Below are 57,671 nucleotides of genomic sequence, written 5' to 3'. Positions count from 1 at the left end.
GCGTTGCTGCGATGGCAGCGAAGGCCGCGGAGAAGGGCGCCGTCCGCACCCTCGTCAACAATGCGGGTGCCGCCCGTGCCGTCAGCCTGCACGACACGACGCCGGAGATCTGGCGCATGGACAATGCGCTGAACCTCGAGGCAGCCTTCCTCACCTTTCGCGCCGTCGAGGACATGCTGAAAGAGACCCACGGGTCGGTCGTCAACATCGCCTCGGTCAACGGCATGAACGTCTTCGGCCACCCGGCCTATAGCGCCGCCAAGGCCGGCCTCCTACACCTGACCCGACTGATCGCGGTCGAGTACGGCAAGTTCGGCATCCGCTCGAATGCGGTGGCGCCCGGTACGGTGCGCACCCAGGCCTGGGAGGCGAGGGCGGCATCGAACCCGGACGTATTCGAAGAGGCGCGCCGCTGGTATCCGCTGCAGCGCATCGTCAATCCCGATGACGTCGCCAATGCCGTGCATTTTCTCGCAGGCCCGCTGGCGGCCGCCATTTCGGGCGTCTGCCTGCCTGTCGATTGCGGCCTGACCGCAGGACAGGCGGAGCTGGCCCGCACGTTCTCGCAATCAAGCCACTACTGACATAAGCATTCTGGAGGATGAGCATGCACCCGGTTTCCTACCGTCTCGAGGCGTCCTGGCAGCCGGATGGCGGGCCGTTCGGGCGGTTTACCTTCACGCTGTTCAATTTCTCCGGAGCGCCGCTTTCCGGTTTCAGGATCGTCTATACCTCGCTCACCCGGGTGATTGATCCCAAGGCCTGCGACAATGCCGTATTCCTGCGCCGCAACGCCAACTTTCACGAATTCGCGCCGCCAACGGGGCTGACGATCGAAAACGGCGAGAGCTGGACCTTCACTGTCAGCGGCCTGCACCGCAATGCGCGCCACTGCACCGATGGTGCGAAGTCCGCCTATCTGACGCTCGCCGATGGCCGGCACGTGCCGGTTGCCGTCTCCGACCTGCTGCTTGAAAATGCTGTCAGTGAGCCGCCGCCAGTGCGGCTGCCGGAAGGCAAGCTCGATCAGCCCTATGCGTTGCAGCCCTGGCCGGCGAAGCTCGAGCTTCGTGCTGGAGACGGCTTCCCCGTCGTTCTCTATCCGGCGGTCGGCGCGTCGGGCGAGGATGTCGCAGCCATCGATACGGTTCTGGCGATGTATCATCGCCTGTTTGCTGCGGGGCACGCCCCCTTCAGCCTGGCGGCCTCGAAGCAGGGGCGGGCGATTGTCTTTGCCGCCGACGCTGGTCTTAAGGCTGAGGCCTATCGGCTCGACTTTTCCGAGACCGAAATTCGCCTCAGCTTTGGCGGCAGCGCCGGCCGGCAATATGGTTTGACCAGCCTGGTCCAGCTTCTGGATGGGGCACGCAACCATCCGCAAAAGTTCCGCTTTCCGGCGAGCGGCACAATTTCGGATGCGCCGCGTTACAGCTGGCGCGGTTGCCACCTCGACGTCTCCCGCCAGTTCTATCCGACGGCGGATGTGGCGCGGCTGATCGACATTCTCGCTTGGTTCAAGCTCAACGTTTTCCATTGGCACCTGACCGACGACGAGGCCTGGCGCCTGGAGATCAAGGCATATCCGCAACTGACCACGCTTGGCGTGTTGCGCGGGCCGGATGAGCCGCTGTTGCCGCAGCTCGGCAACGGTGCTGAGCCCGTCGGGGGCTTCTACAGCCAGGAGGACGTCAAGGCGATCGTCGCGCAGGCGACGGCGCTGCATGTCGATGTCGTGCCGGAGATCGACATCCCCGGCCACAGCACGGCGACCCTGGTGGCGCTGCCGGATCTGACCGACGGCCAGGAGGCACCGGAGAGCTACCACTCGGTTCAGGGCTATCCCAACAATGCGCTCAACCCGGCCGTTGCCTTTACCTACGTGTTTCTGGAGAAAGTCCTCGACGAAATGGTCGAGCTTTTCCCGAGCGCCTACATCCATATCGGCGGCGACGAAGTGGCGAACGGTTCTTGGCTCGCTTCGCCGCTGGCCAAGAAGCTGATGGAGCAGGAGGGCATCTCCGGCACCTTCGCGCTGCAATCCTACTTCCTGAAACGGGTCAAGCAGATGCTGACGGCGCGTGGCCGCAAGCTCGCCGGCTGGAACGAGGTGGCGCATGGCGGCGGTGTCTCGACCGAAGATACGCTGCTGATGGCCTGGGAGCGGCCGGAGGTCGGGATCGAGCTCGCGCGCGAAGGCTATGATGTGGTGATGACCCCCGGTCAGGCCTATTACCTCGACATGGCGCAGGCCGATGCCTGGCAGGAGCCGGGCGCAAGCTGGGCCGGTACGGCGACACCTGCGCACACCTATGGCTACGAGGCCGAGGGCGAGTTCCCGGACGAATTGAAGGCCCGCCTCAGAGGGGTGCAGGCCTGCATCTGGTCCGAGCATTATCTTTCGCGCGGCTACTTCAACCGTCTCGTCTTCCCGCGGCTTCCTGCTATCGCTGAAGCGGCATGGACACCGAAGTCGGCGAAGGACTGGCTTCGCTTTGCGGCCATCGCGCCGCTCAGCCCGAACCTCTGAGGGGAACGCCCATGCGCATCGCCGTTGGTGGGATCCATACCGAATGCAGCACCTATTCGCCTGTCCTGATGACGGAGGAAGATTTTCGCGTGCTGCGCGGACAGGCGCTGCTGGACGCCGAATACTTCGGGTTTATGAAGGCAGAAGGCGTCGAGCATCTGCCGCTGCTGCATGCGCGCGCCGTGCCCGGCGGTCCGGTGTCGCGTCCGACCTACGACGCCTTCAAGGCGGAGTTCCTCGACAAGCTGCGTGAAGCCCTGCCGATCGACGGCCTCTATCTCGCCATGCACGGCGCCATCAAGGTCGATGGGGTGGACGATGCTGAGGGGGGCTGGATCTCGGCCGCCCGCGCTGTCGTCGGCCCCGATTGCCCGATTGCGGCCAGCTACGACCTGCATGGCAATGTCAGCCAAGAGATCATCGACCAGCTCGACATCTTTGCCGCCTATCGAACCGCGCCGCATATCGACACGCCGGAGACCATGACCCGTGCCTGGTCGATGCTCGTCTCGGCGCTGAGAGACGGCACGCGTCCCGGCATCGCCTGGGCACCGGTTCCGGTCCTGCTTCCCGGCGAATGCACATCGACGGAGGACGAGCCGGCAAAGTCGCTTTACGCGCAACTGCCCGAAATGGATAAGCGGCCGGGCGTTCTCGATGCCAACCTGATGGTCGGTTATGTCTGGGCCGACGAGCCGCGGGCGACCGCCTGTGCGGTGGTAACTGCTACCGATAGGGCGGCGGCCAAACGGGCAGCGGAGGAGATTGCCGCCGGCTACTGGTCCGAACGTCGAAACTTCCGCTTCGGTCCTGTGACGGGGCCGCTGAACGAAATGCTCGATATCGCCGAGCGGGCAACGACGACGCCGATCATTCTTGCGGATTCCGGCGACAACCCGACCGGCGGCGGCGTCGGCGACCGCGCCGATGTGCTGAAGGCGCTGCTCGCCCGTGGCTGGCGGGGCGCCTTGATTGCCGGTATCACGGACCTGCCGGCGGTCGAAGCCTGCTTTGCCGCCGGTACCGGCGAAACGTTGATGCTCAAGATCGGCGGCAGCCTCGATCCGGCAAGCCCACGCGCAGAAATGCTGGCTGAGGTCGTCACGCTGGACGATCCCGGGCCTGCGAAAGAGCGGCAGGCGGTGGTGCGTGTCGGCGCGATCGATGTGGTCATCGCGGCACGCCGCAGGCCCTACCACAACATCGAGGATTTCCGGCGGCTGGGCCTCGACCCCAAGGCGGTGCGGTTGCTCGTCGTCAAGTCGGGCTATCTTTCGCCTGAATTGGCGCCGATCGCCAACCCCAACCTGATGGCCCTGACTGACGGGGTCGTCAATCAGGACATAGAGGGGCTCGCGAGCCTGCGCCGTCAGCGACCGGCTTATCCGTTTGACCAGGACTTTGCCTTCGAACCTGTCGCCCGCTTTTCGGCGCGTTGGTCGAGCGGCGGCTGAGACATGTTTCGCATTTTCCCTCCCCGATTTTCGGGTAGGGCTTTCCTCAAAGCGCCGCGCGTCGTTCGACGCGCAAGGAGCGCTGAAACGACTTGGCCTTCCGCATAACACTGTCCTTAAATCGATCACAATTTAAGCGATTGTGCGATATCCTCCACCCGCTTCGCGGATACATTCTAGAATGACCTCCACCATTCTCAGCGCCATGCGCAACCCGGCCATGCGGATCAGCATGCTGGCAATCTTCCTGTTCGGGTTTGCCGGTGCGGCCACCTCGCCCTATCAGTCCGTCGTCGGTATCAACGAGCTGGGGCTCAGCGACGCTGTCTATTCGCTGCTGATCCTGCTTGCCTCGACAGTGAACGTCATCGTCAGCGTTTCGATCGGCATTCTGGCCGATCGTGTCGGCAACTACCGACTGCTGATGTCGACGGCGATCTTTTTCGGTGTTGTCGGCTACGGCATCGTCTATGTGCTCCCGCACCAGATGAGCTTCGTCGTCAGCGTCCTCTTGCTGCTGCCGATCTACGGCGCGGTCTACACGCTGCTCTTTGCCAATGTGCGCAGCATCGCCCGGCGGATGAGCGGCCATGACGCTGCGTCTCTGACGACGGGCGCCCGCGCGGCCATATCCGTGTCCTGGGTTCTGGTGCCCGGACTGGTCGGCTTTGCGCTCGCCGGCGGCGACAGCATGTTGCCGGCCTATCTGCTCGCCTGTCTCGGTTGCCTCGCCAATCTGCTGATCGTCTATTTCAAACTGCCCAACGAAAGCGGGGCCGACGCATCGCTCGGCAAGCGGCTTTCGTACTGGACGTCTTTTCGGGAGATCCTGGCGCCGCGGATTTTCCTGCGCGTCATCGCGGTTGCGATCATCACCTCGTCGCTGCACGTCAATGCCGCCGTGCTGCCCCTGATCATGACCGACGAGATCGGCGGCAGCGTCACCGATATCGGCATCATCGTCGGCATCGTCGCCTTCCTCGAAGTCGTGTTCATCTTCGTCTGGGCGCGCATCCAACTGAGCCTCGTGCCATTCAAGGCGCTGGCGCTCGGGACCGCGATCTATATCGGCTACATGGTGCTGCTCGGCTTCTCGACTGCGACCTGGCAAATCTACGCGCTCACGCTGATCAGCGCCTTTGGCGCCGCCGCGTTGATCACGATCCCGATCAGCTACCTCCAGGACCTGATTGCCGACCGACCGGGATTGGGGAGCTCGCTGCTCGCCGTGAACCTTTTCCTGAGCGGCGGTCTTTGTGCTGGGCTTTTTGCACTCGGCACGCGGATCAGCGATTACTCGGGCACCGCCCTGCTTGGCGGTGCCGGGGGCCTTGCCGGGCTGGTGCTGCTGCTCGCGCTCGACGGCGACAAATCAGGGAAGAAAACAGTCCGGCGTTCGTGAGTCAGTCCCAGGGCTCGTCGACAAAAGTGCAGGTGAACTTTGTCTGGTTGTCCTGGAGACACCTCTTCTTCTGATCGGCGAGGATCATGATCCTTGCGAAGAAGCGCGAAAAGTCGGCTTTGCTGGAGGTAAAGGTGGCTATCCCCAGAGCGTGCGCCTGGGCCTGCGCCACACAGGTCGCCAATTCCTGGTCGGGGACATCGCTGTTTGCAACGATGACGGCTCGGTCAAACCGTCCTTCCGCGGAATAGTTCACGGCGGAAGCGCAGTTCGGTACGCCAGTTGCCGCAGTATCGTTCAGTAGGCGCTCGTAGTAGGCGTCGAAACCGAAGTCTTCAATCTTGCTGACGTCGACCCGCCCATTCTTGACGACGTCCTTTCTGAAGATCACGCCGATGGTGTTTCTTCCAAGGCCCGGTTGAGCCTTGGTCTCAAGTCCGGCGGCCATGGCGATCATTTGAATTGTCGAGAAGACCACGTCCCTCTTCTTGGTCTCCCCTTGGCTCATGCCGACGCCGATAAACTCCGGGAAGGCGGTAAAATGCCGTTCTCCGTTGCGAACAGGGCCGAAGAAACTCACGGTCTGGGCGAGCGCGGACGAGGCAACAAAGACGCCCGCAAGAAGCCCGGTGGCAAACATCAGATGTCTAATGGTTCTTCTCCTATTCGTGCCGTAACGCATCAAGCCTTCTCATCAAAGCCAGTGCGCACGTGAGCGAACGGAGACGTCCTGCAACGCGTCGCGGGCAATGCGATGGCATCTCGATTTTTCTAGCATTGCTATCAACGGCTGCAAGGCGCCGGAGTCAGGAAGACGCACTCCTGACGCCAGTCTCATCAAAAAGTGATAGGGGCGCCTTTCGGCGCCCCTATCTGTAGGTCCTTGAGTATGTCGGTCGGGCGCGGATCAGTTGCCGAGAATGCCCGGCAGGCGCAGGCCTTTTTCCTTGGCGCAATCGAGCGCGATGTCGTAGCCCGCGTCGGCATGGCGCATGACGCCGGTTGCCGGGTCGTTCCAGAGCACGCGCTCCAGGCGCTTGGCCGCATCATCGGTACCGTCGGCGCAGATGACGACGCCCGAATGTTGCGAGAAGCCCATGCCGACGCCGCCGCCATGATGCAGCGAGACCCAGGTGGCGCCCGATGCGGTGTTGAGCAGAGCGTTCAGAAGCGGCCAGTCGGAGACGGCGTCCGAGCCGTCCTTCATCGCTTCGGTTTCGCGGTTCGGCGAGGCGACCGAGCCGGAGTCGAGGTGGTCGCGGCCGATGACAACAGGCGCCTTCAGCTCGCCGTTCCTGACCATTTCGTTGAAGGCGAGGCCGAGGCGGTGGCGATCGCCGAGGCCGACCCAGCAGATACGCGCCGGCAGGCCCTGGAAGGAGATGCGTTCGCGCGCCATGTCCAGCCAGTTGTGCAGGTGCTTGTTGTCGGGCAGCAGTTCCTTGACCTTGGCATCAGTCTTGTAGATATCTTCCGGATCGCCGGACAGGGCCGCCCAACGGAACGGGCCGACGCCGCGGCAAAAGAGCGGACGGATATAGGCCGGAACGAAGCCCGGGAAGGCGAAAGCGTTTTCGAGACCTTCTTCCTTGGCGACCTGGCGGATGTTGTTGCCATAATCGAAGGTCGGGATGCCCATGTCCTGGAAGGCGATCATCGCTTCCACATGCTCGCGCATCGAGGCGCGGGCGGCCTTTTCGACAGCCTTCGGGTCGCTTTCGCGCTTGGCCTTCCATTCGGCCATTGTCCAGCCCTTCGGCAGGTAGCCGTTGACCGGGTCGTGCGCCGAGGTCTGGTCTGTGACCATGTCCGGGCGGATGCCGCGGCGGACCATTTCCGGCAGGATCTCGGCAGTGTTGCCGAGCAGACCGACGGATTTCGCTTCGCCGTTCTTCGTCCAGCGGGCAATGATTTCCATCGCCTCGTCCAGCGTCTCGGCTTTTTCGTCGAGGTAGCGGGTGCGCAGGCGGAAATCGATCGAGTCCGGATTGCATTCCACGGCGAGGCACGATGCGCCGGCCATGACGGCGGCGAGCGGCTGGGCGCCGCCCATGCCGCCGAGACCGCCGGTCAGCACCCACCTGCCCTTGAGATTGCCGCCGTAGTGCTGACGGCCGGCTTCCACGAAGGTTTCGTAGGTGCCCTGCACGATGCCCTGCGTGCCGATGTAGATCCACGAGCCGGCGGTCATCTGGCCGTACATGGCGAGACCCTTCTTATCCAACTCGTTGAAATGGTCCCAGTTCGCCCAGTGCGGTACGAGGTTGGAGTTGGCGATGAGAACGCGAGGCGCATCCTTGTGGGTGCGGAACACGCCGACCGGCTTGCCGGACTGGACCATCAAGGTCTCGTCGTCGTTGAGGTCCTTCAGCGTCTCGACGATCTTGTCGAAGTCGGCCCAGGTGCGCGCCGCGCGACCGATACCGCCATAGACGACCAGCTCGTGCGGGTTTTCCGCCACGTTCGGGTCCAGATTGTTCATCAGCATGCGCAGCGGCGCTTCGGTCAGCCAGCTCTTGGCATTGAGCGTGGTGCCCTGAGGGGCGCGCACGTCGCGAATGTTGTGGCGCGGATTGTTGATGGTCATGCCTCGCTCCCTGTCAGTGTCTTGAGGTCAAATGCTGTTGTTTCGATGCGGTTGAGGATCGCACCCAGCGGCTTTCGCAAAAGGGCGGATCGTGTGGCGTCGAGCGCGAAAGGCGGCTCTTCGGCGGCGAGATGGGTCGATTGCGCGAGCTCCATCTGAATGGCATGCACGCCGGTTTCCGGGCGGCCATAGTGGCGGGTGGTCCAGCCGCCCTTGAAGCGGCCGTTGAGAATGCTGCTGTAACCTTCGGCACTGGCAGTGATTTCAGCTGTCGCCTTCTCGATTTCGGGCGCGCAGGTCTTGCCCATGTCGGTGCCGATGTTGAGATCCGGCAACTTGCCTTCGAACAGGAACGGGATGTGCGAGCGGATCGAGTGGCAATCATAAAGCACGACCACACCATGGATCGCTTTCACCCGCTCGATCTCGGCGGCAAGGGCCGCGTGATAGGGCGCATGGAACGCCTGGAGACGTTCGGCGATATCGGCTTCGGTCGGCGCTTCTCCGTCCTTCCAGATCGGCTTGCCGTCGAAATCCGTTTCCGGGATCAGGCCGGTCGTGTTCTGGCCGGGGTAGAGGCTGACGCCTTCGGGATCCCGGTTGGCGTCGATCACGTAGCGGTGGAAGGTGGCGCGAACAACGGTCACTTCCGGCAGAAGACCATCATAGAGCCGGTGGATATGCCAATCGGTATCGGCGAGGATACGGCCGTTGTCGTTCAGCCGATCCCAGACCGCCGCCGGCACGTCGGTGCCGGTATGCGGAAAGCCGAGGATGACCGGCGAGTTGCCTTTTCTGACTTCGACGACAGCCATCTCAAGCCTCCAGGCTTGGCAGGATGCCGGCGGAGACGGAGGCGTTCAGACGGCCCGAGGCGATGAGGTCGCCGGCGGCCTTGAGGTCGTTGGCCATGTAGCGATCCTCTTCGATCGTCGGGGACACGGCGCGAAGGGCGGCGGCGGCCTTCTGCAATTCGGGGCTGGTGGCGAGCGGGGCGCGGAATTCGACGCCCTGGACGGCGGTTAGTGCTTCGATGCCGACGATCGAGAACAGGTTTTCGGTCATCTGCAGCAGGCGGCGCGCGCCGTGGCAGGCCATGGAAACGTGGTCTTCCTGGTTGGCCGAAGTCGGTGTCGAGTCGACCGAGGCCGGATGCGAGAGCTGCTTGTTCTCGGACATCAGGGCCGCCGAGGTGACTTCGGCGATCATCAGACCGGAGTTCAGCCCCGGCTTCTTGGCGAGGAAGGCCGGCAGACCGTAGGAAAGGGCAGGGTCAACGAGCAGCGCGATACGGCGCTGCGAGATCGCGCCGATCTCGCAGACGGCAAGGGCGATCTGGTCGGCGGCAAAGGCAACCGGCTCGGCGTGGAAGTTGCCGCCGGAGACGACGGAATTGTCCGAAAGAACCAGCGGGTTGTCGGTGACGGCGTTGGCTTCGGTCTCAAGCACGCGGGCGACCGAGCGCAGCAGATCGAGGCAGGCGCCATCGACCTGCGGCTGGCAGCGGATGCAGTAGGGATCCTGCACGCGCTCGTCGCCCTCGATGTGGCTTTCGCGGATTGCCGAACCTGCAAGCAGCGCACGGAGAGACGCGGCCGTGTCGATCTGGCCGCGATGACCGCGCAACGTATGGATATCCGGATGGAAGGGCGCGGACGAACCCATGGCCGCGTCCGTCGACATGGCGCCGGTGATGAGTGCTGCTTGCGCGGCACGGTGGGCGCGGAAGAGGCCGGCGAGCGCCAGCGCCGTCGAGGTCTGGGTGCCGTTGATCAGCGCGAGGCCTTCCTTGGCGGCAAGCACCACCGGCTTGAGGCCGGCGGCGGACAGCGCTTCGGCGCCGGACAGGCGGCGGCCCTCGAAGTAAGCTTCGCCGTGACCCATCATGACGGCGGCCATATGGGCGAGTGGCGCGAGGTCGCCGGAGGCGCCGACGGAACCCTTTTCGGGGATAACGGGGATGACGCCCTTTTCGAGCATCGCCTCGATCAGGCGCACCAGTTCGAGGCGCACACCGGAGGCGCCTCGGCCGAGCGAGACGAGCTTCAGCGACAGGATCAGGCGAACGACGTTTTCGGCCAACGGCTCGCCGACGCCGCAGCAGTGCGACAGGATCAGGTTGCGCTGCAGCGTTGCGACATCGGCGCTGTCGATCTTGATCGAGGCGAGTTTGCCGAAGCCGGTGTTGATGCCGTAGACCGGGGCGTTGCCGGCGACGATTTCGGCAATGCGACGCGCGGCCTTGTCGATGCCGGCATCAAAAGACGGATCGAGGCGTGCCGGCTCGCCGGTCCAGTAGATGGTTTCGAGGTCGCGGAGGGGCACGGAGCCCGGGTGTAGAGTGATGGTCATTGACCGGTCCTTTGCCCTCTAAAGATGCATTCATGAAGCGGATTGAAGCCGATGCGGTAGACGAGTTCGGCCGGATCCTCGATGTTCCAGATTGCCAGATCGGCGGACTTGCCGACTTCGACCGTGCCGGTTTCGGCCAGCAGGCCAAGCGCGCGGGCGGCTTCGCGCGTTGCACCGGCAAGGCATTCGGCCACCGTTAGCCGGAAGAACGTCGCCGACATGTTCATCGTGAGAAGCAGCGAGGTCAGCGGCGAGGTACCGGGATTGCAGTCGGTGGCGATCGCGATCCGCGCGCCGGCGTCACGCAAAGCCTGGACCGGCGGCAGCCGCTCTTCGCGCAGCGCATAGAAGGCGCCCGGCAAGAGCACGGCGACCGTGCCTGACTTCGCAAGAGCTGCAGCACCTTCTGCGTCGAGATATTCCAGGTGGTCGGCCGAGAGCGCGCCGTAAGAGGCCGCGAGCTTTGCGCCGCCAAGGTTGGAGAGCTGTTCTGCGTGCAGCTTGACCGGCAGGCCGAGTGCCTTGGCGCGGTCGAAGACGCGGGCGATCTCGGCGGTCGAAAAGGCAATGCCCTCGCAGAAACCGTCGACCGCATCGACCAGGCCCTCGGCGTGGGCGGCGTCGAGCCCAGGCAGCACGACCTCGGTGATGTAGTCGCCGTTGCGGCCTTTGTAGTCCGCAGGCGTTGCGTGTGCGGCGAGATAGCTCGTGACAACGCGCACCGGCCGCAGCGTTTCGAGCTTGCGGGCGGCGCGCAGCATGTTGAGCTCGGCCGTGACGTTGAGGCCGTAGCCGGATTTGATTTCGACGGTCGAGGCGCCCTCGGCAAGAAGCGTATCGAGGCGCGGCAGGGCGCTTTCGACAAGCTGATCGACGGTCAGCGCATTGGTCGCCTTGACCGAGGAAACGATGCCGCCGCCGGCGCGGGCAATTTCTTCATAGGTGGCGCCTTCGAGGCGCATCTGGAATTCGCGGGCGCGGTTGCCGCCATGAACGAGATGGGTGTGGCAGTCGATAAGGGCGGGCGTCATTACGCGGCCCTGGCAGTCCGTCGTTTCGAGGCTGCGTGCGAGTTCGGCGGGCAGCCCGTTCTCCGGCCCGGCATAGGCGATCCGCCCATCGACGACCGCCACGGCCGCATTCTCGACGAGGCCAAGACCGTCAACGGATTCGCCAAGCGTCACGAGACGCACATTGCGCCAAATGCCGGATGCTGGCTTGCGGGTCGAGAATTCGTTCATCAGGTCGCCTCCACTGGATATAATGTATATACATATTAGTTTGCTCCACAAGGGGAAATTTATGGAGCCTGCGGAAAAGGAAAGGGCGATCGGCCGAGTGAAGCGGAGCGGGAGCTTTGAGAAAATGGCCGTAGAACTCTGATTTCGCTGGAATTTCTTCTCGCGGGTTCGTCATCACGGCAGGTAAAAAGAAAAGGCTCCGAACCCTGAGGTTCGGAGCCTTCGCCTGTCCTTGGAATGGAGATCGCGATGCGTGCCCCCGACTCGCAAGCCTGCCGGGCCGCGAACGTGGGTCACGCTAAACCGCGTGATCCGCCTTTGCGCGCAGCCGTTCGACCACCTCTACGAAGCGGTTTCCGGCAATGTCGAGGCGCCCGCTGTTGTCGATGACGCTGACATCGGGGCCTGAGGTGACGTCAGGCGCCTGGCGGCTGAGGCGTCGCAAAACTTCCTCTTCACTCTCCCGACCGCGCTCGGCAAGTCGTTTTGCAAGCACTGGCGTCTCGGCTGTAACAACGACGACGGCGATCTCGCCGAAGGCTTCGCGGAACGCCGGCAGGGCACCGCGGCTGCCATTGACGATCGCCGTCATGCCGTCCCTGACATTCCTGAGCACGACGGCGGGGATGCCGTATTTCAGCCCATGCGCATCCCAGAAGACGGCGAAGGCGCCATCCTTCTGCATCTCGACGAACTCGTCTTCCGACACGCTTTCATGCACTTCACTACCGGCATCCGACGGACGGGTGATGACCCGGCGGACGAAATGCACGTCGTGACAATCGGCAAAGTGCCGGGCGGCAAAGCCCATGACGCTGTCCTTGCCGGCGCCGCTCGGCCCGACGACGACGACGAGCGCGCCGCCCTTTTCGGTCGCGCTCATGCGACACGCCGTCCTTCGCGCCAGACGGAGCGCACGACCGGGATGCCTTCCTTGCGGTGCACGCGGGCGATATCGGCGCGAAGGCCAACGGCGATGCGGCCGCGGTCATCGAGACCGACGGTGCGCGCCGGCGTCGACGTCACCATGGCGATTGCCTTTGGCAGGTCGACGGCGTCGAGTTCGTCGGAGAGCACGAAGGGGGCGTGGATCAGGCTGAATGGCACATAGTCCGACGACAGCACGTCGAGCACGCCGCGCTCGGCGAGATCGCGGGCGGCGATGTTGCCGGAGTGCGACTTGCCGCGCACGATGTTCGGCGCACCCATCAACACGCTCAGCCCCGCGCGGTGCGACGCCTCGGCGGCCTCGAAGCTCGTCGGGAACTCCGCAAGCTTGATACCGAAGCCGATCGATTCTTCGACGTGGTCGACGGTCGCGTCGTCATGGCTGGCAATGGTGATGCCGCGGGCCGCACACGCCTCGGCGAGCGCGGTGCGGTGCGGACCGGCATACTTTGCCGACAATGCCTGCTGCCGCTCGACGAAGCGCGCGAATTCCTCGTCCGAGAAGCCGCGCTTGGCTTTGTAGTAGAGCGTGTACTGGTCCATCGTCTGGAACTGCCGCTGACCCGGCGCATGGTCCATCAGCGAGACGAGCTTGACCTGCGGGTCGTTCTGGAAGTCCTCGTAGTGATCGAGCACGTCGGAGGTCGAGACCTCGCAGCGCAGGTGGATCAGGTGATCGGCGCGAAGGCGACCCTCTTCCTTGGCCTGGGCCAGCGCGTCGGCCATGCTGCGCATTTCGCCCTTCTGGAAGCCGCCGTCCTCGTCGGAGCCGAGACGCAGGCAGTCGAAGACCGTGGTGATGCCGGAGGTGACCACTTGGGCGTCATGGGCCTGGATCGCTGCGATTTTCAGCCAGCGCACGCCCGGGCGCGGCGAGTAATGGGCTTCGAGGTGGTCGGTGTGCAGCTCGATGAGGCCGGGGATCAGATAGTCGCCTTCGAAGTCCTCGCCGCTGGCAACCGTGCCCGCGGAGATATCGGCAATCTTGCCGTCGCGGATCAGCACCGAACCATCGAGGATACTATCCTCGAGGACGATGCGGGCGTTGGTCAAAACCTGTTCTTTGCTCATCTCATGCGATCTTTCGTTGGGTGTCGCTGCCGAGCGGCAGCAAGGAGCGGACAGTAAAGGGTGCGCCGCGCTCCGGTTCGACGAAGAGCGCGACTGACGTGACGTGAAGTGGTTTGCCGATATGCTCGGCAAAGGTGGTTTCGAGCGCGGTACGCATCACGCCGCCGGTTTCCGTGGGTACCGGGCCGGTCAAGGTCAGGTGGAACTGGAACTCTTCGAAAACATAGGGATAGCCCCATTCTCTGAGGTAGCGCCTCTGGCGCTCAGGCAGGCTGTTTGGCTTGCGGCGGGCAAAGTCGGCGTCCGACAGCGGCGCACGGAACGGGTCGAAGCGGTGAACGGCGTCTTCGGCCAAATCCTGCAGGTCGGCGCAAGGCGCGGACGGCACGAGAGCGAAGAACGGACCCAACTGATGCAGCACGATCTCGGGGATCTCGAACGGGTCGAGGTCGGCGGCAAAGCACTCGAAAATACTGAGAAGCTCGTCTTCGTCCCGGCCTTCGGCAAGTTCGAAAGGCGCCTTCAGTGTGCCGTGAAAACCGTAGCGCCGCGGGTCGGCCGTCAGTGCGCGTTGCGTCTCTTCGTCAATCCCGGCGATCGTCGGAAGCGTGAGGTCTTCGCCGGTAAAGGCATCGCGCCCCAGCCAACGGGACGCGACCTGCGACAGCCGGCTGTCCGCTGGCGGCGCGAAATAGATGGCATAACGCACGGTTTTCACTTTCTTGTAGCGACCGGCCCGCCAGGGCGGCGGGTCGATTGTTTGCGGGATGCGATGCGCAGCTAGCCGATTTCCATGACAACATCATGATGGCGGACACGCAAATGCTTGGCTGTCGTCAATGTGCCTTGCTGCCCATCAGGCGCGAACGGCACGCGTTCGAGATGCTGTCGAAAATAAAGACAACCAGCAAGATCAGAAGCACCATATAGGCGACATTTTCCCAATCGGAATTGGTACGCATCGCTTCCCAGAGTTTCAGGCCGATGCCGCCGGCGCCGACGGCGCCGATGATCGTTGCCGAACGGGTGTTCGATTCCCAGAAATAAAGCGCCTGGCTGGCAAAGACCGGCAACACCTGCGGAAGCACGCCGAAGCGTTGCACCGTAAGCGGCGTCGCCCCGACCGACTTCACGCCTTCGCGCTGCTTGTCGTCGATGTTTTCCAGCGCTTCGGAGTAGAGCTTTCCGAGTGTGCCGGTGTCGGTGAAGAAGATCGCCGAGATACCGGCAAGCGGTCCGGGGCCGAAGGCGCGGGTGAAAAACAGTGCCCAGATGAACATGTCCACCGACCGCAGGAAGTCGAAAAAGCGCTTGACCACCTGGTTGGTCAGGAAGCTCGGGGTGATGTTGCGGGCGGCCAGGAAGCAGAGCGGGAAGGCGATCAGCGACGCAAAGAGCGTGCCGACGAAGGCCATGACGACGGTCTGTAGCAGCTTCGTCCAGACGTCGAGATGCTGCCACTCGGCATTATAGAGGATGTTGTTCCAGGCAAGCGACAGGTTGGAACGGGCCGGATCGATGCGCTCGCCTGATGTGATGAGCGAGGCGACTTCCCCATAGCTTTTTCCGAAGAAGGGCGAGTTGGTGTCGAACAGGAAGTTCGCCCAGCCGAAGAAGCGGTTTCGGACGGAAACCTCGTCGCCTTCGACTTCCGCCCAGCCGGTGGCACCGAAGGCAAGCACGATCTTTTCGCCGGGCCGCTTCTGTGTTGCCCAGGCGGGCAATACGCCCTGCGGCCGCACCGTGTCGGCGCCGTCGACGGCCATGACAAGCGTGTCGCCGCCATGGGTCGCCTTCACCAGGCCATCGGCGATCTCGATCCTGGTCGAGCGGTTGTAGGTGACGACGACGCGCGTCAGGACTTCTTCCGTCCGTGTTTCGACACGGCTCTGCGTTTCCGTGGCGGTGGGGCCGCCGAGCGCGGAACCGGGGGCCATGAAGCTGAAGGACGAGCTAGACTTCGGCTTTGCCACCTGCGCGGTGGCGGCCGGTATTTCGACCTGGCGCGTCACCGTCTGCCTGTCGAGTTCCACCCAATCCGGATTGGGATTGGGCCCGAGCGGCGAATTGCGCTGATAGTTGAGGCGCATCGTCCGGTCGGGGGCGACGTGGATTTCCGGGCGCACCTCATAGGAAACCCAGTCGGCGAGGTAGGTGCCGGCGATGCCCCAGTTGGCATTGCCGAGCACGTGGCCGATCGAGAAGAACCACCAGCTGAAGATGAGGTAGACGACGACGCCACCGGCGGTGGCCGCGGTGCGCACACGCCTGGAGGTCGAGGATTTCAGGAGCTCGGGATGGCGGCTCGCGATCGCGTCCATTTCCATTGGGTTCAATCGTGTGGTCGTGGTCATGATGCGTACCTACTGGGCAAGCTGGAAGGCCTGCTCGCCAACAAGGCGGCGGCGAAGCCAGGCGGAAAACTGGTCGACGGCAAAAATGGTCGCAAACAGCAGGAGGACGATCGCTAGGGTCTTGGCCTGGTGTCCCTGGCCGATCGAAAGGCGGAGAAGCTCGCCAATGCCGCCGCCACCGACGGCGCCGATGATGGTCGAGGCGCGTACGTTGATCTCGAGGCGCAGCAGGAAGTAGCTGGCGAAGTTGGGCAGAACCTGCGGCACCATGCCGAACCAGACGCGCTCGATCCAGTTGCCGCCGGCAGCCCGCAGGCCCTCGTCCGGCTTCATATCGGCGTTTTCGACCACTTCATAGAAGAGCTTGCCGAGCGCGCCGATCGTGTGGATCGAGACGGCGGCAATCGCCGGAATGGGGCCGAGCGAGAGGATCGCGAGGAAAAAGCCGGCGATCACCACCTCCGGAAAGGCGCGAAGAACTTCCATGATGCGGCGAACGATGCCGCGGATCCACGGATTGGGCATCAGGTTGCGCGCGGCAAGGAAGCAGAGCACGAAGCCGAAGGCCGTGCCGATCACCGTCGAGAAGATCGCGATGTTCACGGTCTCCAGCATCTTGTGCACGTATTCGGGGATGTAGAAGCTCTCGGTCAGGTACAGCCGGCCCTCGGGGTAGTTGTACTTGAAGCTGCCGTCATCATAGGGCGAGGGCAGGTCGAACATGGCGCGGAAAATCTCCAGCCCGTCGCGCGGTGCGAGATCGCCGACGAAATCGAAGAAATGCGGCAAACGGTCGAAGAACTTGCCGGCATTGGAATCGTTGGCGAACCAGAGCGAACCCGACAGCGCCAGGAGGAGAACGCCGAAGCCGAGCCAGGAGTAGAGCCGGCGGCGGGAACTGAGTTCCTGCCAGTGACGCTCGATGACGGCGCCGTTGTCGCTCAGATGTCGCGGGAGCAGGGAAGTTGCCATGACCGTTCCGGCTTTCGCCGGCCTCTAGAGCATTTCCAGGAAATTTGCGAAGCGGCTTTCCGTCCCGGAAATGCGTGAAAACAATGCGACGGAGGATGCGAAAGCACCCCTTCAAACAGTGAAACGCTGGCCGTTTGGGCGGCCAGCGTTCCCGAGTGGTGCGGGTCTATCAGCCGCCGATCGTCGCCTTGCGGGCGTCGATGATCGGCTTGTAGAAGTCCGCGTTGACTTCGGTGAAGCCGGTGAAGTCGCCGCCCTGGATGGCCGAGAAGCAAGCGGCGTCGGTCTTCGGCAGGTCGAGCATGAACTGCTTGAACTTGGCCTTCATGTCGTCGTTCATCGTGGAGCGCACGACGATCGGGCCGTTCGGGATCAGCGGCGACTTCCAGAGCTCGACCAGGTCGTTCATGTCGAGGATGCCCTTGTCGACCATCTTCTTCAGGTTGCCCGAGGTGTAGCCGTCCTTGAATTCGCCGACGCCCGAACCGAAGGTCGTGCCGGCATCGAAGGTGCCCTTGACGACTTCGAGAACGAGGTTCTCGTGACCACCGCCGAAGCCGGTTTCACCGAAGAATTCCTTGACCGGCGCGCCGATCGATTCCGGCAGCGTGACGAGCGGGACGAGATAGCCGGAAGTCGAGTCCGGATCAGCAAAACCGAGCTTCTTGCCCTTCAGGTCTTCGAGCTTGGTGATGCCGGAATCCTTGCGGGCAACCATGATCGAGTGGTAGCCGGTCGAGCCGTCGGTCTGGACGGTCGTCAGGATCGGCTCGACGGCGTCGGCCTTGGCGAGATAGATCTTGGCAAAGCCGGAAGCGCCGAGTTCGGCGTAGTCGAGCGTGCCGCCAAGCAGGCCCTGGATGACGCCGTCATAGTCGGCGGCCGGGAACAGCGAAACCTTTTCGACGCCGATGGCAGCCGGCAGCTTGTCGACGATGCACTGGAAATTGCGCAGGCGGTCGGCTTCGTTTTCGCCGCCGATAATGCCGACGCGGAATTCCTTGAGGTCTTCAGCCTGGGCGTGGCCGACGAGGGCGAGGAGCGCGACGGCGCCCAGAAGAGCTTTCTTCAGCATAAGGTTCTCCCGTGTCCGGCTTGGCCGGATCCTATTGGGTTTCAAAGAGGTGCCCTTGACGCGGGCTTTCGATCATGGCGGGCGTCAGATGCCGGCCAATGCCAGCGGCTTGAGGCCGGCCGATGCCTTTTCTTCCTGCGGCACTGCCGCCGGAATGTTGATGCTGGTGGAGGTCATCGATTCCTCGATGCCCGTGTCGGCGCCGTAGATCTCGGCAACGGCTGCCGCCGTCAGATCCTTGGGTTGGCCGTCGAAGACGACGCGGCCATGCGCCATGCCGATGATGCGTTCGCAATAGTTGCGCGCGGTGTCGAGCGTGTGGAGGTTGGTGATGACCGTGATGCCGTCGCGCTCGTTGATGTCGCGCAGCGCATCCATGACGATCTTGGCGTTCAGCGGGTCGAGCGAGGCGATCGGCTCGTCGGCAAGCAGAACCTTCGGCTGCTGCATCAGTGCGCGGGCGATCGCGACGCGCTGCTGCTGGCCGCCGGAAAGCGTGCCGGCCGGCTGAAGGGCGGTCTGTTCGATGCCGAGGCGCTCAAGTGCGCCGATCGCCATGATGCGTTCTTCGCGGGTAAACATGTTGAGGATGCTCAAGACGGTCGAGCGGTGGTTGAGGCGCCCGAGCAGCACGTTGGTGAGCACGTCGAGGCGCGGCACCAGGTTGAACTGCTGGAAGATCATCGCGCAGTCGCGCTGCCAGGTGCGGAGGGCAGCACCCCGAAGCGACGAGACTTCGGCGCCGTCGAAGACGATCGAGCCGGACGACAGATCGACGAGGCGGTTGATCATACGCAGAAGCGTCGACTTACCGGCGCCGGAACGGCCGATCACGCCGACCATCTGCCCTTGCGGGATGTCGAAGGTAACCGAACTCACGGCTGTCTTCTTGCCGAACTGGCGGGCTACATTCTTCAACTGAAACATGTCTAGCAGGTCCTCTTTCGGGGAGACCGGTCATCGGTATGACCCTGCCATATCGCCGCTTCATGAAGCCGGAATGTCAGTTTGTTGTAAGTTCTGTTACAGTTCACAGCCCCGCATGTTTGGTTAACCAAATTTGAATGCCGGCGCGCAGGCGCCTGCACTCCCATCAACTTTCAGGGGGAGTTCGCATCAACGTCGAGCGAATACCTGCGGTCGGCGGCGCAGGACCGGTGAGGGGCGCTAGTTCTGCGGACCGGGGTCCAGCGTCGCGCCGGGAATGTAGAGTGCAATCGGCCGGATTTCGTAGATCGCGCTCGGATTGGAGCGGCGCAATTCGCGCGCGGCGTCAACGGCGGCGTCGATGGCCGGGAAGTCGACGACGTAGAGGCCGAGCAATTGCTCCTTGGTTTCGGCGAAGGGGCCATCGGTGACGATGCCTTCGCCGTTGCCCCTTAGCGTCACGGCACCTTCGGCGGGTCCGAGCCGGGCGGCCGGGCCAAAGGCCTTCTGCTGGACGAACCGGTCATGAACCTGAAGCAGGTCGGTCATCAGCGCTTCGTCCTCCTCCTCGGTCCAGGATTCGACGACGCCTGCTGTGTGGTAGGCCAAGATTGCGTAATACATGAACCGTCCTCCCGCGTGTATTCCTGTCAGGTTTTGCCGGCCGCATCAACGGCTCGTCGCGCGGACCGCATCACCGGGCGTGCCGCCGGAGAGGGGCGCCTGTTCATCCGATCAGCCCCAGGCCGTCGCCGCCCATCGACAGGCCTGCCGGGCGATCCGCGAACTGCGTGTGAGTTCGCCGCGGGTCGCCGCATCGCGGGCCCTCCAGACGAGGCCGCGCGCGAGCGAGCGGGCAACGTCGCGCCCCGACGGATATCGGCGGCTGAGTGCGCGCAGGCCCTCATCGATCGCGGCGTTGCCGAAGACCTCGTCGCAATCGTATTTCGATCCCGTTGCGCGCCGCAGGATGCGCTTCTCCTGACCAGTCAGCGCGATGGGGCTTTGCTCCATCGCGTGTCCGAAGTCGGTGATCGCCACGTCCCAGCGCTTCTTGCGGGCCATGATGGCGCCGCGCTGGAGAAGGGCTCGGCGTCGCTCTTCGGCGTTCTCGATCCGCCGCGTGGGCAAATAGTCCGCCAGCGGCAGTGTCTGGTGCAGGCGGTCGAAGATGAGGGCGTCGTTGCTGATCCAGTTTTGATTTCGGCGATGTGCCTGGAAGCGGCTTGCCGCCGGTCCTCTGTCGCCGTCGTGCAAACGCTGGTGAAAGATGATGTTGCGGGTCGACGTCGCCCTGCCGAGAAGCGACAGCCGGATCAGCATGTCATAGTCGACGGATCGGGGCAGCGCTTCGTCGAAGGGGCCCGCCGCTTCGTAAAGCCGGCGGCGCACGAGCATGCCTGGCTGATGGACGAAAAAGTCTTCCAGCGTGGCGATCAGGAATTCGGCCGGCGGGCAGTCGGTCCAGTAGCCGGTGTCGAGGAAACGGGCAGGGGTGTCCAGCTCGTGCTGAAAGCGGACGTAGCGCCCATAAGCGATGTCGGCTGACGGATCCGCCTCGAAGACCTGCAGGAGGTCGGCGAGACCGGTCGGACAGACGATGTCGTCATCGTCGACGATCCAGACATATTGGCCAGTGCTCTGTTGCAAGCCGGCATTGAGGGCGCGTGCCTTGCCGGCATTTTCCTGGTTGAGGACGCTGATGCTGTCACCGTATCGGGACAGCACATCCATGGTCTCATCGGTCGAACCGTCAACGACGACGACGATCTCGTCATCCCCCGCGATCTGCGGCAGCAGCGCGTCGATTGAAGCCGGCAGAAACTGCGCGCGATTGTAGGTCGGAACGATGATCGACACGCGGGCGCCGTTGCGAGATTCTTTCGACAATTTCATACTTTATGCTCCTCCTCGATCGCTGCCTCCCCTGCAGCGCATTCGCTCGATGAACCGGGCATCACCCGGAAAACGTGCACAACCATGACGCTTGAAACGTCCACAAAAAGGCGGCCTGCCCTCAATTTCGACAACAAGGCAAAATCTATCGTGAGATGGAAAGCAGGCTTGCTTCGGCTAGCTTGCGAGCCGAACGACGGAAGGCAGACCTATTGAGCCGTGCAGTAAAACTGACCGGGCAAGCCATCTGGGCGTCATTGGGCCAACTGGCGCAGGCGTTGCTTGCAACCATCAGCACCATCATCCTGGCACGAATTCTTGGCGCCGAGACCTATGGTGTGTTCGCGCTCGGATTGCTGATCGTCGGCTTCGCCGAGATCTTCGTTGGTGGTCATGCCGCCGACATCGTGGTGCAGAAACCGGATGTCACAGCCGGCCATCGCAATGCCGCCTTCGTCGCGCTGAGCGTGATTTCGGTTTTCTCGGCTGTCGTGATCTGGGCGGGCGGGGCCGCTGCGGCGGACTTCTTCGAGGCGCCGCAGCTGCAGGCGCCGCTTCTTGCGATGGCGGTTCTGCCCGTTCTCACCGGGCTTGCGAGCGTTCCCAACCAGATGCTCGTGCGGCGGCTGCAATTCAATGATCTCGCCCGCATCGGGGCGGTCAGCGGAACCCTGGCCGTTCTTGTTGGCGTGCTCCTGGCCTTCTCGGGCGCCGGCATCTGGAGCCTTGTTATCATGGAGATCGCGCGGCGCGCGATGAACCTCGCGATGCTCTTTCCGGCAGCGTGCTGGCGGCCCGAACTCGGCTTTCAGCGGCAGGAACTCGTCGATGTCCTGCGCTTTGCATCGCGCCGGGTCGAAAACAACGGACTGACCTACATCTCGCAGAACGCGCTGCCGCGGCTCTTCATCGGCCAATGGCTAGGCACCGAAGCGCTCGGCCTGTTTGCGGTCGCCCGTCGGCTGCTCGACCAGTTGCACAACATTCTGAGCGGTCCCGTTGCGGCAGTCGCCTTTCCCGCCGCCGCGCAGCTGCAGCACGACCGGGAGCGCCTTGCCCGGCTGATCGCGACATCCGTGCGGCTGACGACCTGGATGTTCTGGCCGGTCGTGCTCGGGGTGGCGATGGTCGCCCCGGTCCTCGTGCCGCTGGCGTTCGGCGACGGATGGGCCGGCGCGATCCCCGTGCTTCAAATCCTTGCGCTTGGAACCCTGCGCGCGCCGGTCTCGAGCTTCAACACGGCGGTGCTGGTCGCGTTCGGCCGCATGGGGTCCGTATCCTTCATTTCCGTTCTGTCGATTGTTCTGTGCGCGGCCTTCCTCGCGGTCGGCGTCCAATATGGTCTCGTTGGCGTTGCCGCCGCGCTGTCGCTCCGGCAATGGGCGCTCTGGCCGGTCGGCGCGATGCAGGTCTATCGCGTCTCCGGGCTGCATCCCCTCGGCCAGTTGCGCATGCTTTTCATTGCAGCGCTTCCGTCCTTGATCATGGCCGGCTCCGTCTGGTTTGCCAGCGAGACCATTCATGGCTTGCAGCCGGTGCCGTTGCTCTGCTCACTGGTTGCGATCGGCGTGATCGTCTACGGGCTGGCCTGGGCCGCCTTCAATCCGCGGCAGACGATCCTGTTGCTCAAGGCCATGTTCGATGTGGTTCGTGGCGACTGGGCTTCGGCGAAATCACGCATCCCGCTGATCCTCGGAACGATTGCCGACCCGCAGGCATCGCGCAACGGCTGATCCAATCGCTCGTCAGGCAGCGAAGGCGCGCAGGCGCTTTACCCGGCGCTGGCTGATCGTGCCCTTGGCAGCGAAGAAGTCCCGTGCCTCCTTGCGAAGCAGCATCGGCTCATGGAATTGGATAAGATTGGGATTGGCAAGCGCGGCATTGCCCTCGATCACGACCGGGCCGGCTTCGGTCGACACGATATCCCAGCCGACATAGCTGAGGCCGGGGATAGCGCGCGTGCATTGCAATGCCAGCGTCTTGATGTCGTTCCAACGTGGGATGACGGTTCCAACGATGGCAGTGCCCGTCTCCGGGTGACGATCGAAGATCGTCCTTTCAGGACCGCCGTCATCGGCGATCGCAGCGGTCAGCTGACCACTCTCGAGATCGACCAGCGCAACGATGCCGCCGGCCTTGAAGTTGTCCGTCGGGCGGGAGTGTTGCGTCCCGAAGCGGTGCGCGGCACCGAGCAGTACCGTCTTGCCGGTCGTCTCGTCATGGCCGACAAGGATCCGGATCGTGTTGACCGCATGCGGGTAGATGGCGGAAGCGTAGGGATGCTGCTCGACGGCGGCTTCGATCAGATAGCGGCCATGTCGGTCGACGTCATCGATCGACGCTATGCGCTTGACGCCCCGCCCGCCACTGCCGTCAACCGGCTTTGCGATTATCGCGCGGCCGTCGATTTCGGCGCGTGGCAGCGGGCTGCCGTCGGGCCGTCTCGCGACACCATCCTCGACGATTCCGATCAACTCCGGACAGGATGCGGGAAAGGCGCCCGTGCCCGCCCATTGGTGGAACCGCAGCTTGTCGCCGAGAAGCGCCATTGCCTCCGGGCTGTTCAGCCGCGGCAACCGCGCTTCGGCTTCGAGGTCGGTCAGGAACAGGTGCTGGTCGAACTGGTCGAAAGGGTAGAGCCAGGCGCGGTTGGAAAGGAACCCGCGGGTCAGGAGCCGCAACCTGGGGCGACCGGTATTTCCGCGCCGTTCCAGCGCCCAGAACTGCCGAAGCAAGGAGACGCGGTGCCGGATGGCGCCGACGATCGGGAGCCCGGCCATCAGAGCGGTTCGCCGTTGGCCCGGGGGATATAGCGGGCAAAGATGCGCCGCAGCCGGGGCTCGTCGAGCAGGCGATCATAGAGCTGGAAGAAGCGCAGGCTCGGATGCGCATTGCCCTCGATGACCGTCGGGCCATCGGGCGTCACCGCAATGTCCCAGCCGACATAATGCAGATAGGGAAAGGCGCGTCCGAGATCCTCGACGAGCCGCAGCACCGCTGGCCAATGGGCGATCTCGACATCGGGCATCGCTGCCCGCGTATCCGGATGCACGTCATGATGACGGACGTGATTGTCCTTGCCGATCGAAACGGCGCGCGAAAGCCGCCCGGTCTTCAGGTCCACCTTGGAGACGAGGCCGCCGGCGCTGAAGTTGTCGACCGGCACAGAACGCGCGCTGCCGAAGCGATGGATGGCGGCGGCCGGGAGCGGAGTGCCATCATCGTCGCGCAGCATGAGCAGGCGTATCGTGTTCAAGGCGTCCGGAAAAATAATCTGGGCATAGTCGGCCTGCTGCACGAAGCCGGTGAGAATGGCGTCTTCGCCGCGATAGCTGTCGACGGCGTCCGGGGTCGTGCCGATCTGCACCGAACGCCCCTTCGATCCGAGCGTCGGCTTGATGACAAAGCGGCCGCGTGCGGCGAGTTCGTCGTGGAAAGCGCTTCGGCTTCCATCGCGCCAATGCCACCTGTCTCCAAAGTAGCAGGCGAAGGTCTGCGGCGTCGGCAGTTGAGCCGAGACGAGAAGCTCGGTGAACACGGCCTTGTTGTCCAGCACATAGGCATAGTGGCCGTTTAGGCCATGCAGGTGCTGCTCTCTTTCGCAATTGGTGACGACGCCCCTGACATCACCACGGATCTGGCGATACCAGTCGGCCTCCTTGGGGTCGAAGCCAGCCAGAATGTCCTGGATGCGCTGCATCGGCGTCAACTGCCGCTCCTCGGTGGAAGCGCTGTCTGACCAGTAGCGCCGCGCGTGGCTTTTCAGAAAGCGAAGACGGCGTGTGTCGATCGTCTGTCGAACCAAAGCTTGCAGCATCAGGCGTGGGCCTCCTCTCCTGGTTCCGCTGTCGGCAATCGCAGCAGATCCCCGAAACGCAGTTCCCACTCATAAGGTTCGAAAACATCCATGCCGCCCTCGGGGAAGAAGGTGATTTCTCCGAACAGAACCCGACCGAAATTCTCGTAGAGATCGACGCGGCTGAACGCGAAGGGCGCGGAGAGTTCCGTCGCGACATCGAGCAGGGTGCGAAGGGACTGGGGCGCGGCGATCGCTTCCCGTTCGCACGGCGCGCCGCGCCGACGCACCGGCAACGGCTGCCAATCTGTGTCGAAAACCGTCTTGGCGCGCACGCCATCCTTCTCGCGGATGACCATGATGAAATGCGGCCGACCGTGGAAACAGAAGATCTTGAACTCGCGCAGGCCATCGGGACTATCTGCGTGGAGAAACTCTTCGGCAAGCACGCCCGGGCGGATGTCCCGATAGACCGGCTCCCGGTGCCGGTACCAATGGTTGAACGCCAGATGATCGGCGAGCTTGGCTCGGGCTGCACCCCAGTCGAAGGCGTTCCTGTCCCGGCAGATCACCACGCCGCCGAAATCGTGGTTCGTCTTGAGGACAAAGGCATCCTGCCGGATGTACCGAGGCGTTATGTCCCTCAGCCGATAGGTTGCGAGGATGGCGGGAATGAGAATATCCGTGCCGACGCGCTCGGCAACGTAATCGCGCACCTTGATCTTGTCGGCGCAGATCGTCTGCAGCTCCGTCGCAGGCAGCAGCTTCAGGGCATTGAGCTTTTCGCTCAGCCCCCGTGGCCTGTCGACTTCGAGAACCCTGCCGGTTCTGCCGCGATACTGCGCCTCAATGAAGGCGCGTGTGCTGGTCCGGCGCTCGTTACGGAAGCGACTGTAGCGGGACCAGCGGTAGAGTTGCGTCAGGAGATCGGGGGCCCGCCGCGCCAGCAACTGGCGGGAATATTCCTTCATGGTGGACATCGCTTATCCGTCACTAAGAAACCTCGGTGCCGGCGATCCGGTTGGGCGCGCGACGAGGCGGAGGTTTCCAGAACGATGTGGCGATACGGTGGCCGGGGCGCAACCCGACCTGCCGACGGGATGCCTGCTGCCAACTTTGCTCGGGCTAGCGTTCCAATCGAGCCGGGCTGAACGTCGCGGCATCGAGGCCGGCCGCTTCGAAGCCCTCGGGCGCTGGTGCACCGACGAGGAGATTTGCGGCGAATGCTCCAAGTGCGGGTGAGGTAAGGATTCCGTAGCCGCCCTGGCCGGCGAGCCAGAAGAAGTCCGGGCGCTCGCGGGCAAAGCCGATCACCGGAAGCTTGTCCGGCGAGAAGCTGCGCATGCCGGCCCAGCTTTTGAAGATGCGGCGCACCGGCACGGTTGTTGCCTCCTCGACGTAGTGCGCAGCCCAGGCGACGTCGATCTCCTCCGGCTGGACGTCGGCCGGCTCGCACGGCGTTGCGTCGGCGGGCGAGGAAAGCAGCCGCCCGCCCTCAGGCTTCATGTAAAAGTCTTCGTCGATCTCGTTGATTTCGGGCAGCGTCAGCGCGTCGATGCCTTCGGGCAGGTCGACGGTGATCGCCGTGCGGCGATGCGGCACGATGCCGACGGGGGCGACGCCGAACGATTGCGCGACGGGATCGGCCCAGCCGCCGGCGGCATTGACGATCGTCTTGGCGCCAACCTCGCCGGTACTCGTCGCCAGGACCCAGCGGTCGCCGTCCCGGCGCGGTGCCAGCACGTCTGAGCGCTCGATGATCGCGGCACCGTGGCGGCGCGCGCCGCGGACGTATCCCTGCAACAGGTTCTCGACTTCGATGTCCCAGAACTGCGGATCATAAAAGGCCGCGGCCACATAGTCACGGCGCAGGACCGGCACGCGTGCGATCGCCTCGTCGACGGTCAGCCTTTCAATGTCGGCGTTGGCACGGCTTTCTGCGGCAAATACCTCTTCGAACCGCGCAAGCTTTTCGGCATTGGCGATCATCACGCCGCCGCGCTGCTTGAGCAGCGCAATTTCGGAGAAGCCTTCGGGTGGGTTGTCGAAGAAGCTTTTGGAGATGGCCGCGAGCGCACAGACTTCCGGCGCATTGTAGCGCAGCACGAACTCCGCCGCCGAGCGACCGGTGCTGTGATAGCCGAGGCCTTCCTCCCGCTCGATCACCACGACGGAGCGATGCGGCGCCAGGAAATAGGCCAGCGACAGGCCGGCAATTCCACCGCCAATGATCGCCACATCGTAGTCCTGCATGTCCCGCCTCCGTTGGTTGTCGGCCGGACCATAGGCAAGGCGCCATCCGTGTTCAAATTTATAACTGGAAAGGCGACTATCAATTTTGATGATGCTTAGGCAGCATCGAGGCAGTGATCCAGCGGCTCCGTATCGGCCACATGGGCAAGAAATGCGGCTTCTGCCGGATTGAGGATCGCGTTCGGATTGGAGATGCGAAAGACGTCGGTGGTCGGCAGATCGCTATAGGGTGGCAGCTGCCAGAGCTGGCCCGCCGCGACGGCAGGTGACGCCAGATGGTCCGGCAGCATGCCGATGCCGACATTGGAGGCAATCAGTCGCATCACCTCTTCGACATTGCAGGAGACGGCGCGGACCTGCTGACCGAAAGACCCGACCGCGCGCACGGCGGTTACCGAGTTCATGTGTTGGCCGCCGAGAACGTCGGCGATAAAAGCGATGTAGGGATTGCCCCTGAGGTCGTTGAAGTCGACGCCTTCGACGCCGAACAGCGGATGGCTTTTGCCGCAATAAAGCGCATAGCGCTCGCGCACGTGAAAGCGCCTGTTCAGCCAGTCGGGAATGTTGCCGTCGCAAAGGCCCATGGTCGCGACGTTGCGTTCGACGGCACTCAACACATCCACGGTCGTTGCGACCGTGACCGACAGGGTCACCTTGGGGTGCAGGCGGAAGAAGCTTTCGAGCTTGCGGTCCCAGGCGGGATTGTGGGCGTGGCTGACCGAATGGATGTTGAGATGGCCGGTAATCTCATCGCCGGCGGTTTCAAGAACGTTCGGCAGACGGATGACGGCTGCGAAGATATCGCGGCACTGGGCATGCAGCCGGGCACCGGCGTCCGTCAGGTTGAAACGTCCGGGCCGACGGTCGATGAGCTTCTGGCCGACGGTCTGTTCCAGCCGCTTCAGCGCCATGCTGACGGCCGGCTGTTGCAGGAGCAACCGGTTGGCCGCGGCCGTGATGCTGCCTTCCTCGACGAGCACGACGAAGGTGCGCAGCAGGTTCCAGTCGAGATTGTGGGCGAAGCGTTCGAGGCGGTCATTGGCCATGGTCGTGGCTTGCTTCTGATCTCTGGCGTTGCACTGGCGTTCGATCTGCAAGGAGGGCAGGCAGAGCGAAAGACATCCGTTCTTGTCGTCATATTCCAGCGATTTTGCAACAAGGGCCATGCGGTGCCGGGCGAGGGGCCATTCCCTGGACGCATGAGGCGGTGCCTCAATTTCGTTTGAAACGCCATGCACCCCTTGCGATAACGTGAGCCGAATAATCCGATGGGAGAGAAACATGGCCGGCAAGACGCAATTTCAATGGGATGATCCGTTCCTCCTCGACGATCAGTTGACCGAGGACGAGCGCATGATCCGCGACACCGCGCGGGCCTATGCGCAGGACCGTCTGCAGCCGCGCGTCATCGACGCCTACCGCGAAGAATCGACCGATCCGGAAATCTTCCGCGAAATGGGCGAGCTTGGCCTGCTCGGCGTTACCGTCTCGGAAACCTATGGCGGCGTCGGCGCTTCCTACGTCGCCTACGGCCTGGTTGCCCGCGAAGTCGAGCGCGTCGATTCGGGTTACCGCTCGATGATGAGCGTGCAGTCGTCGCTGGTGATCTATCCGATCTATGCCTATGGCTCCGAGGAGCAGAAGCAGAAATACCTGCCGAAGCTGATCAGCGGCGAATGGATCGGTTGCTTCGGTCTGACCGAGCCGGACGCCGGTTCTGACCCGGCCGGCATGAAGACCCGCGCGATCAAGACCGAGAGCGGCTACCGCCTCGTCGGTTCGAAGATGTGGATCTCCAATGCACCGATCGCCGATGTCTTCGTCGTGTGGGCGAAGTCGGAAGCGCATGGCGGCGCCATCCGTGGCTTTGTGCTCGAAAAGGGCATGAAGGGCCTTTCCGCCCCCAAGATCGCTGGCAAGCTGTCGCTGCGCGCGTCGATCACCGGCGAGATCGTCATGGATAACGTCGAGGTCGGCGAGGAGGCACTGCTGCCGAATGTCGAGGGCCTCAAGGGTCCGTTCGGTTGTCTCAACCGCGCCCGCTACGGCATTTCCTGGGGTGCGCTCGGTGCGGCAGAATTCTGCTGGCATGCGGCCCGCCAGTACGGCCTCGACCGCAAGCAGTTCAACCGTCCGCTCGCCCAGACGCAGCTCTTCCAGAAGAAGCTCGCCGACATGCAGACGGAGATCACGCTCGGCCTGCAGGGGTCGTTGCGCGTCGGCCGCCTGATGGACGAAGGCCGCATGGCTCCGGAAATGATCTCGATCGTCAAGCGCAACAATTGCGGCAAGGCGCTCGACATTGCCCGCATGGCCCGCGACATGCACGGCGGCAATGGCATCTCCGAGGAATACCAGGTCATGCGCCACATGGTGAACCTCGAGACCGTCAACACCTACGAGGGCACGCATGACGTTCATGCGCTGATCCTCGGTCGCGCCCAGACCGGCCTTCAGGCCTTCTTCTGAGCGGTGCCGTCATGGAAACGCCGCTGAAGGGCATTCGTGTGCTCGAACTGGCCCGCATTCTGGCGGGCCCATGGATCGGCCAGACGCTGGCCGATCTCGGTGCCGACGTTATCAAGGTGGAAAGCCCTGATGGCGATGACACCCGCACCTGGGGCCCACCCTTTGTTGCGGGCGAGGACGGCGAGAAGCTGGACGCCGCCTATTTCCACGCCTGCAACCGCGGCAAGCGGTCCGTGGTGCTCGACTTCACGACCGAGGAAGGGCAGGAGGCCGTGCGCCGCCTTGCCGCCCAGTCGGACGTGCTGCTCGAGAACTTCAAGGTTGGCGGGCTTACGAAATATGGGCTCGACTACGAGAGCCTGAAGAAGATCAATCCGCGGCTGATCTACTGCTCGGTGACTGGCTTTGGCCAGGATGGCCCCTATGCCCATCGCGCCGGCTACGACTACATCGTCCAGGGCATGAGTGGCATCATGGACCTGACCGGCGAGCCCGACCGCGAGCCGCAGAAGATCGGCGTCGCCTTTGCCGATATCTTCACCGGTCTCTACGGCGTGATCGCCGTGCAGGCAGCCCTTGCCCAGCGCGAGCGCACCGGCGAGGGGCAGCAGATCGACATGGCTCTGCTCGACTGCATGACCGGCGTGCTCGCCAACCAGGCGCTGAACTTCCTGGTCTCCGGCAAGGCGCCGCGCCGGCTCGGCAATGCGCATCCGAACATCGCGCCCTATCAGGTCTTCCCTACTTCCGATGGTCACCTGATCGTCGCTGTTGGTAACGACCGCCAGTTCGTGAAGTTCTGCACCTTGCTCGGACGGTCGGATCTTGCGACCGACGAGCGTTTTCTGACCAATGCGCTTCGCGTGCAGAACCGCGATACGCTGACGCCGGAACTGTCAGCCGAGACGGCGAAGATCGAGCGCGACACGCTGTTGAAGCTGCTCGAAGATGCCGGTGTGCCCGGCGGGCCAATCAACACCGTCGCCGACGTCTTTGCCGATCCGCAGATCGAGCATCGGCAGATGCGGGTGGATACGCCGCACTCGGGTGCTGCTGCCGGTACCTCGCCCGGGGTTCGGACGCCGATCCGGTTTTCGGCCGCCGAGTTGGCACTCGATCGCGGCGTGCCGCGGCTTGGAGAGCATACGGCCGAAGTGTTGGCGGAAATCGGGATGGACGTGTCAAAGCGCGATTAACGCTACGTGAGACGCCGAGTGTCTCGTTAAGGCACGACCTCAAGAAAACAACGAAAAGCCCTGGAAATCGGAGAGATTTCCAGGGCTTTGTCGTTAGGCCTTGAATGCGCGATCAAAGACGCGCGACAGCCGTTCGGCGAAGCCGCGCGGATCCTGCGGCTTGTCGCCGTCAAGCACGCGGGCCTGGTCGAGCAGGAGTTGAACGGCGTCTGTGCGGAACGCCGTGTCGCCGGCGGGGCTTGCGGCCATGGCGGTGATCAGCGCGTGGCCCGGGTTGATTTCGAGGATCGGCTTGGGGGCGTCCTCGAGACGGCCGGCGCCCTGCAGCATCTTTTCAAGCTGGCGGTCGGGGCCGTGTTCGGGCGCCACCAGGCAGACCGCGCTTTCCGTCAGACGGTCGGAGGTGCGCACGTCCGAGACGGCCGCGCCGAGGGTTTCCTTGGCAAAGGCGACGAAGTCGATGACCAGCTGGCTCGCCTGTGGGGCCTCTTCCTTGCCGCCTTCGGGCTTGGAGATGGCGCTGAGATCGGCCGCCCCTTGCGTAATCGACTTCCAGGGCTTGCCGTCGAAATCCGGTGCCGACGTTACCCAGAAGCTGTCGACCGGATCGGTCAGGAGCAGCACTTCGATGCCGCGGGCGCGAAAACCTTCGAGCTGTGGCGAGGCCTTGAGTTGGGCGAGGTTGTCGCCGGTCAGGTAATAGATCGCCGACTGGCCGTCCTTCATGTCCTTGACGTAATCGGCAAGGCTGCGCTGGCTCTCATCCGACGTGGTGGTACGGAAGCGCGACAGCGCCACCAGCTGCTCGCGGCGCTCGTAGTCTTCGTAGATGCCTTCCTTCAGCACGCTGCCGAAGTTTTCCCAGAGCTTGTCGAACGTTTCCTTCTCGCTCTCCGCCAGCTTCTCGATTGCCGTCAGCACGCGGTTGGTAACACCCTTGCGGATGCTGGCGAGCAGCGGGCTTTCCTGGATCATCTCGCGCGAGACGTTGAGCGGCAGGTCGGACGTATCGACGAGGCCGCGCACGAAGCGCAGGTAACGCGGCAGCAATTCCGCCTCGTCGGTGATGAAGACGCGCTTGACGTAGAGTTTCATCCGACCCTTGCGGTCCGGGTCGAACAGATCGAAGGGCTTCGAGCCAGGCACGAAGGCAAGGGTCGTATATTCGTGCCGGCCTTCGGCGCGGAAATGCACCGTCAGTGCCGGATCGTCATACTGGCCGGCGACGCCGCGATAGAAATCGGCGTAGTCTTCCTTGCTGATCTCGCTCTTCTGCTTCGTCCAGAGCGCGGTGCCATCGCCGATCTGGACCGGCTCGGCGTCGGGCTTTTCGAGAATCGAGATCGGCACAGGCACGTGGCCGGACTGGTCCTTGACGATGCGCTCGACGGTCCAGCGCGACGTGTAGGTCTTGGCGTCTTCCATCAGGTGCAGCGTGATCCGGGTGCCGCGCGCCGGGGCGTCGGCAAGCTCTGCTGCAGAAACGGTGTAGCTGCCCTTGCCGTCCGACGACCACAGGAAGGCATGCTCGGAACCGGCGCGGCGCGATACCACGTCCACCTTGTCGGCGACCATGAAGGCGGAATAGAAGCCGACGCCGAACTGACCGATGAGCTGCGCGCCCTCCTTGCCCTGGGCGGCTTCGATACGCTCCATGAAGGCGCGGGTGCCCGAGCGGGCGATCGTGCCGAGCGCTTCGACCAGCTCGTCGCGGCTCATGCCGATGCCGTTGTCCTCGACGACGAGCCGGTTGTTTTCCTCGTCCAGCTTCAGCGTGATGCGTGGGGTCGGGTCACCGGCCAGAAGCTCCGGCGAGACGATCGCTTCGTAGCGCAGCTTCTCGCAGGCATCCGCGGCGTTCGAAATCAGTTCGCGGAGGAAGACGTTCTTGTCGGAATAGACAGAATGCACCATCAAATGGAGCAGTCGCGCCACATCGGCTTCGAAGACATGTTTCTCTACGGACATTTCGATTTCGCTCATTGCCTGGCAACTCCTTTGGGTTTCGCCCCAATTGGCAAGCGGTGTTCGGAATTTCAAGGCCTGACTTGCGCGCTCCCCATTTCTGGATAATGCTGCAGTGCGAAAGATCAGTGAACGCTAGCGAAACGAAGCTTCTTCAACGGGGTCCACGGCGAGGAAGTCGCGCGGGCGACAAATCGCCGTAACACTCCGCAGTTATGCTGCTTCGACCCGGGCAATGGCCTTGGGTTATCATGCCGAGTTCATATCGCGGCCCTGCCGCCTGTCTCTTTGACTAAGGTCAATGCGAGACGAATTGCGTTGTTCTATTGGCTTTGGAAACGGGGCCGACCTTCAATCGCACCGAGGAGTGGACATCATGCCCAAGCATTCCACGAGCCCGACCATCCCGACTTTCGCAGATGCCTATTCCTATTCGCTCGATGCCTGGCAGCGCTCGGTCCTCTTTCTCGATGTGATGCGCCAGCGTGGGGCGCAATATGAGGAACACCGCACCCAGACTGCGCCGAACGTGTTGGAGTTCGAGGCCCAGCTTGTTACCGATGGGCGCACGCTCGTCCGGCCGGTGAACTATGCGCTGGTCAGCATCGTTCCGCCCGAGGGTGTCACGATCGATCCGACGAAGCGTCCCTTCGTCGTCGTCGATCCCCGGGCGGGGCACGGCCCCGGCATCGGTGGCTTCAAGGCTGACAGCGAGATCGGCGTGGCGCTGAAAGCGGGCCATCCCTGCTATTTCATCGGCTTCCTGCCGGATCCGGTTCCCGGCCAGACGATCGAGGACATCGCGCTTGCCGAAGCCGGTTTCCTCGAAACCGTCATCGCCCGCCATCCGCAGGCGGACGGAAAGCCCTGCGTGATCGGCAATTGCCAGGCGGGCTGGGCGGTCACGATCGTTGCGGCACTGCGTCCCGAACTCTTCGGCCCGATCATCATTGCCGGCGCGCCACTGTCCTATTGGGCAGGGGTGCGCGGGCAGAACCCGATGCGCTATTCCGGCGGGCTTCTCGGCGGCAGCTGGCTGACGGCGCTGACCGGCGACCTTGGTGGCGGCATTTTCGATGGCGCCTGGCTGGTGCAGAACTTCGAGAACCAGAATCCGGCTAATACGCTTTGGACCAAGCAATACAATCTCTATTCGAAGATCGACACGGAGGCGGCGCGCTACCTCGGCTTCGAACGCTGGTGGGGCGGCCATGTCACGCTCAATGCCGAGGAGATGCAGTTCATCGTCGACGAACTCTTCGTCGGCAACAAGCTTGCCGCCGGCGAGATCCGAACCTCCGACGGCACCGCGATCGACCTGCGCAACATCCGCTCGCCGATCGTGGTCTTCTGCTCCAAGGGCGACAACATCACCCCGCCGCAACAGGCGCTCGACTGGATCCTCGACCTCTACGACAGCGTCGACGAAATCCGCGCCTACGGCCAGACGATCGTCTACACCGTGCACGAGACCGTGGGCCATCTCGGCATTTTCGTCTCCGCTGGCGTCGCGCGGAAAGAACATGACGAATTCGCCTCCAACATCGAGTTGATCGACGTGTTGCCGCCCGGGCTTTACGAGGCGGTGCTGACGCCGGCAAGCGAAGCTGTCGAGGGCCGGGCGCTCGTCTCCGGCGAATGGCTGATGCGCTGCGAGCCGCGCACCCTTGAAGATATCCGCGCACTCGGCGGAAACGACATCGAGGACGACAGGCGCTTCGCCACCGCGGCGAAGCTCTCGGAGATCAATCTGGCGCTCTACCGCACTTACCTGCAGCCGATGGTCAAGGCCGCGGCGACGCCGCCCGTGGCAGAGGCAATGCGCAACATGCACCCGCTGCGCCTGCAATATGCGCTTTTCGGACCGGACAATCCGTTCATGGCCTGGACGTCGGCGCTCGCGGACCATGTTCGCGAAAACCGGGAACCTGCCGCCACCGGCAACCCGTTCATCGCCTGGCAGGAGGCACTGTCACAGCAGATCATCGATGGTCTCGAGACCTGGCGGCGGACGGCCGAGTATCTTTCGGAGCAGAGCTTCCACGCCATCTATGGTGCTCCGAGCCTGCAGGCTGCGCTCGGTATCGACGCGAACACAAAGCAGCCGCCGCGAAAGGCGGAGAAGAGCCTGCTGCACCAGGAACTCGTCAAGGCGCGGATCGCCGAACTCAAGGCCCGAATGGCCGAGGGTGGAACCTGCGAAGGCCTTGCCAGAGCCCTGACTTTTGTCGGCATGGTGCGCGGCGGCGCGGACGAACGCGGGTTTGAGGCCGTTCGCCGGCTTCGGCTTTCCCATCCAGAGGCGAAACGGCTGAGCCTGGCCGAGTTCAAGACCGTGATGCGGGAGCAGTACTTCATGCTGCTGATCGACGAGGCGGAGGCGCTCGCTACCCTTCCGAAGCTGCTGCCGGAAGCGGTCGAGGAGCGTCGCAGCGCCTTTACGGCCCTTCGTGAGGTGCTGGAGGCATCCGGGGCCGTCACGGGCGTCGCTGCCGAGCGGTTGCAGCAGGTTGCCGCGCTTTTCCGGCTGGAGAGCGAGCCGCCGGTTCCGATCGCGGCGGGCAAGACCATTCGCAATCGCACTGCATCCTGATGGGGGGAATCGACGTGTCCGAAGTAACTGAACTGCCGGTTGAGCAGTCCAAATACGATCTCCTGATCGCCACCGCGCGAGATGAAACGCCGGCGGTTACCATCGTCGCGCATCCCTGTGACGAAACCTCTCTGCGTGGTGCGCTGGAGGCCGCGCAGATGGGCTTGATCGCGCCCGTTCTGGTCGGGCCGGAAGCAAAGATCCGCAGCGTTGCCGCCGAACATGGCCTCGATCTCGGCCGGAGCGAGATCGTCGATGCGCCGCACAGCCATGCGGCGGCGGCCAAAGCGGTGGCGATGATCCGGGAGGGGCGAGGCGAGCTGTTGATGAAAGGCAGCCTGCATACCGACGAGCTGATGAAGGAGGTCGCGGCGTCGGCGACCGGACTCAGGACCGACCGACGGATCAGCCACGTCTTCATCATGGACGTGCCGGGGCATAGCGAAACGCTGTTCATCACCGATGCCGCCATCAATATCTTCCCCGACCTCGAAGCCAAGCGCGACATTGTGCAGAACGCCATCGACCTCTGGGTGACGATCGGGCTCGGCGAGCCGCGGGTCGCCATCCTTTCGGCGGTCGAGACCGTAACGACGAAGATCCCCTCGACGATCGAGGCGGCGGCACTCTGCAAGATGGCCGAGCGCGGCCAGATCACCGGCGGCCTGCTCGACGGTCCGCTTGCCTTCGACAATGCGATCGACCCGAAAGCGGCACGGATCAAGGGCATCACCTCGCCGGTCGCCGGGCGCAGCCAGATCCTGGTGGTGCCGGACCTTGAGGCCGGCAACATGCTGGCGAAGAACCTCACCTTCCTGTCCCATGCCGATGCGGCCGGCATCGTGCTGGGTGCCCGCGTCCCGATCGTGCTGACGTCGCGGGCGGACTCCGTGCGCACGCGTCTCGCCTCCTGCGCCGTCGCCTCGCTCTACGCGGCGCGTCGGCGGACCTCGCAAGTCGCGGCGGTGTGACATGGACGCGCTTCTCGTCGTCAATGCCGGCTCGTCGAGCCTGAAGTTCCAAGTGTTCGGTATCACGGATCAGGGGCTCGAGCGCCAGATCAAGGGCCAGATCGGTGGCATCGGCACCCGTCCCCGCCTGCAGGCAAAGACTGCCGACGGGACCGTGCTGATCGACAAAAGCTATGATGCGGGTGTCGTTGGCGACTTGCCGGCAGCGATCGCGGCGGCGCGCGACTGGTTGCTGACGCTGGAAGGCTTCACCCTGCGGGCGGTCGGCCACCGCGTGGTGCATGGTGGCCCCGATTATGCGGCGCCGGTGCTGATCGATGCGAACGTTCTTGATCGCCTCGCGAGCTATCAGGATCTGGCACCGCTGCACCAGCCCAACAATCTTGCGCCGATCCGTCAGGCGATGGCGATCAATCCGGATGTACCGCAGGTCGCCTGTTTCGATACCGCCTTCCATCATGGCCACCCGGAAGAGGTGAACTGCTACGCCATGCCGCGCAGCTTCTATGAGGACGGCGTCCGGCGCTACGGCTTCCACGGCCTTTCCTATGAGTACATTTCAGAGCGTCTGCGGGATGTGGCGCCTTCGGTCGCAGGTGGTCGCGTCATTGTCGCCCATCTCGGCAGTGGTGCCTCCATGTGCGCCCTCAGTGATGGTCATAGTATCGAGAGCACCATGGGCTTTACCGCGCTCGACGGCCTGCCGATGGGAACCAGGCCCGGCCAGCTTGATCCGGGCGTCGTGCTCTATCTGATCCTGCAACGCGGCATGAGCGCTCAGGCCGTTTCCGACCTGCTCTACCACGAGGCCGGCCTCAAGGGGCTCTCAGGCGTCTCGAACGACATGCGCGACCTGCTTGCAAGCGCGGATCCCCATGCCAAGCTCGCGATCGACCACTTCATCTATCGCTCAGGGCTCAATGTCGGGATGCTGGCAGCCGCGCTCCGCGGCGTCGACGCCTTGGTTTTCACGGCGGGCGTCGGGGAGAACTCCGCTCAGATCCGCGCCCGCATCGCCGAGAACATCGCCTGGCTCGGGGCCGAACTCGACCCAGTCGCCAACGAGGCCGGCGCGACGCTGATTTCGACGCCTTCGAGCCGCGTTGCGCTTTACGTCATCCCGACCGACGAGGAACTGATGATCGCCCGCCACACGCTTGCACTGCTTAAAACCCGCGCAGCCTGATCCATCGGAGACAATTGATGTCCATTCCTGTCGCAAAGGCCAAACTCCTGGACGGCCGCAAGGGCCTGATCGTCGGCATTGCCAACGATCGGTCAATCGCCTGGGGCTGCGCCCGTGCCTTCCGCGCTTTCGGGGCGGAGGTGGCGGTCACCTATCTGAACGACAAGGCGAAACCTCATGTCGAACCCCTGGCGCGTGAAATCGAAGCGCCGATCTTCCTGCCGCTCGACGTGGCCGTGCCAGGGCAAATGGAAGCGGTGTTCGAGGAGATCGAGAAGACCTGGGGTGAACTCGACTTCGTCGTCCATTCGATCGCCTTTTCGCCGAAGGATACGCTCGGCGGCCGCGTCGTCGATGTCCCGCGCGAGGGATTCCTGAAGACCATGGACATTTCCTGCTGGTCCTTCATCCGCATGGCGCATCTCGCCGAGCCGCTGATGAAGAACGGCGGCACGCTCTTCACCATGACCTATCACGGCTCACAGGTGGTGGTGGAGAACTACAACATCATGGGCGTCGCCAAGGCGGCGCTCGAAAGTGCCGTGCGTTACCTTGCCTCCGAACTCGGTCCGAAAGGGATCCGCGTGCACGCCATTTCGCCTGGCGCGCTGGCGACACGCGCCGCTTCCGGCATTCCCGAATTCGACGCGCTGCTCGAAAAGACCAAGGTCAAATCGCCGAGCCGCGAACTGATTGACATCGACGACGTCGGCGCGGCCACCGCTTTCCTTGCGCATGACGCCGCCCGTCTGATCACGGGCCAGGTGCTCTATGTCGACGGCGGCTACCACATCATCGACTAAGCTCGTCGCGCAAAAGTGCGCAGCGGTTTTGCGGCGGCGACATGCGGCAAATCAACGGCGTAAAGCGCGGGGGCGATCCTGAAAGATCGCGACGCGCTTTAGCCGCCGGGTCTCCGCACGGGTCAGATATTGCCCATGCAGAGATATTTCATCTCAAGATAGTCTTCGAGCCCGTGGCGTGAGCCTTCGCGGCCGATGCCCGATTGCTTGATGCCGCCGAAGGGGGCGGCTTCCGAGGACATGCGGCCGGTGTTGATGCCGACCATGCCGTATTCCAGCGCTTCGGCCACATGCCAGACGCGCTTCAGGTTCTCGGCGTAGAAATAGGCGGCAAGACCGTAGATCGTGTCATTGGCCTCGGCGATCACCTGTTCGGCCGTCTCGAAGCGAATGATCGGGGCGATCGGGCCGAAGGTTTCTTCCTGAGCGACGCGCATGTCGGTCGAAATGCCGGTAAGAACAGTCGGTTCGAAGAAGGTGCCTGACGCGCCGATCCGGTGGCCGCCTGCGCGCACCTTGGCGCCCTTGGAAACGGCGTCGGCGACATGCGCCTCGATCTTCTCGATCGCGTGCCTGTCGATCATCGGGCCGAGTGTAACGCCGGGCGTAAAGCCGTCGCCGACGGTCAGCTCTGCGACGCGCCTGACGAACTTTTCGGCAAAGGCATCGTGTACGCCCGATTGCACATAGATACGGTTGGCCGAGACGCAGGTCTGGCCGGCATTGCGGAATTTCGCCTGGATTGCGCCGTCCACCGCCTCGTCGATGTCGGCGTCGTCGAAGACGATGAAGGGGGCGTTGCCGCCGAGCTCGAGGCTGACCTTCTTGATCTGGTCGGAGCATTGCCGCATCAACAGCCGCCCGACCTCGGTCGAGCCGGTGAAGCTGATCTTGCGCACCTTGGGATTGCTGCAAAGTTCGCGGCCGATCGCGGCGCCTTCTGCGGCATAGAGCAGGTTGACAACACCGGTGGGGAAGCCGGCCTTTTCGGCGAGCACGAACATCGCGCCGGCAACGAGCGGTGTCTGTTCGGCCGGCTTCAAGACGATGGTGCAGCCGGCGGCAAGGGCCGGCGAGATCTTGCGGGCGACCATCGAAGCCGGGAAGTTCCACGGCGTGATCGTACCAACGACGCCGACGGGCTGCTTGATCACAAGCATGCGCCGGTCGTTGGCCGGGGCCGGGAAGGTTTCGCCATAGATACGCTTGGCCTCTTCCGCATACCACTCGACATAGGCCGCAGCATGCAGCACTTCACCCTTCGATTCGCCGATCGGTTTTCCCATCTCAGCCGTCAGGATGGCGGCAAGGTCGTCTGCATGCGCGACGATCAGGTCGTACCAGCGGCGAAGCACGGCACTCCGGTCCTTGGCGGGCTTTGCCGCCCAGAGAACTTGCGCCTTGGCCGCAGCTTCGATTGCCGCATGGGCCTCGTCGATGCCCATATCCGGCAGCGTCGCCAGCTTTTCGCCGGTCGATGGATTGAAGACGTCGAAGGTTGCGCCCGCCCAGTTCCTGCCGGCCTCCGGAACGGTATGAAGCGACGCGAACAGGTCGGCGTCACGCAAGTGCTTGGTCAAGGCGGGGGTCAAGGTCATGGCGGGCATCCTCCGGCGATGGCCTGCCGCGAGACGGCAGGCCCGCTTTTGCTTGTTCTTGCGGGTGCCGACTTATCCCGGCACCCGAGCATTGCGCGTTTGAAATTGGCGCGCAGCACCCACAGCGCCGCACGTCTTTCAAGACGCGCTAAGGTCGCCGTAGCACTTTGAATTGCTGCATAATTTTACCCTCAAGTCGATTCCGAATTGAGGAATTATGCACCGGGCAACCGCGTTGGCGGGCGCCCGGTCGAGGATCACGCGCGCGCCGCGAGGATCGAGGCTTCGAGAATGTCGAGCGCTTCGGCGAAGACTTCGTCCTGGATGGTGATCGGCGCCAGGAAACGAATGACGTTGCCGTGCACGCCACAGGTCAAGAGGATCAGGCCCTTTTCCAGTGCGATCAGGCGCACCTTGTTGGCAAAATCGGCGCTCGGCAGGTTGGTCTTCACGTCGTTGAACTCGACGGCGTTCATGAAGCCGGGGCCGCGGATGTCGACGATTTCGGGTGCCTGCTCGCGGATCGCGGCAAGGCGCTGTTTCAGTCGGCCGCCAAGCTGTTCGGCGCGTTCGCAGAGTTTCTCTTCTGCGATGACATCAAGCACGGCATGGGCTGCAGCGATGCCGAGCGGATTGCCGCCATAGGTGCCGCCAAGGCCGCCTGGGGCCGGGGCATCCATGACTTCGGCGCGGCCGGTGACGGCGGCAAGCGGGAAGCCGCCGGCAAGGCTTTTCGCCATGGTGGTGATGTCGGGCGCGACATCATGGTGGTCCATTGCAAACATCTTGCCGGTACGGGCAAAGCCGGTCTGGACTTCGTCGGCGATCAAGAGAATGCCGTGCTGGTCGCAGATTTCGCGCAGCGCCTTCATGAAGGCGGCGGGGGCCGGGTAGAAACCACCTTCGCCCTGAACCGGCTCAAGGATGATCGCCGCGACGCGGCCCGGATCGACGTCGGCAGCAAAGAGCTTCTTCAATGCGGTGAGCGACTGTTCGGTGGTGATGCCGTGCAGTTCGATCGGGAAGGGGGCGTGGAAGACGTCGCCCGGCATCGCGCCAAAGCCGACCTTGTAGGGAACGACCTTGCCGGTGAGCGCCATGCCCATGAAGGTCCGGCCGTGGAAGCCGCCGCTGAAGGCGATGACGGCCTGGCGGCCGGTCGAAGCACGGGCGATCTTGACGGCGTTTTCGACAGCCTCGGCGCCTGTTGTCACGAAGATCGTCTTCTTGGCGAAGTCACCCGGCGTCAGCGCATTGAGGCGCTCGGCGAGATGCACGTAGGTTTCGTAAGGAACGACCTGATGGCAGGTGTGGGTGAAGCGATCGATCTGCGCCTTGACCGCTTCGATGACCTTCGGGTGGCGATGGCCGGTGTTGACGACGGCGATACCGGAGGCGAAATCGATGTAGCGATTGCCTTCCTTGTCCCAGATTTCCGAATTTTCCGCGCGATCGGCGTAGATCTGGGTGGTCATGCCGACGCCGCGCGAGATGGCGGCGTTCTTGCGGTCGGTGAGGCTGGTCATGGCGCGTTCCTGTCGTCTGGAGTTAATATATTGCATTTTTTCTGCAAGTTTATTGTGGAAGTGGTACACCTTTCACAGTCGATTGCAAATCAAATTTGGTGATCGAGACACCACGGTTGCTGATGCGCCGTTCTTGTCAGATCTCGATCGCGGCGGCTAAGGTTGCGGACACGCCGGAATTGCAAGGATTCGGGCAGCGCCGCTTGAGCGGTAAAGGGAAATTGGAATGGGCGCAGTGCGCTACAAGGTCGCCGAAGCGGCACGATTGGCGGGTGTTTCCGCCTCGACGCTGAGACTATGGGAGACGCAGGGTCTCGTTGTGCCCGAGCGCTCGCCGACGGGACATCGGCAGTATACCGAGAACGATCTTGCCCGGTTGAAGCGCATCTCCTGGTTCCGGGCCGAGCGCGGTCTCAATCCGGCTGCGATCCGTGAGGCGCTGGACGCTGAAGGGGCTGCGGACGATCAGCCCACATCGGCGGCGAGCGACGGCCCTGAAAACCAGGTCGGGCGCAAGCTGCGCAGCCTCAGGCACGCCGCCGGCAAGACGCTGGAGCAGGTCGCCGGTGAGATCGGCATCGCCGCCTCGGTGCTTTCGACGCTGGAGCGCACCTCGCAGGGCGTCTCGGTCGCAGTGCTGCACAACATCGCTGAATTCTTCGGCACCACCGTTTCCAGCCTCGCCGGTGAAGAGGAGGCGGATGCGCGCGCCGTCGTTCGGGCCGGAGAATGGCGGACATGGCCGCGCACGACCCCCGGCGTCACGGTGCAGCTTTTGGCCGATGGCCGCAACCAGATGGATTGCCACCGCTTCGTGCTGGAGCCGGGCGCGTCAAGCGAAGGCGCCTATGGGCACGAGGGCGAGGAGTTCGTCTATGTCCTCTCCGGCCGTGTCGAGTTCATTCTCGACAGCGACCAGTTCTACGACCTCGGCGTCGGCGACTCGCTTTATTTCGAAAGCAAGCGGCGGCACGCCTGGGCGAACCGTCACGACGGCGAGACCGTGCTTCTCTGGGTCAATACGCCGCCGACGTTCTAATCGTCGGACGGTCACGCGGCATTTCCCAACTGAAACGAAATCGGCGCACGGTTTGAATAGAACCGCGCGCCGATTGGTGTTGTGAGCTTAGACAAGCCGTCTGCTCCCCGATCCGGTGATCCGGCGCGGGGTTAGTCGGATCAGCCAGCCGCGTAGCGCTTTGCCATTTCCGGCAGGCGCAGCGTGCGGATCTTCGAGGCCTTGCCGGCGGTGCGGAAGGCTTCGAAGCGCTCGCGGCAGACTTCGGTCATCAGCGCGGTTGCCGGCTTCAGGTAGGTGCGCGGGTCGAAGTTCTCCGGGTTCTCGGCGAAGTTCTTGCGGATCGTGCCGGTCATGGCGAGGCGCAGGTCGGTGTCGATGTTGACCTTGCGCACGCCAAGCGGGATCGCCTTCTGGATTTCCGAGACAGGAACCCCCCAGGTCGGCTTCATCTTGCCGCCATAGGTGTTGAAGAGATCCTGGAGATCCTTCGGCACCGACGACGAGCCGTGCATGACGAGGTGGGTGTTCGGCAGCTTCTTGTTGATCTTGGCGATCGTTTCGATCGACAGGATGTCGCCATCGGGCTCGCGGGTGAACTTGTAGGCGCCGTGGCTGGTGCCGATCGCGACGGCCAGCGCGTCAACGCCGGTCCTGGTGACGAAATCCAGCGCCTGGTCCGGGTCGGTCAACAGTTCTTCGCGCGACAGCTTGCCTTCGAAGCCGTGGCCGTCTTCCTTGTCGCCGGCGCCGGTTTCAAGGTTGCCGAGGCAGCCGAGTTCGCCTTCGACCGAAACGCCGGCCGCATGCGCGATCTTCACGACTTCCGCGGTGACGGCGACATTGTATTCATAGCTGGCAACGGTCTTGCCGTCCTTCTCCAGCGAGCCGTCCATCATGACGGAGGTGAATCCGTTGGTGATGGCCGAGATGCAGGTCGACGGCTGGTCGCCGTGGTCGAGATGCAAACAGACCGGGATATGCGGATATTCTTCCGCGGCACCCAGGATGAGGTGGCGCAGGAACGCGTCACCGGCGTAGGAGCGGGCGCCACGGCTTGCCTGGAGGATGACCGGGCTGTCGGTCGCATCGGCGGCGCGCATGACGGCCTGAATGTATTCCAGATTGTTCACATTGAACGCCGGCAGCGCGTAGTCGTTCTCCGCCGCATGGTCGAGCAGTTGCCGCAATGTGATCAATGCCATTCGCTATCTCCCTTTGGATACTCGGTGCAACCTATGCGGCGCACCACAAAAACAATCCGGCCGATGAACCGCACGAAATGCATCGATGGCAAAGTCGATGGCCGGCTTTTTCGTGCGGCGTGACGGCGCGCGCGAATTGGTCGCGCCCACCGAAGTCAGGCGCACAATAGTTCATCGAAGTGGTTTGACAACCGGGCAATAGGCAGGTTGCCAGAGGTCGAAACTCGCTTCAATCGATTTTACTGTGGACTGGATGCAACACCTTCAGTGTGAAGTGTTTTCACTTTCTGGTGGTGGCTGAGAGGAGGCGGAGTCGAGGGGCCTGAATGCAACCCCTGGGCGCTGGTTTCGTCTTCTGCACTATAGTGGTAGATGCCCTGTCGGAAACAGTCTGTCGACAGGAGCTGAACGGCTCGCAAGAAGATTGCGGCAATGCCCCTCTTTCTTTGCGCAGATTACGTAAACTGCCGCTAAAATTCACAAACTTTGCATCGGGGATGATTCGAAGCGCGATCCGGCCGAGGAAAAGCGCGGACCTAAAACGTTGCAGTAGATTTCGCAGAAATGCCCTGTTCACGTCATATGTCGTCGCAAAGGCGATGAAAAGAATCGCAAACAAAATACAACCTATGGGGTAGGTCGATTCCCTGCCTATAGATAAAGATGCAGACAGTCGCAGAATCCGCCTTGCGTTCGCGAACGATTTGCACTTCTCTCCTGCGATCACAAACCCAAAAAAGGGGAAGGAGAGAAACAAAATGGCTTCACTGAAACTCAACCTGCGTGCTGCCGCGCTGATCGGCTCGCTGCTTATCGGAGCAAGCCCGGCGCTCGCCGAAGCTGTCCTGCATCGTGGCAACGCGGGTGAGCCGCAGACGCTGGACCAGCACCACACCTCGATCAATATCGAAGCGTTCATCCTCAAGGACCTCTACGAGGGCCTGACGATCTATGACGCCTCTGCCAAGATCGTCCCCGGTGTTGCTGAGACGTGGGAGCTTTCGGACGATGGCACGGTCTACACCTTCAAGCTGCGTGCCGACGCCAAGTGGTCCGACGGTTCGCCGGTGACGGCCGAAGACTTTGTCTTCTCCTTCCGTCGCGTTGAAGATCCGAAGACTGCTGCCGGTTACGCCAACATTCTCTTCCCGATCAAGAACGCTGAAAAGGTCAACAAGGGCGAAGTGCCGACCGACCAGCTGGGTGTAAAGGCGATCGACGAAAAGACGGTCGAAATCACGCTTGAGCGTCCGACTCCGTTCTTCCTCGAACTGCTCGCGCACCAGACCGCACTTCCGGTCAGCAAGGCGAGCGTCGAAAAGAACGGCGCAGACTTCGTCAAGCCGGGCGTCATGGTTTCGAACGGCGCGTTCACGCTGCAGGCCCATGTTCCGAACGACAGCCTGACCGTCGTCAAGAACGCCAACTATTGGGATGCCGCCAACGTCAAGCTCGACAAGGTCATCTTCTATCCGATCGACGACCAGGCTGCCTCGGTTCGCCGCTTCGAAGCCAAGGAAATGGACCTCGTCTATAACTTCTCGGCTGACCAGATCGACCGTCTGCGCACGTCCTACGGCGAGCAGGTCCACGTCTCGCCGTCGCTCGCGACCTACTACTATGCCTTCGACACCCGCCAGGAGCCCTATAGCGACGTTCGCGTCCGCCAGGCCCTTTCCATGGCTGTAGACCGCGACTTCCTTGCCAAGGAAATCTACGCTGGCTCGCAGCTGCCGGCCTACTCGATGGTTCCCCCGGGCATTGAAAGCTACGGCGAGCCGTCCAAGGCCGAGTTCAGCACGATGTCGCAGCTCGACCGCGAAGACAAAGCCATCGCTCTGATGAAGGAAGCCGGTTACGGCGAAGGTGGCAAGCCGCTCGACATCGAGCTGCGCTACAACACCAACCCGAACCACGAGCGCGTCGCGACTGCCGTCGCCGACATGTGGAAGAACACCTTCGGCGCCAAGGTGTCGCTGGTGAACCTCGACGTGTCCTCGCACTACGCCTACCTGCAGGAAGGCGGCAAGTTCAACGTTGCCCGCGCCGGCTGGCAGGCTGACTACGCGGACGCCGAGAACTTCCTGGCGCTCAGCGTCGGCTCCAACAAGACCTTCAACTACGGCCACTTCGAAAACGCTGAATTCGACGGCCTGATGAAGAAGTCCTACGACGAGCAGGACCCGGCAGCCCGCTCCAAGCTGATGCATGACGCCGAAGCGCTGCTGATGAAGGAACAGCCGATCGCTCCGCTTCTGACCCAGGCCGACCTGTGGCTGGTTGCCAGCCGCGTCAAGGGCTGGGCGGACAATGCTCCGAACGAGCACCTCAGCAAGTTCCTGAGCATCGCCGAATAACGAACAGGGACGACGCGCGGTCGGAAGGCCGCGCGTCGCCTCCGGAGTACGTCCATGATTTCCTTCATCCTTCGCCGATTGGCGAGTGCGGTGCCGACCTTGTTTATCGTCGTCACCATTTCGTTTTTCTTGATGCGGTTCGCCCCTGGTGGTCCCTTCAATCTCGAGCGTCCTCTTCCGCCACAAACGATGGCGAACCTGATGAAGACGTACCAGCTCGACCAGCCTCTTTGGCGCCAATACACGCACTATCTCAGCAATGCGGTGACCGGCGACTTCGGGCCGAGCTATGTCTACAAGGACAACAACGTCGCTGAACTGATCGGCAAGGGTCTGCCCTATTCGATGGAGCTCGGCTTCTACGCGTTGCTGATCGCGCTGATCGGCGGCGTCACCGCCGGAACGATCGCCGCGCTGCGGCAAAACAGCGTGCTCGATTTCACCATCATGTCGTTTTCGACGATAGGGGTCACCGTGCCCAATTTCGTCGTCGGCCCGGTGTTGACGCTGGTCTTTGCAATCGTGCTCGCATGGTTGCCGGCCGGTGGCTGGGGTGATGGATCGTTGCGCTTCCTGATCCTGCCGATGATCGCGCTGGCGCTGCCGCAGCTTGCAGTTTTCGCGCGTTTGACGCGCGGCTCGATGATCGAGGCGCTGCATACCGACCATATCCGAACGGCCAAGGCCTATGGCCTGCCATCCCGAACGGTGGTCGTCACCCATGCCATGCGTGGTGCGATGTTGCCGGTCGTCTCCTATCTGGCGCCCTGCGCCGCGGCCCTTTTGACGGGCTCGGCCGTCGTCGAGACGATCTTCACCATCCCGGGCGTCGGCCGCTACTTCGTCCTCGGCGCTATCAACCGCGACTACACGCTGGTGATGGGCACGGTTATTCTCGTCGCCATCTTCGTCATCGTCTTCAATCTCCTGGTCGACATTCTCTACGGCCTGCTCGATCCGAGGGTCCGCCATGACTGATATCGCCCAGACCCCGGCGTCGACGCCGGAAACGAAGGGGCGCAGCCTCTTCCAGCTCGCCGCCATGCGCTTCAAGCGCAACCGCGCCGCCATGGCCGGCTGCTTCATGCTGGCGCTGATCGCACTGTTCTCGTTCCTCGGTCCGTTCTTCGTTCCGCACACCTATGACCAGGTGTTTCCGTCCTACGTCTCGATCAGCCCGAGCCTCGAGCCGCGGCCGGATACGTCGACGCTTCAAGACGTGATGGAAGGTGTCGCCACCCGGGCACGCGTCACGCTGAAGGAGTTCAATCTCGAGGGTGAAACCTTCACCGCTACGATTACCTCCGAACAGCCGATCGATTCCCGTGCCACGCGCTACTTCGACCGCGCCAACGAATTCCGCGATACCCAGGTGGTGGCATCGGAAAACGACGGCAAGACGCTGAAGGTGACCGGCCAGGTCGACCGGGAATATTTCCCCTTCGGCACGGATTCCAACGGCCGCGACCTGCTCGTTCGCGTCATGCTCGGCGGCCAGATCTCGATCGCCGTCGGCCTGCTCGCGAGCCTCGTGTCGCTCGGCATCGGCGTCGTCTACGGCGCGACATCGGGCTATATCGGTGGGCGCGTCGACAACGTCATGATGCGTCTGGTGGAGATCATGTATTCTCTGCCCTTCGTCTTTCTCGTCGTCGTGCTCGTCGTGTTCTTCGGCCGCTCGTTCATCCTGATCTTCCTGGTGATCGGTGCGGTGGAATGGCTCGACATGGCCCGTATCGTGCGCGGCCAGACCTTGGCGCTGAAACGTCGAGAATTCGTCGGCGCCGCGCAGGCGCTCGGTCTGACGGACTGGCAAATCATCCGCCGGCACATCATCCCGAACACGATCGGCCCGGTCATCGTTTTCGTGACCGTCGTCGTGCCTAAGGTGATCCTGCTCGAGAGCTTCCTCTCCTTCCTCGGCCTCGGCGTTCAGGCGCCGCTGACGAGCTGGGGCGCGCTGATCTCGGAAGGCGCAAACAACATCCAGTCGGCGCCGTGGCTTCTGATCTTCCCGGCCATCTTCTTCGTCCTGACGCTGTTCTCGCTGAACTTCGTCGGCGACGGCCTGCGCGACGCGCTCGACCCGAAGGATCGCTGACATGGCTGATACCAAGGAAACCATCCTGGCCGTTCGCGGCCTCAAGGTAAACTTCTCGACGCCCGATGGTACCGTCGAGGCGGTCAAGGGCATCGACCTCGATGTGCGCACCGGCGAAACGCTTGCCGTCGTCGGCGAGTCCGGCTCCGGCAAGAGCCAGACGATGATGGGCATCATGGGACTGCTCGCCAAGAACGGCACCGTGACCGGCTCGGCCCGCTACCGCGGGCAGGAGCTTGTCGGCCTGCCGCCGAAGGTGCTCAACCAGGTGCGCGGCGCGAAGGTCACCATGATCTTCCAGGAGCCGATGACCTCGCTCGACCCGCTCTACCCGATCGGTCGCCAGATCGCCGAGCCGATCGTCCATCACCGGGGCGGCTCGTTCAAACAGGCGCGGGCACGTGTGCTCGAACTGCTGGAACTTGTCGGCATTCCCGAGCCGGGACGCCGTATCGACAGCTACCCGCACGAGCTTTCGGGCGGCCAGCGCCAGCGCGTGATGATCGCCATGGCGCTTGCCAACGAGCCGGATCTGCTGATTGCGGACGAGCCGACGACGGCGCTCGACGTGACGATCCAGGCGCAGATCCTCGATCTCCTGAAGTCGCTGCAGCAGCGCTTCGGCATGGCGATCGTGCTGATCACCCACGACCTCGGCATCGTCAAGCACTTCGCGGACCGCGTGGCCGTGATGCGCCGTGGCGAAGTGGTCGAACAGGGCACGACGGCCGACATCTTCGAGCGGCCGCAGGCCGACTATACGAAGATGCTGCTGGCTGCCGAGCCGAGCGGCCGCAAGGCATCTCCGCCCGACAGCGCGCCGATCATCCTGGAAGGCCGCGACGTCTGCGTCGACTACCAGATCGGCGGCGGTCTCTTTAAGGGTGGCAAGTCGGTCTTCCGCGCCGTCGACAGCGTCAATCTGCGCCTGAAAGAAGGGCAGACGATCGGTGTCGTCGGCGAGTCCGGTTCCGGCAAGTCGACGCTCGGCCGAGCGCTCCTGAGGCTCCTGCCGAGCAGCGGTCACTACCGCTTCGGCACGACGGATATTTCCGGCTTCGACCGTGGCCAGATGCGGCCGCTGCGCCGCACGCTGCAGCTTGTCTTCCAGGATCCCTACGGCTCGCTTTCGCCACGGCGCACCGTCGGCGAAATCATCACCGAGGGGCTACACGTGCACGAGCCCGAGCTCACCCGTGCCGACCGTGACCGCCGGGCGTCGGAAGCGTTGAAGGAGGTGGGGCTGGATCCCGCCTCCCGCAATCGCTACCCGCACGAGTTCTCGGGCGGCCAGCGCCAGCGCATCGCCATTGCCCGCGCCATGATCCTGAAGCCCAAAGTCGTCATCCTCGACGAGCCGACCTCGGCGCTCGACCGTTCGGTCCAGGGCCAGGTGATCGAACTGCTGCGCGACCTGCAACGCTCACACGGGCTTTCCTACATCTTCATCAGCCACGACCTTTCGGTGGTGAAGGCGATGTCGGACTACGTGATCGTCATGAAGAACGGCAAGATCGTCGAAGAAGGCGAGACCGACGCGATCTTCGAGGCGCCGAAGCAGCCCTATACCAAGACGCTGATTGGCGCTGCCTTCAACGTCTGAGCCGGTCGCCGTGACCATTGCCGGGGACGCGAGCGATCGCGTCCCCTTTTTGTTGCCTACGTTTGCGCACTGCGCCCTCGCCTTTGCGACTTGCCGTATGCGCCATGATCGGAGGTCGCTTTTTCATGGAAGACCCGGATCGCATCAAGGTCGAATTCGTCGCGGCTGCCGACGCAGAATAAAGTAGCGGTTTCTGTGCGCGGGCGTTGCCGCTCGGCGCATCGGGCCGGTGCACCGATCCAACCGGCGAGGCGCCGGTCAAGGGCGTCGGGTTAGGCGCCGGGCCGGGTCAATGCTCGCCGTCCGCAGAAAAGTCGGCGGCGACCAGTTTCTTGTCGAGCCCGAACTTCTGCATCTTCTCGTAGAGGGTCTTGCGCGAGATGCCGAGGGTCTCGTAGACGGGCTTCAGCGCGCCGCCATGGGCGGCGATGGCGCTGGCGATGAGACCCTTTTCATAGGCTGCGACCTTGTCGGCAAGACGGTTGCCGTTCTCCGATCGTGCACTATCGTCGGGGGCCGCGTCGAGCCCGAGCACCAGCCGCTCGGCGGCGTTGCGCAGCTCGCGCACATTGCCCGGCCAGTCGCGCTCGGCGATTTCGGCCAGCATCGACTGGGAAATTTCCACCTCATCCCGGCCGTAACGTGCAGCCGACTCCCTGACCAATTGCAGAAAGAGCAGCGGAATGTCGGCGCGTCGTTGCGCAAGCGAGGGCACGCGGAGCGTTGCGACGTTGAGGCGATAGAGGAGGTCCGCCCGGAAGCGTCCGGCTGCCACTTCCTTCTCAAGATCGACCTTGCTGGTGGCGATGAAGCGCACGTCGAGCGGCACCTGCTCGTTCGACCCGAGCCGGGTGATAACGCGTTCCTGCAGCACGCGCAGAAACTTTGCCTGCAGATCGAATGGCATCGAGCCGATCTCGTCGAGCAGGATCGTGCCGCCGCGACCATGTTCGAACTTGCCGTAGCGCGGACGGATGGCGCCCGGGAAGGCGCCGGGCTCATGGCCGAAGAGTTCGCTTTCGATCAGGTTTTCCGGCAATGCGGCGCAGTTGATGGCGATGAACGGGCTGTTGGCGCGGGTGCTGAGGTCATGCAGCGTCCGGGCCAGAACCTCCTTGCCGACGCCGGTGTCGCCGATAATCAAGGTGTCGGCATCGGCCGCGCCCAGTGCGCGGATACGGTAGCGCAGGTCGACCATGACCTGGCTTCGCCCGGGCAGTCGTTGCTCGATGTCGTCGCGCTTGCCGGCCACCGCCTTCAGCCGCCGGTTCTCGAGAACGAGCGCGCGCCAGTCCAGCGCCCGGCGGATCGTGCCGGCGAGCATCTGGGCTGCAAAGGGCTTCTCGACAAAATCATAGGCGCCTTCGCGCATGGCGCGAACGGCAAGCTGCACATCGCCATGGCCAGTGATGAGAATGACCGGCACTTCCGCATCGATCTCGCGGATGCGCTGCAGGAGCGTCATGCCGTCCATGCCCGGCATTCGGATATCGCTGATGACGACACCCGGAAAGCTGTAGCTGATGAATTCGAGCGCGTGTTCGGCGGCCGAAAAGGCGTCGACGCGGAAACCGGCGAGTTCCAGCGCCTGGGCGCTCGAATGGCGCACATCCTCTTCGTCGTCGACGAGCAGGATCCGGCTCTCGATCATTCAGCGGCCTCCCGGGCATTGCTGTTTTCGGCAGCGAGTTCGATGCGGAACTCGGCGCCGCCGCCCGCAGGGTTGGTGGCGATAAGGCTTCCGCCGAAATCCTTGATAATGTTATAGGAAATCGAAAGGCCAAGGCCCAGCCCCTTGCCCACGCCCTTTGTGGAAAAGAACGGGTCGAAGATGCGCTCGGCAATCGCCGGCGCAATCCCCGGTCCCGGGTCGCTGACGGTCAGCACGACTTTGCGGTCTTCCTGTCGCGCCCGCAGGCGGATGGTGCGGTCATCGAGCCCTTCGACAGCATCGGCGGCATTGGAAATGATGTTGACGAGCACCTGCTGCAGGCGCACCGAGCCGGCGCGAACGACGAGCGGTTCGTCGCCGAGATCGATATCGATGCTCGCTGCCGCCGCCTTCAGCCGAACCGAGACGATCTCCATCGTATCGCGCACCACGTCCTCGACGAGAACGGGCCCGAGTTTCTCGTTCGGCTTGCGGGCGAAGTTGCGCAGGTGCTTGCTTATTGCCGCCATGCGGTCGACGAGCCCGGAGATGCGGCGGATATTATCGGTCGCCTCGTCGGACCGACCCCGCTCGATCAGCAGTGCGGCGCTGTCGGCATAGGTCTTGGCGGCGGCAAGCGGCTGGTTGAATTCGTGTGAAAGGGCGGCCGACATCTGCCCGAGTCCCGCCAGTTTCCCGGCCTGGATCAGATCGGCCTGCGTGCGGCGCAGCTGCTTCTCCGTCAGCCGCCGTTCGGCGATCTCTTCCTCGATCTGAGCGTTGACGCGCGCGAGGTCGGCGGTGCGTTCGTCGACGCGGCGCTCCAGCTCGGCCTGCGCTTCCGCCTGCATCGACAGGCGCTCGTTGAGCCGTGCCCGCCGCTGGAAAATTATGGCGACGCCGAGGCCGGCAAGGCAGAGCAGAAGCAGGGCGGCGATGACAGTCGTCAGCGCCTGTGTTCGCACCGATGCGGTGTCGACCAGCACGTTCACGGTCCAGTCGGCGTCGGGCATCCGCTGCGAAAGCATCAGGTATTCGCGGCTCGAGTTTCCGGCCGAGACGGTGAGGAAGTGACGATCGGAGGAGACGCGCTCCACGACGGGGAGGGCGTGCACGGTGGCGTCGGCGTAGCGCCTGGAGGCCTCGGTTCGTGCCAGCCGGTCCGATGTCAGCGGCAGGACCGACGCGTAGAGCCACTCCGGATCGCCGGACATGAAGATGATGCCTTCCGGGTCGGAGACGAAAATCTTGTACTCGCCGCCCTGCCAGGAGGCTTCGATGCGCTCGACATCGACCTTGAACACCATGACGCCGCGGATCTCGTTTCCGACCCGGATCGGGGAGCCGAAAAAATAGCCGCGCTTCAGCGATGTGGTCCCGAGCGCATAGAACCGCGATTGCTGCCCGCGAAGCGCTTCCTGGAAATACGGCCTGTAGCTGAAATTCTGCCCGACGAAGCTCGTCGGCCCGTCGTAGTTGCTGGCGGCGATGGTGTTGCCATCCGGCGTGATCACGTAGATGTCCGAGGACTGCAGCAGGCCGTTGATGTCCTTGAGGTAGCTGTCGACGGCCTCCCTTAGCCGCCGGTCGCGTGGGCGGGTGACGAGTTCGCGGACGTCGTCATGATCCGCAATCAGCGCCGGCAGCGCCTGGTATCGGTTGAGGTGGCCGTCGAGCGCGGTGACGGCGAGGCGAAGCGCCGTCGTCGCCTGGGCGCTTGCCTCGCGCAAATAGCTGTCGGTCGTGACCGCATAGCCTTTCCATGCCAGCATGGCTGCAAGCAGCGGCAACAGCAGGAACGCCAGGACCAAGCGATGTTTCACAGATATACGCGCCCCTCCTCGCGTTGCCGCAGCAAATGCCGACGATCGATCTTAAGCATCGCGGCGAGGGCTCACAAGTCGCCTCCGGAATTCCTGTCTGTTGACGAGTTTCGGGTGTCGTCAATGTCGTGTTGACAATGCGTTTGGTTGCGGCCGTCTTTCGCTGAGGAGCGGATAGGCGCATCTAAGACCCAACGGAGCGCCCGATGGCGCTGGAGAGAAAAGGATCACGGCAATGCTCAATCAGATCAAGGGTCTGCATCACGTCACCTCGATGGCGGGCGATGCGCGGGAGAACAACCTGTTTTTCACCAGGTCGCTCGGCCTGCGTCGGGTCAAGAAGACGGTCAACTTCGACTCGCCCGATGTCTATCACCTTTATTACGGCGACGAAGCCGGCACGCCTGGCACGGTCATGACCTATTTCCCATTCCCGCAGATGCCGCGCGGCCGCGCCGGTACCGGCGAAGTCGGAACCACCGTCTTCTCTGTACCTGAAGGCTCGCTCGGGTTCTGGAAGGAGCGGCTGGCGACGCTGGGGGTCACCGGTCTCAAGGATGAGGAAACCTTCGGTGAAAAGCGCCTGAACTTTGCCGGTCCTGACGGCGACGGCTTCGCACTCGTCGAGGTCAAGGACGACGGGCGGGCGCCCTGGACGGAAGGCGGCATTTCGGCGGACCATGCAATCCGCGGCTTTCATTCCGCAGCCCTGCGTTTGCGCGACGAAGGCGCGACGGCCGAGCTTCTGAAGTTCATGGGATACGAAGAACTCGATCGCAAGGATGGCGTCACCCGCCTGATCGTGCCCGGCGGCAACGATGCCCGCGTCATCGACCTCGAAACGATGCCGAACATCGGCCGCGCTTCGCAAGGGGCAGGCTCGGTGCATCACATCGCCTTTGCCGTCGAGAACCGCGAAAAGCAGCTCGAGGTGCGCAAGGCGCTGATGGACACGGGCTATCAGGTGACGCCGGTCATCGACCGCGATTACTTCTGGGCGATCTACTTCCGCACGCCGGGCGGCGTGCTGTTCGAGATCGCGACCAACGAGCCGGGCTTCGAGCGGGACGAGGATCTTGCCCATCTCGGCGAGGCCCTGAAACTGCCGCAGCAGCACAAGCACCTGCGTCCGATCCTCGAAAGCCACCTTGAGAAGATCGACTAGGAGACCAAGACAGAGAAGGCTCGCCGCTGCGGCGAGCCTCCGGTACCGGCACTTGCACAGAACGGTTCACAGTTTCGTCGAAACCGTGAAGCCAACGCTTTGAAATCAGGCAGGTTCGAATGCGGCATCGACCCGTTCGGAGACCTGCCCCAGGAGACAAAAATGGTAGATCATGGCTATGTTCACAAGCTGAAGGCCGGGAAGCCCGGCCAGCCGATATTCTTCGTGTTCCACGGGACTGGCGGTGACGAGAACCAGTTCTTCACCTTCGCATCCGAGCTTCTACCCGAAGCGACGATCGTTTCGCCGCGTGGCGACGTTTCGGAATATGGCGCCGCACGCTTCTTCAAGCGCACCGGCGAGGGTGTCTACGACATGGCGGACCTTGCCCGCGCCACCGAGAAGATGGCGGGCTTCGTCAAGGCGCTGGCTGCGGAGCATCAGGCTTCACAGGTGATCGGCCTTGGTTATTCCAACGGCGCGAACATTCTCGCCAACGTTCTGATCGAAGGCGGTGTTTTCGACAAGGCAGTGCTGATGCATCCCTTGATCCCGTTCCGCCCGAAGGACAATGCGGCGCTGAAGGGGCGTCGCGTCCTGATTACCGCCGGCGAGCGTGACCCGATCTGCCCGGCGCCGCTGACCCAGGCACTCGCGGACTACTTCCAGGGACAGGGTGCCGCAACCGAGACCGAGTGGCATTCGGGCGGGCACGACATCCGCCAGAATGAGATTGCGGCGATCGCGCGCTTCCTGAAGGACTGATCACTCCAGCCGGCGACGGAAAAGCCAGGAGGCGGCCGAGAGGGTGACGATGGCGATCAGAAACAGCGGGATCGTCTGTCGCGCCACCTCGACCGCCGGAATGTCCTTGAGGAACACGCCCTTCACGATCACGAGGAAGTAGCGCAGCGGATTGACATAGGTGATCGGCTGCAGCCAGGACGGCATGTTCTCGATCGGCGTGGCGAAACCCGAAAGCAGCATCGCCGGCACCATGAACAGGAAGGCGCCGAGGATCGCCTGCTGCTGCGTCATCGACAGGGCCGAAATGAACAGGCCGAGACCGACGACGGAGGCCAGGTAGAACACCGCGCTGCCATAGAGCAACAGCAGCGAGCCGCGCAGCGGTACCCCGAAGATGAAGACGGCCGCCAGAATATAGATGGTGATGTGGAAGAGCCCGATCATCATCGGCGGGATCAGCTTGCCAATCAGGATCTCATGGGTTCGAAGCGGCGACACCATGAGTTGGTCGAACGTCCCCAACTCGCGTTCGCGCGCGATCGACAGCGCGGTCACGATCAGGCCGATCAACAGCGCGATGCTGGCGACCAGGTTCGGAACCATGAACCACTGATAGGTAAGGTTCGGATTGAACCAGTTGCGGGCAACGACCGTGACCGCCCCCGATGCCAAGCGCTTGCCCGCGGGCGTCTCGGCGGCAAGCGCGCCGACGATGCGGCCGAGATAACCGGAGACGATCTGCGACGCATTGGAGCGGCGGCCGTCGAGGATGACCTGCACCTCCGCCGGCCGGCCGGCCTCGATATCGCGTGAGAAGGTGGGCCCGATTTCGATCGCCGCAATGACCTGCTGAGTGTCGATCGCCAGGCGCACCTCCTGTGGACTGTCGGTGAAGCGGATGCTTCGGAAGGTCGGCGAGCCGTCGATCCCCTCGATCAGATCCTGGCTCCAGTGGCCGTTGTCGCGGTTCAGCACCAGCACGTCGACATTGGTGACCTCGAGCGTCGCGGCGTAGGAAAACACCAGAAGCTGCAGGATCGGCGGCACGATCAGCACGGTGCGCCCCTTGGGGTCGCGCAGCACCGCCAGCAATTCCTTGACGATCAGGGCTTTCAGTCTGGTCCACCACATCTCAGCCGATCCTCTTGCGGGTGCTGCGAGCAGCGAGCGCAAAGAACACGCTGCCGATCAGGAGCATGGCGGCAATGGACTTGCCGAACATCGGCCAGATATCACCGGCCAGAAACACCGTCTGCAGGCTCGGGATCAGATAGCGCGCCGGCACGATGAAGGTGATCCACTGGATGACCGTCGGCATCGAATTGATCTCGAAGAGAAAACCCGAGAGCAGGAAGGCCGGAAGAAACGCCGAAATCAACGCGAGCTGCGAGGCGAGGAACTGGTTCTTCGTCGCCGCGGAAATCAGCAGGCCCTGACCGAGCGCCGGCATCAGAAACGTCGCCGACAGTGCATAGAGCGCTGCGACAGAGCCGCGAAAGGGGACACCGAAGAGGAAGACGGCAAGCAGTACGCAGAGCGTCATCGAGGTGAGCCCGAGAATAAAATAGGGGAGCAGCTTGCCGGCAAGGAGCTCGGCTGCCGAAACCGGCGTTGCCATCATCGCCTCCATCGTTCCGCGCTCCCATTCGCGCGCAACGACGAGGGAGGTGAGCAGCGTCCCGACCAGCGTCATGACGATGGCGATCGAGCCCGGCACCAGGAAGTTCCGGCTGGTGAGCTCCGGATTGAACCAGAAGCGCTGCTCGGCGGAAATCGCCGGCGGCCGGCCGGCGCCATCGCTCAGCCGCTGGCGCTCCCAGTTGGCAACGGTCGCCTGAGCATAGTTCTGGACGAAGTTCGCGGTGTTGGGATCGGAGCCATCGACGAGCACTTGCACATTCGGGTGCCGGCCGGCGGCGTAGTCCGCCATGAACCCTGCGGGAATCACGATGATGCCGCGCACGCGGCCGAGCACCAGATCCTCCTCGAAATCACGCCGATCGCGCCCGACCGTTACAAGGAAGTAGCGTGACGCCTGGAAACCGGCGGCGAGATCCCGCGTCAACGGCGCTTCCTCCTCGACGACGAGGCCGATGCGGGTCTGCGTCGTGTCGAGCGAGACGCCGTAGCCGAAGAGAAACAGAAGGATCATCGGCAGCACGAAGGCGATCAGGATACTGCTCGGGTCGCGAACGATCTGATAGCTTTCCTTGCGCACCAGCGCGGCAAAGCGTCTGGCTCTCGTGGCCCGGCCCTCGGTCGTTGTGGCGCGCGCGCTCATGCGGCCTCCTTCTCCTCCGAGCCCTGGACCAGGGCGATGAAGGCATCCTCCATCGTCGGGTCCGGATGCTCGGGGCTGGCGACCTGCGCCTTCAACTCGTCCGGAGAACCCAGCGCGATCGACCGGCCGCGATAAATCAGCGAAATGCGGTCGCAGTACTCGGCCTCGTCCATGAAGTGGGTGGTGACGAGGACGGTCACGCCTTTCTCGACGAGGCCGTTGATATGGGTCCAGAACTCGCGTCGGGTGATGGGATCGACGCCGGAAGTCGGTTCGTCGAGAAACAGCGCTTCCGGTTCGTGCAGAACGGCACAGGCGAGTGCCAGCCGCTGCTTGAGGCCGAGCGGCAGATCTTTCGCCGACATGTCGAGCAGGCGGGCGAAGCCGAAGATTTCCGTCATCAACTGGATGCGTTCGCGTTTGCGCGCGCCGGATAGGCCGTAGACGCCGGCAAAGAAGCTCAGGTTCTGGCCGACACTCAAATCGCCGTAGAGCGAGAATTTCTGCGCCATGTAGCCGAGCCGGTTGCGCGCCTCGGCGGCGTCCCGCCGCAGATCG

General features: G+C 63.3%; 46 protein-coding genes (2 of these 46 only partly in view). 18 read left to right on the top strand and 28 right to left on the bottom strand.

The genetic code is table 11. The features are described 5' to 3' along the window. The 4 genes from OKW20_RS27630 to OKW20_RS27615 all read left to right on the top strand — a co-directional run. On the top strand, positions 1–584 hold the 3' portion of the coding sequence (locus tag OKW20_RS27630; protein ID WP_043613458.1) for an SDR family oxidoreductase. Its footprint begins 193 nt before the window's first position; only the last 584 of its 777 coding nucleotides appear in the window; its start codon lies beyond the left edge, outside the window; its stop codon occupies positions 582–584. A gap of 23 nt (positions 585–607) precedes the next feature. Further along, positions 608–2,527, top strand: a complete 1,920-nt coding sequence (locus tag OKW20_RS27625) for a beta-N-acetylhexosaminidase (protein ID WP_429177352.1) — start codon at positions 608–610, stop codon at positions 2,525–2,527. An 11-nt stretch (positions 2,528–2,538) separates the two neighbouring features. Beyond that, positions 2,539–3,981: a M81 family metallopeptidase gene (locus tag OKW20_RS27620; protein WP_429177350.1), complete on the top strand. Its 1,443-nt coding sequence runs from the start codon at positions 2,539–2,541 to the stop codon at positions 3,979–3,981. Positions 3,982–4,162: 181 nt separating this feature from the next. Further along, positions 4,163–5,383 (top strand): MFS transporter, encoded by a 1,221-nt coding sequence (locus OKW20_RS27615; protein ID WP_043613453.1) that lies wholly within the window; start codon positions 4,163–4,165, stop codon positions 5,381–5,383. A gap of 1 nt (position 5,384) precedes the next feature. Here OKW20_RS27615 and OKW20_RS27610 read toward each other — a convergent pair whose 3' ends face one another. The 14 genes from OKW20_RS27610 to OKW20_RS27545 all read right to left on the bottom strand — a co-directional run bounded on the left by OKW20_RS27610 (position 5,385) and on the right by OKW20_RS27545 (position 20,806). Continuing rightward, on the bottom strand, positions 5,385–6,023 hold the full coding sequence (locus OKW20_RS27610) for a hypothetical protein (RefSeq protein ID WP_429177348.1): 639 nt from the start codon (positions 6,021–6,023) through the stop codon (positions 5,385–5,387). A gap of 267 nt (positions 6,024–6,290) precedes the next feature. Beyond that, the gene (hutU, locus tag OKW20_RS27605) at positions 6,291–7,964 is read right to left on the bottom strand and encodes a urocanate hydratase (protein ID WP_429177623.1); all 1,674 of its coding nucleotides are present in this window, start codon (positions 7,962–7,964) and stop codon (positions 6,291–6,293) included. 2 nt (positions 7,965–7,966) lie between these two features. Then, a complete protein-coding gene (gene hutG / locus OKW20_RS27600; protein WP_429177346.1) occupies positions 7,967–8,785 on the bottom strand; it encodes an N-formylglutamate deformylase in 819 nt (272 codons plus the stop codon). Between the two features lies 1 nt (position 8,786). Then, positions 8,787–10,322, bottom strand: a complete 1,536-nt coding sequence (hutH, locus tag OKW20_RS27595) for a histidine ammonia-lyase (RefSeq protein ID WP_429177344.1) — start codon at positions 10,320–10,322, stop codon at positions 8,787–8,789. Continuing rightward, positions 10,319–11,563, bottom strand: a complete 1,245-nt coding sequence (hutI, locus tag OKW20_RS27590) for an imidazolonepropionase (RefSeq protein ID WP_429177342.1) — start codon at positions 11,561–11,563, stop codon at positions 10,319–10,321. Before hutI ends, hutH begins: the two co-directional genes overlap by 4 nt. Positions 11,564–11,861: 298 nt before the next feature. Next, the gene (phnN, locus tag OKW20_RS27585; protein WP_043613441.1) at positions 11,862–12,446 is read right to left on the bottom strand and encodes a phosphonate metabolism protein/1,5-bisphosphokinase (PRPP-forming) PhnN; all 585 of its coding nucleotides are present in this window, start codon (positions 12,444–12,446) and stop codon (positions 11,862–11,864) included. Next, on the bottom strand, positions 12,443–13,582 hold the full coding sequence (locus OKW20_RS27580; protein WP_205236633.1) for an alpha-D-ribose 1-methylphosphonate 5-triphosphate diphosphatase: 1,140 nt from the start codon (positions 13,580–13,582) through the stop codon (positions 12,443–12,445). The genes phnN and OKW20_RS27580 overlap by 4 nt, the downstream gene beginning before the upstream one ends. A 1-nt stretch (position 13,583) precedes the next feature. Further along, the gene (locus OKW20_RS27575; RefSeq protein WP_429177340.1) at positions 13,584–14,291 is read right to left on the bottom strand and encodes a DUF1045 domain-containing protein; all 708 of its coding nucleotides are present in this window, start codon (positions 14,289–14,291) and stop codon (positions 13,584–13,586) included. A gap of 127 nt (positions 14,292–14,418) precedes the next feature. After that, the gene (gene phnE, locus OKW20_RS27570; protein ID WP_429177338.1) at positions 14,419–15,936 is read right to left on the bottom strand and encodes a phosphonate ABC transporter, permease protein PhnE; all 1,518 of its coding nucleotides are present in this window, start codon (positions 15,934–15,936) and stop codon (positions 14,419–14,421) included. 9 nt (positions 15,937–15,945) lie between these two features. Continuing rightward, on the bottom strand, positions 15,946–16,908 hold the full coding sequence (phnE, locus tag OKW20_RS27565; protein WP_205236631.1) for a phosphonate ABC transporter, permease protein PhnE: 963 nt from the start codon (positions 16,906–16,908) through the stop codon (positions 15,946–15,948). 169 nt (positions 16,909–17,077) lie between these two features. After that, on the bottom strand, positions 17,078–17,983 hold the full coding sequence (gene phnD, locus OKW20_RS27560) for a phosphonate ABC transporter substrate-binding protein (protein WP_043613432.1): 906 nt from the start codon (positions 17,981–17,983) through the stop codon (positions 17,078–17,080). Between the two features lie 84 nt (positions 17,984–18,067). Then, complete coding sequence (gene phnC, locus OKW20_RS27555) at positions 18,068–18,910, bottom strand: phosphonate ABC transporter ATP-binding protein (RefSeq protein ID WP_429177335.1); 843 nt, start codon at positions 18,908–18,910, stop codon at positions 18,068–18,070. A gap of 240 nt (positions 18,911–19,150) precedes the next feature. After that, positions 19,151–19,534 (bottom strand): YciI family protein, encoded by a 384-nt coding sequence (locus tag OKW20_RS27550; RefSeq protein WP_043613427.1) that lies wholly within the window; start codon positions 19,532–19,534, stop codon positions 19,151–19,153. Between the two features lie 111 nt (positions 19,535–19,645). Continuing rightward, positions 19,646–20,806: a glycosyltransferase family 2 protein gene (locus OKW20_RS27545; RefSeq protein WP_429177333.1), complete on the bottom strand. Its 1,161-nt coding sequence runs from the start codon at positions 20,804–20,806 to the stop codon at positions 19,646–19,648. Positions 20,807–21,018: 212 nt separating this feature from the next. Between OKW20_RS27545 and OKW20_RS27540 the strand changes: the two genes are divergently transcribed. Further along, positions 21,019–22,539 (top strand): oligosaccharide flippase family protein, encoded by a 1,521-nt coding sequence (locus OKW20_RS27540; protein WP_429177331.1) that lies wholly within the window; start codon positions 21,019–21,021, stop codon positions 22,537–22,539. Between the two features lie 12 nt (positions 22,540–22,551). On the opposite strand, the gene OKW20_RS27535 is transcribed toward OKW20_RS27540, so the two are convergent. The 5 genes from OKW20_RS27535 to OKW20_RS27515 form a co-directional block, all read right to left on the bottom strand. Beyond that, a complete protein-coding gene (locus tag OKW20_RS27535; protein WP_052201647.1) occupies positions 22,552–23,586 on the bottom strand; it encodes a sugar-transfer associated ATP-grasp domain-containing protein in 1,035 nt (344 codons plus the stop codon). Continuing rightward, on the bottom strand, positions 23,586–24,623 hold the full coding sequence (locus OKW20_RS27530; RefSeq protein WP_429177329.1) for a sugar-transfer associated ATP-grasp domain-containing protein: 1,038 nt from the start codon (positions 24,621–24,623) through the stop codon (positions 23,586–23,588). Before OKW20_RS27530 ends, OKW20_RS27535 begins: the two co-directional genes overlap by 1 nt. Continuing rightward, positions 24,623–25,582 (bottom strand): ATP-grasp fold amidoligase family protein, encoded by a 960-nt coding sequence (locus OKW20_RS27525; protein WP_429177327.1) that lies wholly within the window; start codon positions 25,580–25,582, stop codon positions 24,623–24,625. The genes OKW20_RS27530 and OKW20_RS27525 overlap by 1 nt, the downstream gene beginning before the upstream one ends. Positions 25,583–25,727: 145 nt before the next feature. Then, on the bottom strand, positions 25,728–26,855 hold the full coding sequence (locus OKW20_RS27520) for an NAD(P)/FAD-dependent oxidoreductase (protein WP_043613419.1): 1,128 nt from the start codon (positions 26,853–26,855) through the stop codon (positions 25,728–25,730). A gap of 95 nt (positions 26,856–26,950) precedes the next feature. Further along, positions 26,951–27,901 (bottom strand): LysR family transcriptional regulator, encoded by a 951-nt coding sequence (locus tag OKW20_RS27515; RefSeq protein ID WP_429177325.1) that lies wholly within the window; start codon positions 27,899–27,901, stop codon positions 26,951–26,953. A gap of 235 nt (positions 27,902–28,136) precedes the next feature. Between OKW20_RS27515 and OKW20_RS27510 the strand changes: the two genes are divergently transcribed. Then, a complete protein-coding gene (locus OKW20_RS27510) occupies positions 28,137–29,324 on the top strand; it encodes an acyl-CoA dehydrogenase (RefSeq protein WP_034799596.1) in 1,188 nt (395 codons plus the stop codon). A gap of 11 nt (positions 29,325–29,335) precedes the next feature. After that, on the top strand, positions 29,336–30,520 hold the full coding sequence (locus OKW20_RS27505) for a CaiB/BaiF CoA transferase family protein (RefSeq protein ID WP_429177323.1): 1,185 nt from the start codon (positions 29,336–29,338) through the stop codon (positions 30,518–30,520). Positions 30,521–30,613: 93 nt separating this feature from the next. Here the strand turns inward: OKW20_RS27505 and htpG are convergent, their stop codons facing one another. Further along, a complete protein-coding gene (htpG, locus tag OKW20_RS27500) occupies positions 30,614–32,503 on the bottom strand; it encodes a molecular chaperone HtpG (RefSeq protein ID WP_429177321.1) in 1,890 nt (629 codons plus the stop codon). Positions 32,504–32,861: 358 nt separating this feature from the next. Between htpG and OKW20_RS27495 the strand changes: the two genes are divergently transcribed. From OKW20_RS27495 to fabI, 4 genes are read left to right on the top strand one after another with little or no spacing between them, the layout of a single operon-like run. Beyond that, positions 32,862–35,078: a DUF3141 domain-containing protein gene (locus OKW20_RS27495; protein WP_429177319.1), complete on the top strand. Its 2,217-nt coding sequence runs from the start codon at positions 32,862–32,864 to the stop codon at positions 35,076–35,078. 14 nt (positions 35,079–35,092) lie between these two features. Beyond that, a complete protein-coding gene (locus tag OKW20_RS27490) occupies positions 35,093–36,049 on the top strand; it encodes a phosphate acetyltransferase (protein ID WP_429177317.1) in 957 nt (318 codons plus the stop codon). Between the two features lies 1 nt (position 36,050). Next, complete coding sequence (locus tag OKW20_RS27485) at positions 36,051–37,235, top strand: acetate/propionate family kinase (RefSeq protein ID WP_429177315.1); 1,185 nt, start codon at positions 36,051–36,053, stop codon at positions 37,233–37,235. Positions 37,236–37,252: 17 nt separating this feature from the next. Next, positions 37,253–38,038 carry an enoyl-ACP reductase FabI gene (gene fabI / locus OKW20_RS27480; RefSeq protein ID WP_034799607.1) on the top strand — a complete coding sequence of 262 codons (786 nt, stop codon included), beginning with the start codon at positions 37,253–37,255 and terminating at the stop codon, positions 38,036–38,038. A 122-nt stretch (positions 38,039–38,160) separates the two neighbouring features. On the opposite strand, the gene OKW20_RS27475 is transcribed toward fabI, so the two are convergent. Together OKW20_RS27475 and OKW20_RS27470 are read right to left on the bottom strand one after the other, a co-directional pair. Then, positions 38,161–39,636 (bottom strand): NAD-dependent succinate-semialdehyde dehydrogenase, encoded by a 1,476-nt coding sequence (locus OKW20_RS27475; protein WP_429116716.1) that lies wholly within the window; start codon positions 39,634–39,636, stop codon positions 38,161–38,163. A gap of 257 nt (positions 39,637–39,893) precedes the next feature. Next, positions 39,894–41,162 (bottom strand): 4-aminobutyrate--2-oxoglutarate transaminase, encoded by a 1,269-nt coding sequence (locus OKW20_RS27470; protein ID WP_429177312.1) that lies wholly within the window; start codon positions 41,160–41,162, stop codon positions 39,894–39,896. Between the two features lie 226 nt (positions 41,163–41,388). On the opposite strand from OKW20_RS27470, the gene OKW20_RS27465 reads away from it, so the two are divergent. Next, complete coding sequence (locus OKW20_RS27465) at positions 41,389–42,201, top strand: MerR family transcriptional regulator (protein ID WP_192449734.1); 813 nt, start codon at positions 41,389–41,391, stop codon at positions 42,199–42,201. Between the two features lie 140 nt (positions 42,202–42,341). Here OKW20_RS27465 and fba read toward each other — a convergent pair whose 3' ends face one another. Beyond that, positions 42,342–43,385, bottom strand: a complete 1,044-nt coding sequence (gene fba, locus OKW20_RS27460; RefSeq protein ID WP_043613395.1) for a class II fructose-bisphosphate aldolase — start codon at positions 43,383–43,385, stop codon at positions 42,342–42,344. A gap of 758 nt (positions 43,386–44,143) precedes the next feature. Between fba and OKW20_RS27455 the strand changes: the two genes are divergently transcribed. Genes OKW20_RS27455 through OKW20_RS27440 form a run of 4 tightly spaced genes read left to right on the top strand, consistent with a single transcriptional unit; the run spans position 44,144 to position 49,446 of the window. Further along, entirely contained in the window at positions 44,144–45,742 is a 1,599-nt protein-coding gene (locus OKW20_RS27455) for a peptide ABC transporter substrate-binding protein (RefSeq protein WP_429177309.1), read from the top strand. Between the two features lie 54 nt (positions 45,743–45,796). Further along, on the top strand, positions 45,797–46,720 hold the full coding sequence (oppB, locus tag OKW20_RS27450) for an oligopeptide ABC transporter permease OppB (protein WP_034799616.1): 924 nt from the start codon (positions 45,797–45,799) through the stop codon (positions 46,718–46,720). Continuing rightward, entirely contained in the window at positions 46,713–47,843 is a 1,131-nt protein-coding gene (locus tag OKW20_RS27445; protein ID WP_043613392.1) for an ABC transporter permease, read from the top strand. The genes oppB and OKW20_RS27445 overlap by 8 nt, the downstream gene beginning before the upstream one ends. Before the next feature lies 1 nt (position 47,844). After that, entirely contained in the window at positions 47,845–49,446 is a 1,602-nt protein-coding gene (locus OKW20_RS27440) for an ABC transporter ATP-binding protein (RefSeq protein WP_429177306.1), read from the top strand. 289 nt (positions 49,447–49,735) lie between these two features. Here the strand turns inward: OKW20_RS27440 and OKW20_RS27435 are convergent, their stop codons facing one another. Both OKW20_RS27435 and OKW20_RS27430 read right to left on the bottom strand, forming a co-directional pair. Next, a complete protein-coding gene (locus OKW20_RS27435; RefSeq protein ID WP_043613385.1) occupies positions 49,736–51,097 on the bottom strand; it encodes a sigma-54-dependent transcriptional regulator in 1,362 nt (453 codons plus the stop codon). After that, a complete protein-coding gene (locus tag OKW20_RS27430; RefSeq protein ID WP_429177302.1) occupies positions 51,094–52,920 on the bottom strand; it encodes a sensor histidine kinase in 1,827 nt (608 codons plus the stop codon). The genes OKW20_RS27435 and OKW20_RS27430 overlap by 4 nt, the downstream gene beginning before the upstream one ends. A 235-nt stretch (positions 52,921–53,155) precedes the next feature. On the opposite strand from OKW20_RS27430, the gene OKW20_RS27425 reads away from it, so the two are divergent. Both OKW20_RS27425 and OKW20_RS27420 read left to right on the top strand, forming a co-directional pair. After that, the gene (locus OKW20_RS27425; protein WP_429177299.1) at positions 53,156–54,085 is read left to right on the top strand and encodes a VOC family protein; all 930 of its coding nucleotides are present in this window, start codon (positions 53,156–53,158) and stop codon (positions 54,083–54,085) included. A 162-nt stretch (positions 54,086–54,247) separates the two neighbouring features. Beyond that, a complete protein-coding gene (locus OKW20_RS27420; RefSeq protein ID WP_429116733.1) occupies positions 54,248–54,850 on the top strand; it encodes an alpha/beta hydrolase in 603 nt (200 codons plus the stop codon). On the opposite strand, the gene OKW20_RS27415 is transcribed toward OKW20_RS27420, so the two are convergent. The 3 genes in view from OKW20_RS27415 to OKW20_RS27405 are tightly spaced (at most 1 nt apart) and all read right to left on the bottom strand, a layout consistent with a single transcriptional unit that may run on beyond the window. Continuing rightward, a complete protein-coding gene (locus OKW20_RS27415) occupies positions 54,851–55,963 on the bottom strand; it encodes an ABC transporter permease (RefSeq protein ID WP_429177296.1) in 1,113 nt (370 codons plus the stop codon). Position 55,964: 1 nt separating this feature from the next. Next, a complete protein-coding gene (locus tag OKW20_RS27410) occupies positions 55,965–57,113 on the bottom strand; it encodes an ABC transporter permease (RefSeq protein ID WP_429177293.1) in 1,149 nt (382 codons plus the stop codon). Then, positions 57,110–57,671 carry the 3' portion of an ATP-binding cassette domain-containing protein gene (locus OKW20_RS27405; RefSeq protein ID WP_429177290.1) on the bottom strand. Its footprint extends 1,166 nt past the window's final position, so the window shows 562 of its 1,728 coding nt (coding positions 1,167–1,728); the start codon falls outside the window, past its right edge; the stop codon is at positions 57,110–57,112. Before OKW20_RS27405 ends, OKW20_RS27410 begins: the two co-directional genes overlap by 4 nt.

It is taken from the genome of Ensifer sp. LBL (assembly GCF_050435225.1).
In the GTDB taxonomy this organism is placed as follows: domain Bacteria; phylum Pseudomonadota; class Alphaproteobacteria; order Rhizobiales; family Rhizobiaceae; genus Ensifer.
The sequence above is the reverse complement of the archived record's forward strand: the minus strand, read 5'-3'. Positions and strand labels throughout refer to the sequence as shown.

Excerpts from the sequence above, each read along its gene's own strand:
- OKW20_RS27625 (WP_429177352.1), top strand. The coding sequence starts at position 608 with ATGCACCCGGTTTCCTACCGTCTCGAGGCGTCCTGGCAGCCGGATGGC.
- OKW20_RS27620 (WP_429177350.1), top strand. The coding sequence starts at position 2,539 with ATGCGCATCGCCGTTGGTGGGATCCATACCGAATGCAGCACCTATTCG.
- OKW20_RS27615 (WP_043613453.1), top strand. The coding sequence starts at position 4,163 with ATGACCTCCACCATTCTCAGCGCCATGCGCAACCCGGCCATGCGGATC.
- OKW20_RS27610 (WP_429177348.1), bottom strand. The coding sequence starts at position 6,023 with ATGTTTGCCACCGGGCTTCTTGCGGGCGTCTTTGTTGCCTCGTCCGCG.
- hutG (WP_429177346.1), bottom strand. The coding sequence starts at position 8,785 with ATGGCTGTCGTCGAAGTCAGAAAAGGCAACTCGCCGGTCATCCTCGGC.
- hutH (WP_429177344.1), bottom strand. The coding sequence starts at position 10,322 with ATGACCATCACTCTACACCCGGGCTCCGTGCCCCTCCGCGACCTCGAA.
- hutI (WP_429177342.1), bottom strand. The coding sequence starts at position 11,563 with ATGAACGAATTCTCGACCCGCAAGCCAGCATCCGGCATTTGGCGCAAT.
- phnN (WP_043613441.1), bottom strand. The coding sequence starts at position 12,446 with ATGAGCGCGACCGAAAAGGGCGGCGCGCTCGTCGTCGTCGTCGGGCCG.
- OKW20_RS27580 (WP_205236633.1), bottom strand. The coding sequence starts at position 13,582 with ATGAGCAAAGAACAGGTTTTGACCAACGCCCGCATCGTCCTCGAGGAT.
- phnE (WP_429177338.1), bottom strand. The coding sequence starts at position 15,936 with ATGACCACGACCACACGATTGAACCCAATGGAAATGGACGCGATCGCG.
- phnE (WP_205236631.1), bottom strand. The coding sequence starts at position 16,908 with ATGGCAACTTCCCTGCTCCCGCGACATCTGAGCGACAACGGCGCCGTC.
- phnD (WP_043613432.1), bottom strand. The coding sequence starts at position 17,983 with ATGCTGAAGAAAGCTCTTCTGGGCGCCGTCGCGCTCCTCGCCCTCGTC.
- phnC (WP_429177335.1), bottom strand. The coding sequence starts at position 18,910 with ATGTTTCAGTTGAAGAATGTAGCCCGCCAGTTCGGCAAGAAGACAGCC.
- OKW20_RS27550 (WP_043613427.1), bottom strand. The coding sequence starts at position 19,534 with ATGTATTACGCAATCTTGGCCTACCACACAGCAGGCGTCGTCGAATCC.
- OKW20_RS27545 (WP_429177333.1), bottom strand. The coding sequence starts at position 20,806 with ATGAAATTGTCGAAAGAATCTCGCAACGGCGCCCGCGTGTCGATCATC.
- OKW20_RS27535 (WP_052201647.1), bottom strand. The coding sequence starts at position 23,586 with ATGGCCGGGCTCCCGATCGTCGGCGCCATCCGGCACCGCGTCTCCTTG.
- OKW20_RS27530 (WP_429177329.1), bottom strand. The coding sequence starts at position 24,623 with ATGCTGCAAGCTTTGGTTCGACAGACGATCGACACACGCCGTCTTCGC.
- OKW20_RS27525 (WP_429177327.1), bottom strand. The coding sequence starts at position 25,582 with ATGTCCACCATGAAGGAATATTCCCGCCAGTTGCTGGCGCGGCGGGCC.
- OKW20_RS27520 (WP_043613419.1), bottom strand. The coding sequence starts at position 26,855 with ATGCAGGACTACGATGTGGCGATCATTGGCGGTGGAATTGCCGGCCTG.
- OKW20_RS27515 (WP_429177325.1), bottom strand. The coding sequence starts at position 27,901 with ATGGCCAATGACCGCCTCGAACGCTTCGCCCACAATCTCGACTGGAAC.
- OKW20_RS27510 (WP_034799596.1), top strand. The coding sequence starts at position 28,137 with ATGGCCGGCAAGACGCAATTTCAATGGGATGATCCGTTCCTCCTCGAC.
- OKW20_RS27505 (WP_429177323.1), top strand. The coding sequence starts at position 29,336 with ATGGAAACGCCGCTGAAGGGCATTCGTGTGCTCGAACTGGCCCGCATT.
- htpG (WP_429177321.1), bottom strand. The coding sequence starts at position 32,503 with ATGAGCGAAATCGAAATGTCCGTAGAGAAACATGTCTTCGAAGCCGAT.
- OKW20_RS27495 (WP_429177319.1), top strand. The coding sequence starts at position 32,862 with ATGCCCAAGCATTCCACGAGCCCGACCATCCCGACTTTCGCAGATGCC.
- OKW20_RS27485 (WP_429177315.1), top strand. The coding sequence starts at position 36,051 with ATGGACGCGCTTCTCGTCGTCAATGCCGGCTCGTCGAGCCTGAAGTTC.
- fabI (WP_034799607.1), top strand. The coding sequence starts at position 37,253 with ATGTCCATTCCTGTCGCAAAGGCCAAACTCCTGGACGGCCGCAAGGGC.
- OKW20_RS27475 (WP_429116716.1), bottom strand. The coding sequence starts at position 39,636 with ATGACCTTGACCCCCGCCTTGACCAAGCACTTGCGTGACGCCGACCTG.
- OKW20_RS27470 (WP_429177312.1), bottom strand. The coding sequence starts at position 41,162 with ATGACCAGCCTCACCGACCGCAAGAACGCCGCCATCTCGCGCGGCGTC.
- OKW20_RS27465 (WP_192449734.1), top strand. The coding sequence starts at position 41,389 with ATGGGCGCAGTGCGCTACAAGGTCGCCGAAGCGGCACGATTGGCGGGT.
- fba (WP_043613395.1), bottom strand. The coding sequence starts at position 43,385 with ATGGCATTGATCACATTGCGGCAACTGCTCGACCATGCGGCGGAGAAC.
- OKW20_RS27455 (WP_429177309.1), top strand. The coding sequence starts at position 44,144 with ATGGCTTCACTGAAACTCAACCTGCGTGCTGCCGCGCTGATCGGCTCG.
- oppB (WP_034799616.1), top strand. The coding sequence starts at position 45,797 with ATGATTTCCTTCATCCTTCGCCGATTGGCGAGTGCGGTGCCGACCTTG.
- OKW20_RS27445 (WP_043613392.1), top strand. The coding sequence starts at position 46,713 with ATGACTGATATCGCCCAGACCCCGGCGTCGACGCCGGAAACGAAGGGG.
- OKW20_RS27440 (WP_429177306.1), top strand. The coding sequence starts at position 47,845 with ATGGCTGATACCAAGGAAACCATCCTGGCCGTTCGCGGCCTCAAGGTA.
- OKW20_RS27435 (WP_043613385.1), bottom strand. The coding sequence starts at position 51,097 with ATGATCGAGAGCCGGATCCTGCTCGTCGACGACGAAGAGGATGTGCGC.
- OKW20_RS27425 (WP_429177299.1), top strand. The coding sequence starts at position 53,156 with ATGCTCAATCAGATCAAGGGTCTGCATCACGTCACCTCGATGGCGGGC.
- OKW20_RS27420 (WP_429116733.1), top strand. The coding sequence starts at position 54,248 with ATGGTAGATCATGGCTATGTTCACAAGCTGAAGGCCGGGAAGCCCGGC.
- OKW20_RS27415 (WP_429177296.1), bottom strand. The coding sequence starts at position 55,963 with ATGTGGTGGACCAGACTGAAAGCCCTGATCGTCAAGGAATTGCTGGCG.
- OKW20_RS27410 (WP_429177293.1), bottom strand. The coding sequence starts at position 57,113 with ATGAGCGCGCGCGCCACAACGACCGAGGGCCGGGCCACGAGAGCCAGA.